Here is a 46,281-nt window from a genome sequence, read left to right as displayed (position 1 = left end):
GCCGGGGGGTGGGTGGGAGCGCGCGTAGCAGGTGCGGGAGGAGCGGAGCGACGGAGCGCCTGCGTAGCACGCGTGGGATGAAAACTCTTATCTGATGCGCATGCCTGAGATGGCGCGGGCGATGACCAGGCGTTGGATCTCCGAGGTGCCTTCGAAGATGGTGTAGATCTTGGCGTCTCGGTGCATGCGTTCTACTGGGTATTCGCGGGTGTAGCCGTTGCCGCCTAGGATTTGGATGGCTTCTTCGGTGACCTTTACGGCTACCTCGCCGGCTTTGAGTTTGGCCATGGAGCCTTCGCCGTGGCGGTAGTCGGGGGTTTCGCCTCGCATGAGGGCGGAGGACATGTTCGCGGCTCGCCAGACCAAGAGGCGGGCGGCGTCGATTTCTAGGGCCATGTCGGCGAGTTTGAAGGCGATGCCCTGGTTGTCGATGATCGGGCGGCCGAACTGTTCGCGGGTCTTGGCGTACTCCAGCGCTACCTCGTAGGCGGCTCGGGCGATGCCGATGGCTTGGGCGCCGACGAGGTGGCGGGTCATTTCGAAGGTGGCCATCGAGGCGTTGCGGCCGGCGGATTCCGCCGTACCGTTCGCCGCGGCGGCGCGGGCCTCGTGGGCGCGGGCGATCCGGGCGTCGAGTTTCTCCTTGCCGCCAAGCACGTTCTCGGCGGGGATGCGGACGTTGTCGAAGAAGACGTCCGCGGTGTGTGACGCCCGCAGACCGTGCTTCCGCAGCTTGGTGCCCATCTCGAGTCCGCGCACCTCAGACTTCGGTACGACGAAAGCCGCCTGCCCCTTGGTCCCCAACGACGGATCGACCGTCGCGACCACCACATGGATGTCCGCGATCCCACCGTTGGTAGCCCAAGCCTTCTGCCCGTTGATCACCCACTCAGAAGTGGCCGAGTCGTACGTCGCCCGAGTACGGATCGCGGACACATCAGACCCCGCACCGGGCTCCGACGAGCAGAATGCAGCCACCCGTACGTCGTCAGCCGTGCCGTAGCACCGCCCCATCCACTGACTCCACTGCTCCGGAGTCCCGTTGGAGAAGATCGCGGACGACGCCAGACCGGTGCCCTTCAAAGACATCGCGATCCCGGCATCACCCCAGAACAGCTCCTCGTGTACGAGCGGCATCAACAGGCCGGTCGGATCCACGAAAAGGTTGACGTTCATGTCCAACCCGTAGAGACCGATCTTCGCGGCCTCCTGGATGATCGGCCACGGGGTCTCCTCACGCTCGTCCCACTCGGAGGCCGCGGGGCGGATGACCTCCTCGGCGAACGTGTGGGTCCAGTCGCGGATCTCCCGCTGCTCGTCGTTCAGAGCGAGCGAGAACGAGCTCCAGCCCGGCTTCGAGCGCTCGGCGCCGAGCTCTCCGGCAAGCGCCATCACATCGGCGGACAACTCGGGCGTGGGGTTCGAATCGGTCATCAACGTCCTCCGGCGACAAAGAAGCAGACAAGCCAGATGTTACCCGTGAGTGTAACCGTCGTTTGCACCAGGGGGTACCGCTGTGGCTAAGATCAATCCATGAGCTCCGCGCTGCTCGCGATCGGACGCCGCCGGACCACGGCGGAGCGTCGTCGTGACCGCGAGCGCGAGATCATCCGCGCGACTCGTGAGCTGTTCGACGAGCGGGGCACGATCGACGCCCAGATCGACGATATCGCCAAGCGGGTGGGGATCAACAAGGCCCTGATCTACCGGCACTTCGCCGGCAAGGAGGAGCTGTTCGCGCTCACTCTGGTCGACTACCTGGGTGACCTCGACCAACTGCTCGCCGCCGTCGACAACCCGCGGAAGACGCCGCTCAATCGCTTGAAAGCACTCAGCGAGGTCTTCGTCGACTTCTGCCTGCAGTATCCGGCGTTCGCGGACTGCGCGATGAGCCTGCTCCGGCGCACCGGCGACCAGCTGTTCGGCGAGATCACCGAGCCGGTGATGACCAAGCTCGGTACGGCGATGGCCGCGGCGCTGCACCGTATTGCGGACATCCTCAGGGCCGGTCAGCGGTCGGGCGTGTTCGACACCGTGGATACCGATTACCTGGCGAATCACCTGTACACACAGACACTCGGATCGTTGCATATGGCAAGGGTCGGGCTGATCGTGTCGAGTGGGCAGCCGGGGCATCCGGTGGTGCATCATGCCGATGTCGCCACCGTCCGGGAGACTGCGATCACCGCAACCCTCGCGACCGCCGTCGGCCGCAAAGCCCTCACCAGCAAAGCGACTGCGGCCAGCAAGACCCGTCGAACCTCCGCCACCGCACGAACGTCCAAAGATGCGAGAACCAGAGCAGGAGAGACATCGTGACCGAGACCCGCAAGGTGGCCGTCGTCGCCGGGAACAGGATTCCGTTCGCCCGGCAGGACAAGACCTACCGGCACGCCTCCAACTCCGACATGCTCACCGCCGCCCTCAACGGGCTGGTCGACCGGACCGGGCTCGGCGGCCAGGAGGTCGGCGAGGTCGTCGCCGGCGCGGTCCTCAAGCACGCCCGCGACTGGAACATGGTCCGCGAGGTGGTCCTCGGTTCCAAGCTCGCGCCGACAACCCCGGCGTACGACATCCAGCAGGCGTGTGGGACCGGGCTCGAGGCGGCGATCCTGGTCGGTAACAAGATCGCGCTCGGTCAGATCGACGCCGGCATCGCGGGTGGGGTAGACACGGCGAGCGATGCACCGATCGCGGTCAACGACAAGCTGCGCAACATCCTGCTCGACCTCAACCGGTCCAAGTCCTTCCAGGACCGTCTGAAGGTACTGGCGCGGGTCCGCCCGAAGGACGTGGTCCCGGAGATCCCGCGCAACGCCGAGCCGCGCACCAGGAAGTCGATGGGTGACCACGCGGCCCTGACCGCGCTCGAGTGGGGCATCACCCGCGAGGCGCAGGACGAGCTCGCGTACCGCTCCCACATGAACCTCGCCGCGAGCTACGACCGTGGCTTCCAGCAGGACCTCATCACGCCGTACCTGGGCCTCGAGAAGGACCAGAACCTGCGGCCCGACACAACCCTCGAGAAGCTGGCGAAGCTCCGGACGGCGTACGGCAAGGGCGAGACCGCGACCATGACGGCCGGGAACTCGACCCCGCTCACCGACGGTGCGTCGGCCGTCCTGCTGGCGACCGACGAGTGGGCCACCGAGCACGGACTCCGCCCGCTCGCGTACCTGACCCACTCGCAGACGGCCGCAGTCGACTACGTGAAGGGTGCCGAGGGCTTGCTGATGGCTCCGGCGTACGCCGTGCCCCGCATGCTGGCCCGTGCCGGACTCACGCTGCAGGACTTCGACTACTACGAGATCCACGAGGCGTTCGCATCCCAGGTGCTGTCCACGCTGAAGGCATGGGAGGATCCGATCTTCTGCAAGGAACGGCTCGGCCTGGACGCTCCGCTCGGCGAGATCGACCGGGACAAGCTGAACGTGAACGGCAGCTCGCTGGCTGCGGGCCACCCGTTCGCTGCGACCGGCGGGCGGATCGTCGCCGCGCTGGCCAAGCAACTGGACGAGAACGGCGGTGGCCGGGGCCTGATCTCGATCTGCGCCGCGGGCGGCCAGGGCGTCGTCGCCATCCTCGAGAAGTAGGAGCTGAGAATGACGGACCGCTACCAGACCTTCACCCGGACGCCGCTCGGCCAGACCCTGGTGAAGAACCTGGGTCTGCCCGACCCGATGCCGTTGCAGCGCTGGATCGAGGGTTCGCCGGTGATCGACGGCCCCGTGGTGTTCGGCGCGATCGGCGAGACCGATGCCGGCAAGGCGATCCAGGCGCTGCTGCGCGACATCGGCGCCTCGTTCAGCACCGCGACCGAGGGCGTCGCGTCGAGTGAGATCCGGCCGAAGGCGCTGGTCTTCGACGCGACCGGCGCGACCTCGACGGCCGAGCTGACCAGCCTGCAGCGCTTCTTCTCCCCCGTCATCCGCCAGCTCGCGGCCGCCGGTCGAGTCATCGTGGTCGGCCGTACGCCGGAGCTCGCGCAATCGACCGAGGAACAGATTGCCCAGCGCGCTCTCGAAGGCTTCACGCGAAGCCTGGGCAAGGAGGTGAAGCGCGGCGCCACGGTCAACCTCGTGTACGTCGCTCCCGACGCCCACGAGCAGCTGGATTCGACCCTCCGCTTCTTCCTCTCCCCCAAGTCGGCGTACGTCGACGCGCAGGTCACCCGGATCGGGACCGGTCCCCTGGTCAGCAACGACCCGAACCGCCCCCTGGCCGGTCGCATCGCCCTGGTCACCGGCGCGGCCCGCGGGATCGGCGCGTCGATCGCCAACACGCTCGCCCGGGACGGCGCGACCGTGATCGGCGTCGACGTACCGCAGAACGCGGACGCTCTCCGCAAGGTGATGTCGAAGATCCAGGGCAGCGAGCTCCTGCTCGACGTGACCGCGGTCGACGCCGCCCAGCGGATCGCCGCCCACGCCCAGGAGCAGTACGGCGGACTCGACATCGTCGTCCACAACGCCGGCATCACCCGGGACAAGCGGCTCGCGAACATGCGGACCGACGCGTGGGACGCCGTGCTCGACGTCAACCTGCGCGCGCCGGAACGGATCACCCAGCATCTGCTCGAGTCCGGGGCGCTCCGCGACGGCGGCTCGATCATCGGTGTCGCGAGCATCGCCGGCATCGCGGGGAACAACGGCCAAACGAACTACGCGACCTCGAAGGCCGGCGTGATCGGCCTGGTCCAGGCCCTCGCGCCGACTCTGACCGACCGGAACATCCGGATCAACGCGGTCGCGCCCGGATTCATCGAGACCGAGATGACCGCGAAGGTTCCGTTCGCGATCCGTGAGGTCGGCCGGCGGATCAACTCGCTGCAACAGGGCGGGCTGCCGATCGATGTCGCCGAGACCATCGCCTGGTTCGCCGACCCAGCCTCGGCCGGCGTCACCGGCAACGTGGTCCGGGTCTGCGGCCAGAGCATGCTGGGCGCCTGACATGCCGACCCGTCGGTACGACGACTCCCCCGGGCTCGGCTCTCTCTACGCCCGGACCGTCCGAGCGACCATGCGCCGGGCCGACTACGAGCCCGACGCGGACGGTCTCACGCTCGAGTTGCCACGGTCGGCGATCAACCAGGACCACCTGCAGGCCTACTGGGAGGTCACCGGATTCCCGGCCGGCCCGGCGCTGCCCGCGACGTACCTGCATGTGCTCGCGTTCCCGCTGCATCTGGACCTGATGTCCGACCCGTCGTTCCCGTACAAGCCGATGGGCATCGTGCACCTGTCCAACACGATCACCCAGCGGCGGCCGATCCCGATCCACGCGGAGCCGGCGATCCGCGTGCACAGCACGCCGGAGCGCCCGCACCCGAAGGGCACCGTCTTCGACGTGATCAGCGAGGTCAGCATCGACGGGAAGGTCGTGTGGACCGACCTGACCACCCTGCTCAGCCGCTCGTCCGGGACCGAGTCGGCGCATGTCGACCTGCTGAAGGACCCCGAGCTGGACGCCAACTCCTGGTGGGACCTGCACGGCAACCTCGGCCGCCGGTACGCCGCCGCGTCCGGCGACCGGAACCCGATCCACCTGTTCAAACTGACCGCTCAGGCGTTCGGGTTCCCGCGCCAGATCGCGCACGGCATGTGGGCCAAGGCTGCCGCGCTCGCCTCGATCGAGCGGGCCGGGAAACTCCCGGACGCCTTCACGGTCCGCGTCGACTTCCGCAAACCCCTGCTGCTCCCGTCACGGGTCCAGTTCGGCTACCAGCAGACCGGCAAGACCACCGACTTCGCCCTGTACGACGAGCAGCACGAGCTCACCCACCTGATCGGACAGCTGCAGGCGAACTGAGCCGCACGATCCGATCGAGCACCTCTCCGATCGGCGCGGCGTCATGCTTCTTGCCATCGCGCTCCCGAATCGCCAACGCCCCAGCCGCGGCCTCGCGAGCACCGATGACCGCCTGGTACGGCGCCGACCGGTTCTCCCGGATCCGCGCACCCAGGCTGCCCTCGTCCGCGTGCGCGACCTCGGCCCGCAGCCCGAGAGCCATCGCCCGCCGGACGACCTGGATGGCGACCTCCTCCTCATCGTCAGAGATCGGGAGTACGACGAGTTGCACCGGCGCGAGCCACGCCGGGAAAGCCCCGCCGTGCACCTCGATCAGCTGCGCCATCGCCCGTTCGATACTGCCGACGATCGCGCGGTGCACCATCACCGGACGGTGCTTGTTGCCGTCGGCACCGATGTACTCGAGGCCGAACGCCGCCGGCTGGTGGAAGTCGAGTTGGACGGTCGACAGGCTGAACTCGCGACCGGCCGAATCCTCCATCTGGATGTCGATCTTCGGACCGTAGAACGCCGCCTCGCCGGGTGCCTCCTCGTAGTCGACACCGGCGTTCTTCAGCACCTCGCGGAGCAGGTCGGCGGCGTGCGCCCAGCTGTCCGCGTCCCCGACGTACTTGCTGGCCGGGTCACCGAAGGCGGCATCCTCAGCCGGTAGGGCCAGCACATAGCGGGATGCGCTGATCCCCATATCGGCGTACGCCTGGTTGATCAGGGCCAGCGCGTTCTCGGCCTCGACGGCGACCTGGTCGAGGCGGCAGAAGATGTGCGCGTCGTTGAGTTGCATCGCCCGGACCCGGCTCAGGCCGGCGATCGCGCCGGACAGCTCGGCGCGGTACTGCCCGCCGAGCTCGGAGAGCCGGAGCGGGAGTTCGCGGTAGCTGTGCGAGCGGGAGCGATACATCAGCGCGTGGTGTGGACAGATGCTCGGCCGCAGGACCAGTTGCTCGGCGCCCATATCCATCGGCGGGTACATGTCGTCCTTGTACTTGGCCCAGTGGCCCGAGATCTCGTACAGCTCGCGCTTGGCGAGGACGGGCGAATAGACCCGCTGATAGCCGGCTCGTCGTTCCACTTCGGCGATGTAGCTCTCCAAGGCGTGCCGGACGGCGGCACCGGCGGGCAGCCAGTACGGCAGACCTGCGCCGATCAGCGGGTCGGAGTCGAACAGACCGAGTTCACGGCCGAGCTTGCGGTGGTCGTGCATGAGATGGCTCCTCGAAATCAGAGGGCGAGGACCCACGGACGCGACAAAGCCCCGGGGCAATCGCCCCGGGGCTTTGTCAGACAGTCAGATGTCAGCGCGCCAGGACGGAGTCCGGCGTCGTCGTGACTACAGCGCGCTTGATCATGTTTGAACGATAGCAGATCACTTGTGCTCCAAGTCCAGCCCAACTGGGCGGATCAGACCTTCCTGAGCGACCGACGCGATCAGCTCACCGCTCGAGGTGTAGAGGCGGCCGGTGGCGAAGCCGCGGGCGCCGGAGGCTGAGGGCGAGGCCTGGTCGTAGAGGAGCCACTCGTCGGCGCGGAACGGGCGATGGAACCAGAGGGCGTGGTCGAGAGAGGCCGGCTGGATCCGGCGGTCGCCGATGACGATCCCATGCGGAAGCAAGCTTGCCCCGAGCAACGTCAAGTCACTGGCATACGCGAGAACGCAAGCATGTAGGGCCGGATCGTCCGGAAGCTTGCCAGCAGCCCTTATCCAGAACTGCCGACCCGTCACGCCGGCCAGGCGTACGTCGAGAGCCGCCCACTCCTTGTCCCAGTCGGAAGCCGCGCGACCCGATCGCGCCTCGAGGACGGTCGCCAACCGCGGCGCCTCCTCCGGCGGTACGACGTCATCCGGCATCGGATCCTGATGATCGAGACCGGGCTCGGGCCGCTGGAACGACGCCGACATGTAGAAGATCGGCTTGCCGTTCTGCGAGGCAACCACCCGGCGGCTGCTGAACGTTCCGCCGTCCCGCGTCGGCTCCGCCCGATAGACAATCGGTACGGCGGTGTCGCCCGCGCGCAGGAAATACCCGTGCAACGAGTGGACCAGCCGCTCCGGATCCACTGTCCGGCTGGCGGCCGCCAACGCCTGGCCCAGTACCTGGCCGCCGAACACGCGTTGCATCGAGGTCTGCGGCTGCCGGCCCCGGTACAGGTCGGCGTCGATCATCTCCAGGTCGAGCAGCTCGACCAGGTCCTCCAGCGACTCAGGCATGCCTCATCCTGACAGGTCCCACCGGGAGCAGGACCTGTCAGGTGACAGGACTCACTGGTCGTCGTCGCGGTTCAGTTCAGCCAGGAACTGCTCGACCTCGGCGCCGAGCTCCTCGGCGGACGGGGTGGAATCGGCCAGGAGGCTCTTGCGGCTGACGGAGCCGGCGGCCGCGTCGTACTGCGTCTCGAGGGCGTTGACCACCGCGGAGGCATCCTCTGACGCCTCGACCTGCTCGTCGACCATCCGGCCCGTGAGGGCGGCCTCGTCGAGCAGGGCCTTGCTAGGGAGGAGCAGGCCCGTCGCGGCCGAGATCGCGTGCACCAGGGCCAGTGCGGCACCCGGGAAGCGGTTCTCAGCCAGGTAGTGCGGGACGTGGACCGCGAAGCCCATCGCGTCCTTGCCGGCCTCACCCAGGCGCACCTGCAGCATCGTGCCGGCGCTCGAGGGCAGCCGCATCTCGCCGTCCCAGATGTTCGAACGGGTGACCAGCTCGGGCCGGGTCGCGTGCGCGGTCAAGCCGAGCGGACGGGTGTGCGGGACGCCCATCGGGATGCCGTGGACGCCGATCGTGAGCGTCACGTTGTACAGCTCGATCAGCTGCCGGATCGCGCCGGCGAACCGGTTCCAGTGGTTGTCCGGCTCCGCGCCTTCGAGCAGCAGGAACTCGACACCCGCGTCGTCCTTCAGCAGGTGCAGGTTCAGCTGCGGCGGCGTGTAGTCGATGAATCGGTCCTCGGCGAACGTCACCTCAGGCCGCCGGGCCCGGTAGTCGTGCAGGAGATCGACGTCGAACCGCGCCAGCAGCCGGCTGTCCAGCACCTCGAGCAGGTGATCGGCGGTCACCCGGCCGGCCTGGCCGGCGTCCATGAACCCGTCCAGCGAGTGCACCAAGACCTTCGGCGTCGCCGCCGGGCCGGTCGCCACCGACTCGTCGACGATCTCGTAGAGGTCGTCCGGTCGCAGCATCGTCGTCTCCTTCATACAGTGGCCAACAGGGCGGGTAGGCCCCTCTATCCTGCCCTTTCACCCCACAACGTCCGAACGGTGGGCCCACATTCCGGCCATCGCGAACTTTCAGCTTCTTCCAAGATTCGACACGCCGGGCGACGGGTTGGGAAAGCGCTTGCTAGGTTGGTTGTCGTGAGCAGCGAACCTGATTCCGCCCTGACCGTCATGCTGGCGATGAACGACGCTAGCCGGGAGCGCGTGCTGATCCCGCGCGTCCGGCAGCGCCTGGAGGCGGCCGCGACGGTGCTTCCGGTCGGTCCCGGACTCAGCAACAACGGGGACCTGCCGGTCCGGGGCTTCCTGGCCGACCCGGCGATCCGGGCCGCGTTACCGGAGGTCGACGTACTGCTCACTGGGTGGGGCTGTCCGCGGATCGGGCCCGAGGTGCTCGACGCGGCGCCGAAACTGCAGGCGATCCTGCACGCGGCCGGCACGGTCAAGGCGATCGTCGACCCGGTCGCGTTCGACCGCGGGATCCAGGTGTCGTCGGCGGCGACCGCGAACGCGCTGCCGGTGGCCGAGTTCACGGTCGCCTCGATCGTGCTCGCCGGGAAGCGGGCGTTCCGGCTCGCGGCGCAGTACCGGCTCGAGCGGCGGAAGGCGGACCCGCACGGGATGCCGGGCAGCTACGGCTCGACGGTTGGTCTGCTGGGGGCGTCGCGGATCGGGAAGATGGTGGCCGAGCGGCTGCGCGGGTTCGATCTGGAGGTGCTGATCAGCGATCCGTATCTGACCGCGGCCGAGGCGGCTGAGCTCGGTGCGGAGTTGGTCGACAACGACACGCTGTTCCGGCGGAGCGACATTCTGAGCGTGCATGCGCCGCTGATTCCGGAGACGGTCGGCCTGGTCGACGCCCGCCTGCTCGGGTTGCTCCGGGATGGCGCGGTCCTGATCAATACGGCTCGCGGGAAGATCATCGACCCCGAGGCACTGATCAGGGAGTGCGCCTCCGGGCGGATTGACGCCGTACTCGATGTGACCGAGCCGGAGCCGCTGCCTCCCGACTCGCCGCTGCTCGACCTGCCGAACGTCTTCATCACGCCACACGTCGCCGGTGCCGTTGGCAACGAGATCGCCCGCCTCGGCGAAATGGCCGTCGGGGAGCTCGAGCGGCTGGTCGCCGGCCAGCCGTTGCAGCACGCCATCAGCCCAATCGAACTCGGAAGGCTCGCATGACCCGCCTCGTACTGCCGGACACCGATCGCGTCCTGTCCCGCCAGACGGGCTGGAGTCGTGCGCACTGGGAGGCACTGGCGGACTACCTGCTCGACTCACTCGTGCCGTACTTCTCCCCCGGCGCCGCGCTGGTCGCACTGCCTGGCCGACCGAGCCGATCGGGTACGGCGTCAGACGCGCTGGAAGGGTTTGCCCGGTCGTTCATGCTGGCCGCGTTCCGGATCGCCGGCGTGCAGGGCAAGGGCTGCGAGGCCCTGATCGAGCGGTACGCGCGCGGTGTCGCGAACGGAGCGAATCCGGACCACCCGGACGCGTGGCTGCGGTTGACTCCGCGCTCGCAGCAGATGGTCGAGGCCGCGGCGATCGCGGTCGCGCTGCACGAGACGCGGGAGTGGATCTGGGACCGGCTCGACACCCGCGCGCAGGAGCACGTCGCGGAGTGGCTGGGCGGGTTCAACGGATCCACCACGCATGACAACAACTGGCGGCTGTTCCAGGTGGTGAGTGAACAGTTCCTCGCGTCGGTCGGGGCGCCGTACTCGCAGGACGACATCGACGATGGCCTGGACCGGATCGAGGACTGGTACGTCGGCGACGGGTGGTACTCCGATGGCGACGGGCAGAACTTCGACAACTACATCGGCTGGGCCATGCACCTCTACCCGGGGTTGTGGACGCGGATGGCGGCTGCCACACCGGGTGCGGCGTACGAGGATCGGTTGAAGGTCTATCAGGACCGGCTGCGGTTGTTCCTCGAGGACGCGGTGCATCTGGTCGGCAACGACGGAGCGCCGATCTATCAGGGGCGCTCGCTGACGTACCGGACGGCTGCGGCTGCGCCGTACTGGATGGGCGCGGTGCTGGACGCCACTCCCCTGTCACCGGGGCAGACGCGGCGGTTGTGTTCAGGGATCGCACGGCACTTTGTGCAGCACGGCGTACCGGATGAGCGTGGGCTGTTGACGCTGGGGTGGTACGACACGTTCTTGCCGACTACACAGCAGTACTCCGGGCCTGGGTCGCCGTACTGGGCTTCGAAGGGGTTCATCGGGCTGTTGCTGCCGCCGGAGCACCCGGTGTGGACTGCGCCGGAGGACTCTGTCCCGCTTGACGATGCGGATCAGGTACGAGCGATGCCGGCACCGGGGTGGATCGTGCACGGGAGCCGGCACGATCAGATCGTGCGGCTGGTCAACCACGGTGCCGATCACGCGCCGTTGGCTGAGCCGGAGGGCGTGGAGCCGGCGGGCGATCCGCACTACAACCGGCTGGCGTACGCGAACCACGCCGGGCCGGAACTGTCGGACCAGGCGCCGCGGATCGACAACCTGATCTCGCTGGTCGGCTCGGACGGTCAGTCGAGTTCGCGCGGGCGGATCCGGCGGATCGGGGTCAGCGGACGTACGGCGTCCTCGTGGCACAAGGCGTGGTTGGGTTCGGAGGGGCCGTGGCGGATCGAGACGGCTTCCGTCGTCCACGGTGGGTGGGAGATTCGGTGTGCGCTGGTGGAAGGGCCGGCCGGATCGATCGTGCGGAGTGGTGGGTTCGCGGTGGCGGGTGCGTCGTTGCCGGAGGCAAGTGCCGGTGATCGGGCCGCATCGGCGCGGAACTCGGATGGGTTGTCGTCGGCGGTCGTCGGATTGCATGGGTACGACGCAGCGGGAGTGCATCGCGGACTCGGGGCCAACGCGTTCGGTGTGCACTCGGCAACGCCGTACGTGACGGCTCCGCACGACGGGGAGCCGTTGGTGCTCGTGAGCGCCGTACTGCTGACCCGGGACGCGCTCCGGCCGGAAGCGCTTGCCGAGGGCATCGATGTGGTGGTCGAGGGTGCGACGGTCCGGATCAGCCTGCCTGGTGGAGGTGTCGAGGTGGTCGAACTGGGACGGAATCGAGCGGGTTAGGCGAGCCTGACCAAGGTCGAGAAAACTGGTTTCGGCCATTAGATTGACGTAATGAGCACGTACGAGAAACTTCTGCAGGAGCAGATCCGGAACGAATTCACGGCGTCACAGCAATACGTGGCAGTGGCTGTCTGGTACGACGACCAGGATCTTCCGCAGCTCGCGTCGCACTTCTACAAGCAGTCACTGGAAGAGCGCAACCACGCGATGATGATGGTCCAGTACCTGCTGGACAAGGACATCCGGCCGCACATCCCCTCCGTCGGCGAGGTCGAGTCGGACTTCAAGTCCGCGCTGGAGCCGCTGGAGCTGGCACTCGCGCAGGAGATCACCGTCACCAAGCAGATCGAGACGCTGGCCCGGACCGCTCGGGACGAGAGTGATTACATCGGTGAGCAATTCATGCAGTGGTTCCTCAAGGAGCAGGTCGAGGAAGTCGCCGCGATGACCACCCTCGTGAACGTCGCCAAGCGCGCCGGCGACAACCTCTTCCACCTCGAAGACTTCCTCGCCCGCGAGGTGGTCGGCAACGACGGCAACGACCCCACGGCTCCGGTTGCAGCCGGCGGGAAGGTCTGAGCCGGGTTACCAGCTGCCACCTCCGCCGCCTCCTCCTCCGGAACCTGAGGAGGAGGACGAGCTGGAGCTGCTGCTGAAGCCGGAGGAGGTGCCTCCTCCGGCTGACGGGCTCGGGGGTGAGCTGAAGGTGTTGGAGACGGCCGAGGTCATGTCCGTGAGCGCGCGAAGTCGCGAAACCGGCGAGCGCCAACCCGGCGACCAGCGTGCAGAACAGGATCCGCAGAGTCCTCCGCATGCTCGCGAGACTACCGAGAGTGCAGCCGATGGTGACAACCAGCCACTACCAGCTGCCGCCGCCTCCGCCACCGCCACCGCCGCCGGACGAGCCGCCGCTGAAGCCGGAGGAGCTACCTCCACCACCACCGGAGCTGGCCGGAGCTGGCGGCGGATCGAACGTCTGCGCAACCGTCGAGCTGACGGCACCCGCGGTCCACCCGGAGCTGTAGTAGGACGGCCCGACGTACCAATACGGATCAGGAGTCAGCCGACCGGCAGCGACGAGCTGCTCGCACACCTTCTGCCAGCGATCAGCCAGCCCGAAAGCGATCGCCCAGGGAAGGTACTTGCTGAAGATGTCCTCTCCCTCCTCGAACCGCAGCTGATCCGCCTCCGCCGTCGCCAGGTACTTCCGGAAGCCGACCAGCTGATCCGCAACCGCCCGCCCGGCCGGATTCCGTTGCCCCTTCGACCTTTTCCCGATCCAGATGCCGAGGGCAACGATCACCGCGACCACGGGTACGACGATGACCACGCCGCGACCGAGTCCACCGGTCGCCGCACCGGTGATCGTCCCGGCCAGCCCGGCACCGAACACCCAGATCGCGATCATCCCCATGCACGCGCAGCCGGTGCCGTTCTTGAACACCGATCCCCCGCCGGCCCGCGGCATCCGCAGGTACCACCCGCGGGCCTTAACCTGGTCCCGCAGCGCCCGGATCATCCCGTCGTGCGCCCGCCGCATCGTGTGGTCACCGACCGCGCCGCGACGCAGCAGGACCTCCTCCCCCGGCTGCAACGACGGGAACAGCCCAGACATCAGCACCTGCTCATGCGGTGCGGTCGCCACCGCCGGATTCACCAGCACGGCCTTCTGGTCGTTGCCGGTGTTCTCGATCCGTACGCCGCCGCGCACCGCCATGTCGATCAGCGTCGCCGCGGTCTCGACCGTCGTCGCCTTCGCGTCGATCAGCAGCCCACCCTCGGCCACCGGAATGCGCGGCGGGGAGAACGCGACCGGGAGCTGGTCCTCGGACAGGTCGTCCTTGACCGGCTCGGCCGCGATCCCGTCCGGCGGGAACGTGCCCGGCGGCATCCCGGCGTACCGCTGGTCCTTGTTCCCGTTCTTCCCGTAGAGCGCAGCGGCCACGATCGCGGCCAGGCTGATCACGCCGGAGCCGATGAGGGACAGCCAGGACAGCCCGTTCCGCTCCATCCAGTTCGGTGCGTCGACCACGATCGGAGCGTCGTTGGCGACGACACCGGGCTTGATCCCGGCCACGATCGTCATCTGGTCGCTCCGTGCCAGGTTGGTCGCACCGAAGGCGCCCTTCCCGGAGCCGTCGACCGTGTGTGTGCACTCCTGACTCGAGCCCGCCGGGCCCTGGAAGCAGTCCGTCTGCTGCACGCCTTCCGGCACGGTGACACTGACATCGACCTGGTTCAGTACGGCGTCCCACGCCGAGCCGGTCGCGTCCCAGTACAGCTCGCTGTGGTCGGCGAAGTGCCGCAGCGCACCGCGGACGTCGTACGTGATCTCGTACGTCGCGTCGTACCCGGAGATCGTCCGGTCCTCGGAGCCGATCTTGATCCGCATCGTCTGGTCGCGGTCGGAGTTGTACTTCGTCGTCTCGGTGCTGAACTCGTCGGACGCACCCGACGGGCTGGACACCTTGATGTTCGAGACCTCGTACTTCTGGTCCTTCGACTCGTCGTCCTTGTACGGCTCCCGGATCACCAGGTCCCGGTAGATACCGTGCCGGCCGGTGCTGCCGAACGTATAGGCGATCGTCTCCTTCACCTGCAGTACGCCGTCCGGCGTGACCGTGTACGCGATCGTGAAGTCCTTCACCTCGTCGCCCGTCGCGGCCGACGCAGGCGTCGCGAACCCGGCCAGAGCCAGGATCGCGACCAACGTGCTGATGACTACCCCGAGTGCCCTACGCATGGCCGCGACACTACCCAGCGGCAGGGTCCGGAGGTGGGACCTTGCCACGAATCCGCGACCGGATGGCTCTTGTGCGAAGTGGCCGTTCGGGGAATGGTGGGTGGACCAGGAGGAACGTCATGGCAGACAAGACGAACACTTCCCAAGGCACCGGAGCCGCGCCCGCTGTGGACAGCCCGGACGCCATCCGCAACGTGGTGCTCGTCGGCCCGTCCGGAGCCGGCAAGACCACCCTTGTCGAGGCCCTGCTGGTGGCCTCCGGCGTCCTGAACAGACCCGGCACCGTCCTGGACGGAACCACTGTGTGTGACTTCGACGACGCCGAGATCCGGCAGCAACGTTCGGTCGGGTTGTCGCTCGCCTCGCTGCCGCACCAGGGCGTCAAGCTGAACCTGATCGACACCCCTGGGTACGCCGATTTCGTCGGCGAACTGCGGGCCGGGCTCCGGGCCGCCGACTGCGCGCTGTTCGTGATCGCGGCGAACGAAGGTGTCGACGAGCCGACCAAGTCGCTCTGGCAGGAGTGCGACCAGGTCGGGATGCCGCGGGCCGTCGTGATCACCAAGCTCGACCACGCCCGGGCCAACTACCAGAACGCGCTCGCCACCGCGCAGGCCGCGTTCGGCGACAGGGTGCTGCCGCTCTACCTGCCCGCTGGTGACGGGCTGATCGGGCTGCTTTCCCAGACGTACTACGGCTACGCGGGCGGCAAACGCTCCACGTCGGCGCCGGATTCGGCGTACGACGACGAGATCGAGGAGCTCCGCGGCACGCTGATCGAGGGGATCATCGAGGAGTCCGAGGACGAATCCTTGATGGATCGGTACCTCGGTGGCGAAGAGATCGACCAGAAGGTGCTGATCGACGATCTGGAGCACGCGGTCGAGCATGGGACGTTCTTCCCGGTGATCCCCGTCTGCAGCGCCTCCGGCATCGGCACGTTCGAGCTGCTCGAGGTCGCGACCAGCGGATTCCCGTCGCCACCCGAGCACAGGCTGCCCGAGGTGTTCACCCCGCACGGCGTCCCGCGCAAGGGACTCAGCTGCGACCCGGACGGGCCGCTGCTGGCCGAGGTGGTGAAGACGACGTCGGATCCGTACGTCGGCAGGGTGAGCCTGGTGCGGGTGTTCTCCGGCACCGTCAGGCCCGACACGACAGTTCACGTGTCGGGCCATTTCACGTCCTTCTTCGGTGATCAGAACTCACACGCCGATCACGACGAGGACGAGCGGATCGGGACGTTGTCGTTCCCGATCGGCAAGGTACAGCGGCCCGCTACAAACGTGATCGCGGGCGATCTGTGTGCCATCGGGCGGCTGACCCGGGCAGAGACCGGCGACACGCTGTCCGACAAGGCCGACCCACTGCTGCTCAAGCCGTGGACGATGCCGGAGCCCTTGCTGCCGATCGCCGTCCAGGCGCATGCGAAGACCGACGAGGACAAGCTGAGCGTCGGGTTGCAGCGGCTCGCGGCCGAGGATCCGACCTTACGGATCGAGCAGAACCCGGAGACGCACCAGATCGTCTTGTGGTGCATGGGTGAGGCCCACTCGGACGTCGTACTCGATGCCTTGGCCTCCCGGTACGGCGTGACCGTCGACACCGTGGAGTTGCGGGTGCCGCTGCGGGAGACGTTCGGCGGGAAGGCGAAAGGTCACGGGCGGCACGTGAAGCAGTCCGGCGGCCACGGTCAGTACGCCGTCTGCGATATCGAGGTCGAGCCGTTGCCGCAGGGCGCGGAGTTCGAGTTCGTCGACAAGGTGGTCGGCGGTGCGGTGCCGCGGCAGTTCATCCCGAGCGTCGAGAAGGGCGTCCGGGCGCAGATGGAGAAGGGGGTCGGGGCCGGCTATCCGGTCGTGAACATCCGGGTCACGCTGCTGGACGGAAAGGCGCACAGCGTCGACTCCTCGGACATGGCGTTCCAGATGGCCGGTGGGCTCGCGCTCCGCGAGGCGGCTGCCGCGACCCGGGTGAGCCTGCTCGAGCCGGTGGACCTCGTCTCCGTGCTGGTGCCCGACGATCTCGTCGGCGCGGTGATGAGCGACCTGTCCGGCCGGCGTGGGCGACTGCTCGGGACGGACAAGGTCGGCGAGGACCGGACTTTGGTGAAGGCCGAGGTGCCGCAGGTGGAGATCACCCGCTACACGATCGACCTCCGGTCGCTCTCGCATGGCGCGGCGTCGTTCAGCCGTCAGTTCTCCCGCTACGAAGCAATGCCGGACTCCGCCGCCGCGAAGGTGAAGTCCTCCTCCTGAAGACCTGGTGCCGGCTCAGCCCTTGGTGTCTCGGCTGAGCCGGCGGCGGACGTCGCGGGACTTCAGGTACGTCGCGACATCGTCGTACCGCTCGCTCTGGTTGGCGAACTCGATGTACGAGCGCACTCTGTGCAGCCAGTCCAGCGTCGACGGCTTGATGGTGGCGAGTGCCTCCGTCAGGTGCCGCATGTCCAGGGGTGGTTCGCCGCCGCTCGACAGGGCCTCGTCGATCACGCGGTCGACGCCGCGCTCGATCAGCGCGCGCAGGTCCGCGCCGCTGAACATCGGGGTCTGACCGGCGAGCGCCTTGAGGTCCAGCCCTTCGGCCGGCACGTCCTTCACTATCACCGAGAGGATGTCGGCGCGGGCGGGCTCATCCGGCGGCGGGACGAAGATCACCCGGTCGAAGCGACCGGGCCGCAGCATCGCCTCGTCCACATCCCACGGCGCGTTGCTCGCGGCGAGGACGAGGAGCCCGTCGTTCTCGGAGCCGATCGCGTCCATCTCCTGGAGGAGTACGTCGACCAGTCGGCGAGCCTCGGATCCGCCGTGCTTGTGCCGCGCGAAGGCCAGTGCGTCCAGCTCGTCCAGGAACAGGACGCACGGCGCGTTCGCCCGGGCGCGCTCGAAGGCGGCGTGCAGGTTGCGCTCGGAGACACCGAGGTACGGGTCCATCACGTCCTCGATCCGGACGTTGACGAACGGCAGTCCGCACTCTCCCGCCGTCGCCCGCGCGAGCAGCGTCTTCCCGCAGCCAGGAGGCCCGTAGAGCATCACGCCGCCACCGGACTTGCGCCCGTACTTCTCGTACAGCTCCGGACGGCTCAGCGGCAGGATCACCATCCGGTGAATGACCCGCTTGATCTCGTCCATCCCACCGACCTGGTCGAAGGTGGTGGTCTCCTTCGGCGTATCCAGCTCGTACGGCGTCTCCGCCTCCGGCCCCACCTTGATCCGTACGCCGCTGCGCTCGGCGATCATGCCGTCCACCAACTGCTGCAGCCGCCCTGTCCCCTCGACCACACCCTGCTGCCGGGCCGCTTCGAGCAGGTTGCGCAGGAGGGCGAGCCGCCCGTTCGCCGCCGCCAGCTCACCCACCGGCACGAACTGGTCATCCGGCAGACCCTGCTGGTCGAGGAGTACGACGTACTGGTCGAGCGCCTCCTCCGTGGCGTCGGCACTCACCAGCGACTCGGCGAGCAGAAGCCGCAGCATCACATCATCCGGGCTGGCCTCGACTGCCTTACGCAGCGCGGCGATCCGGTCGTTACTCATGCTCCCCACTTTCGGTTGAGCCAGCGGCGGACGAGTGGCGGGACCACCCAGGAGTAGACGCAGAACGCGAGCCAGATCATCGCGAACGCGAACGACAGCGGGGCCAGGCCCGCGGCGCGGAGGCCGTAGATGACCGCGACCGCGCAGATCCAGACGACCAGTGGGTTGAACCGGGCGAACGGGCGGAGCGGAATCAGTAGCGGGTGGTTGATCAGCTTCGCCTCACGGGCCGCAGCACGCAGGTCCGCGTCCCCTGGCTGGGAGGCTGCGGCGGAGGCGAGGGACGAGTAGCCGGAACGCGAGTCACCGGTCAGCATGGACGCCGTACCGTGCAGGGCTCGTGCGCCCGGGTCCTCGGGGTCGTGCGAGAGCGCCTCGGTGCTGTGGCGATGCATGTCTCGATCGTTGCCGAGGGCGAAGGACACCTGGGCGCGAGCAGCCGAGACCGCCGCGCTCTCCGGCGCCTGCGAGGCGGCACGCTCGACCAGAGCGCTCGCCTTCTGCGCTTGACCGGCGGCGAGACAGACGTGGGCGTAGCCGATCAGCAGATCCGGGTCGTTCGGGTCCAAACTCAGCCCTTGCAGGAACGCGGCCTCGGCCTCGGGAAGCCGGCCTTCTGAGCGCAGTGACGAGCCCAGGACATGCAGCAACGGCAAGAACGGGCCGTGCTGGGACAGCCCGTCCCGGAGTACGTCGATCGCCTCGGCGTTCCGGTCGAGCGCATGCAGGGCGGCACCGCGGAACAGGTACGCGCGGTAGTCGAGAGCCGCATCGCCCGTGAGACCGTGCAGTTCGTCGAGCGTGCGCTCAGGGTGGCCGATCTGCAGCCAGTGGCCCGCCAACTGGAGACGGGCTTCGGTCGGTTCGGTCACCAGGTCCTCGCAGCCACGAGCAGAATCAGGGCTTCGGCGATCGCGCCGCCGATCGTCACCGCGACCCCCGGCACCCAGAGCTTGCCGTAGTCGGTCCCACGGAGCTGGAACGCACGATCCATCGGGCGCTGGAGCCGGAGCTGGACAAGACAGCAGACGACCGCGATCACGCGGCTACTGACGCGGAGGCCGGAGGTGACGTCCTCGTCGCCGTCGACCAGGGCGAAGACCACGACCACAGCGACGAGTCCGACCAGGCCGGTGAGCAGGATCAGGCGCCGTTTCGCCGCCTCCACGCCGAGCCGGCCGGAGTTGAGGAACGCGATCACCGTCGAGGCGACCACGCCGCCGAAGAACGCGACGTACGTCTGCGACATCAGCCGCCACGGACGCACCGACATGTCCACACCGGCGCCGATCGTCGGGCGCAGCAGTTCGTCCGGCATGGGGCTCCTCGGGTGGGCAGATCCGGCCCGCGCAGTGTACTGCCGATAGCCTGACCGAATGAGTGAGAACTGTCTTTTCTGCGGCATCGTGGCTGGGGACATTCCGTCGACGCAGGTCGCCGAGAACGAGCGGGCGATCGCGTTCATGGACATCAATCCCGCGACAGCTGGTCACCTGCTGGTGATCCCCCGCACGCACTCGACCGATCTCCGCGAGGCCTCCGCCGAGGACCTGACCGCGGCGACCCTGCTCGCCCAGTCCCTCGTCAGCCGTGTGATCGAGCGCCTGGACGCGGCGGGCGCCAACTTGCTGAGCTGCATCGGCGCGGATGCGTGGCAGTCCGTCTTCCACACACACCTGCATGTGATCCCGCGGTACCAGGATGACCCGCTGCAGCTCCCGTGGCACCCGACTCCCGGCGACTTCGACGAGATCAAGGCAACCGCCGCGAAGCTGGTGTAACGCACTCACCCCCTCATGACACTGCAGGGCTGAAACACAAAGTCAGCCCGAGGAGATGTCATGTCGAACGCAACAGCCGCAGTCACCTCCGAAGCACAGGGGGTGGAGAAGGAGGCGTCTCCGGCCGATGGGCTGGGGAGGCGGCGCCGGCGGTCGGCCGTCGCGGTTCGGCTGACTCCGCTCTGGGTTGCGACTTTTTTGCAGGCCGTGGGGTTCTGGGTGCCGGTGGAGAAGTTGTTCATGAGTGGGATCGGATTCGACGCAGCCACGATCGGTCTGATGGCGGCGGCGTACGCGGCGTTGACTCCGGTGATGGAGGTCGTGTCCGGCATTCTCGCGGACCGCTGGTCGCGCCGCGGCGTCCTCATCGTCGCGGGCTTCGCGCTCCTGATCAGCGTGTTCATCGGCGCGATCAGCCAGAACGTGATCACCTACATCGTCGCCGCGCTCATCCTCGGCATCTACTTCGCCATGTACTCCGGCACCGTCGAGGCCGTCGTGTACGACGTAATCCTCGAGGAGACCGGGAACAGCGCGGAGTACGAGAAGCGCATCGGCCGGGTCCGGTTCATCGAAAGCGTCGCCCTGGTGGGCAGCGCGCTGGCCGGCGGACTGATCGCAGCAGCGCTCTCCCCGCGAGCGACGTACTTCCTCACGCTCCCCTTCGCCGCGCTGTACCTGATCGCGCTGACCCGCTTCCGCGAGCCGCGGCTGCACCAGACCAGCGAGCGGACCTCCCTGCGTGACCACCTCGTCGTCACCTACCGCGCGATCACCGACCGCGGGCGGCTCGTCCCGATCGCCGCAGCTACGGTGATGTCGGCGATGATCCTGCAGGCGATGTACGAGTTCGGCCCGCTCTGGCTGATCACGCTGAAGGCACAGGCCGGGTACTACGGTCCCTTCTGGGCACTCCTGGTCGGCATGATCGGAGTTGGCGGACTCCTCGCGAGCCGCCTGCACCTCGAGCGGCCCCTCCCCGTGGCCATCGTCGTACTGGTCATGGTCGCCGCCTGCGTCACGATGACCACCAGCCACAGCCTCGCCGTACTGACGATCGCGATGGTGGCGCTGACCTTCCTGCTCGTGGTGATAGGGATCCACCTCAGCCAGCTCCTGCACGACGCGGTCCCGTCGACGATCCGGACCGGCGTCGCGTCCGGGATCAGCGCGGTCTCGTGGGTGCTGTTCACGCCGTTCGCGATCGCCTTCGGCGCCCTGAGCAAGCACGCCGGGGTGTTCGTTTCGGGCTGGATGATCACCGGTGCGGTCGCGCTCGGCGGTGCGGCCCTCGTCTGGGTTCAGCGGCATGCGGTTGCACTACGCTGAGCCGATGGCTGGGCTGCCGGCCGACGACGCACTGATCGAACAGTTGCGGATCGGCGACGAGGACACGTTCGCACTGCTGCTGGACGGGTGGTCCGGCGGCATGCTGCGACTGGCCCGGTCGTTCGTGTCGACCGAGGAATCCGCTGCGGAGGTCGTCCAGGAGACGTGGCTCGCGGTGATCGAGGGCATCGACCGGTTCGAGGGCCGCTCCTCGCTCAAGACCTGGGTGTACCGGATCCTCACGAACACGGCCAAGCGCCGCGGTGTTCGCGAGCACAAGGTCGTCCCGATGAGCAGCGTCGACGACACCGGCCCGACCGTCGACCCGAGCCGCTTCCGTCCGGCCGGCGACGCGTACCCCGGGCACTGGTGGGACTTCCCACCCGCCTGGCCCACCCCGGAACAAGGCCTGCTCACCGGCGAGGTCCGCGCCCAGCTCGTCGAGGCCCTGGCCGAACTGCCCGAGCGCCAACGGCTGGTCGTCGTACTCCGGGACATCGAGGGCGCGCCGTACGACGAAGTCTGCGAACTGCTCGGGATCACCGCGGCCAACCAGCGGGTCCTGCTGCACCGGGCCCGGGCGTTCCTGCGAGGCAGACTGGAAGAGTTCTACCGGAAAGAGGGTGACGCGTCATGAGCGACCTGGACTGCCGTGAGTTCGTCGAGCAGGTGACGTCGTACCTGGAAGGAACGCTGACCCCCGAGGCCGAGCAGGACTTCATCGACCACCTGGCGCTGTGCGACGGGTGCGAGCGCTACCTCGACCAGATCCGCCAGACCACGCAGAAGCTCACCGATCTGCCCGCCGGCGAGCTGCCGAGCGACGCCCGTACGGCGCTGCTGGAGAACTTCCGCGCCCGCCGCGGCTGACGAGCTCATAGACCGCCAGCAGCTCCGGGAGCAGCACAGACCAGTCATAGCGCGGTACGGCGGCCAGTCCGGCGGCACGGAGCTGGTCACGCTCCTTAGGGGCGTCCAGCAGGCGCAGGGCGCGAGCGGTGAGGTCGTCCACGTTGCCCGGCTCGAAGAGCTCGCCCAGCGTGCCGCCGCTCAGCACCTGCCGGAATGCCGGCAGATCACTCGCCAGCACCGGCGTCCCAGCCGCCATCGCCTCGAGCAGGACGATCCCGAAGCTCTCACCGCCCAGATGCGGCGCGACGTACAGATCCGAGCCGACCAGCATGTCAGCGCGAGACTCGTCGTCGACGGCGCCCAGGAACAGCACGTTGTCGCGACAGTCGGCAGGAAGCATCCGGCGAGCCTCATCGGCCTGCCCGGCGCCGGCAACCAGGACCTTGACGCGGGGCCGCGCGGCAACGAGAGCCGGGACCGCGTTCATCAGTACGCCGAGTCCCTTGCGTGGCTCGTCCATCCTGCCGAGGATGCTGATCGTGCCGTCGGCGCCCTGCCACTCACGCCGCGGGCTCCCCTTGAAGCGGTCCGTGTAGAGCCCGTTGGGGATCACCACGGCCTCGCCGCCGACGTGCTGGACCATCATCGAGCGGGCGTTCTCCGAGACCGCGATCCGGGCGTCGATCTTCTCCAACGCCGGCCGGAGCAAGCCGGCCGCCGCGCTCATCGCCCGGGACCGGACTTGCCAAGTGTGGAACGTCGCGACGAACGGCCCGCCCGCCGACCAGAGCGCGATGATCGAGGCGCTCGGGGTGGTCGGCTCGTGCACGTGGACCACGTCGAAGTCGCCGTCAGCAAGCCAGCTCTTCACCCGCGCGGCCGTCCGCGGCCCGAACGTAACCCGGGCGACCGACCCGTTGTACGGAACCCCCACCGCCCGGCCGGACGAGACGACGTACGGCGGAATCGCGTCGAAATCGTCGACCGGCGCCAGCACCGACACCTCGTGACCCGCCGAGAGCAAGGCCTCGGCCAGGTCCCGGACGTGGTTCTGCACCCCACCGGGCGTGCCCAGCGAGTACGGGCACACCACTCCGATCCTCACAAGTCGATTCTCACTCGTCGAGAAAAATCCTCTGCAGCATGTGCCAGTCCTGCGGGTGGGCGGCGATCCCCACCGCGAAGGCGTCCGCGCAGCGCTGGGTCATCGCGGCGGTGCCGCCCTCGGGCTCGATCGTGTCGTGGAAGGTAATGACCAGCTCGGATCCGTCGTAGTGCAGGGTCGCCGGGATAAGCGGCGCACCCGTCCGCACGCTCAGCGCGGCCGGACCGGCCGGCATCCGGGACCGGCGGCCGAAGAACGTGACCGGGACGCCGCGCTCGGACAGATCGCGGTCAGCGACCAGGCAGACGAATCCACCCGCGCGCAGGCGCTCCGCGAGTACGCCGGTGACGTCGTCGTCACCACCGGTCAGTGGGAGGACCTCCATGCCGAGCTTCTTGCGGTAGGCGATGAAGCGGTCGAACAGGGACTCGGGCTGCAGCCGCTCGGCCACGGTCGAGACCGGCATCCCGGTCAGGCCGGCCCAGGCGCCCGCGTGGTCGTAGTTCGCCAGGTGGGGCAGGGCGCAGATCACCCCGCGGCCGGCGGCGTGCGCGTCCCGCAGCAGCTTCTCGTTGACCGTCCGGACCCGCCCGACGATCTCCGCGTCCGACCACTCCGGCAGGCGGAAGGCCTCCTGCCAGTAGCGCAGGTACGAGCGCATCCCGGCCAGCGTGAGCGCATCGAGCTCGGCGTCGGTTGCCTCCGGGCGGACCACAGCCAGGTTGCCGCGCAATCGCCGTACGCCCCGGCCGTTCTTCCGGACCACGCGGTCGGCAGCGAGGCGGAAGAGCCACGTGACGGTCCGCTCCGGGAGGCGGCGTACGAGAGCCCAGGCGAGCGCGAAGGCCAGATCGACAGCCCGTTGGCGGAGGCCGCCCATCGGTCAGCTCTTCGCGTCCGGCTCGGCCGGCGGGGATGTGGGCGGAGACGGGGGCGTGTCGAGACCGGCGTTGGCCGGGTCGGCCATCACCTGCTTGCGGACCCCGAGCGACCGCTGAATCACCGTGATCGTGCTGGCGGCGGCGACGTACCAGATCACCAGCTCCAGCAGGATCGGGAGGTTCAGCAGATCGGAGAAGAACGCGAGGATCAGCGTGAAGACCAGCCGGTCCGCCCGCTCGGCCAGGCCGCCGCTCGCCTTCAGGCCGAGGCTCTCGGCCTTGGCCCGTGCGTACGACGTGACCGCGCCCATCACCAGCGCCCACAGCGTGACCGCGGCCATCAGCGTGGAGTCGCCGGCGCGGGAGTTGGCGTAGAACATCACCAGACCGCCGTAGATCGCGCCGTCGGCGATCCGGTCCAGCGTCGAGTCCAGGAACGAGCCCCACTTCGACGACGTCCCGGAGGTCCGGGCCATGTGCCCGTCGATCAGGTCCGAGAACACGAAGCAGGTGATGACCACCACGCCCAGCCACAGGTGGCCGCGCGGGAAGAAGATCAACGCCCCGGCGGACACACCGATCGTGCCCACCAGCGTGACCGCGTCGGCGCTCACGCCGAGCTTGAGCAGGAGGTTGGCGATCGGCGTGATCACCTTGGTCCAGAACTGCCGGAATCTGTTAAGCATGGCGACGCGATCGTAGTCCAGCCGGATCACCATCCGATGACAAGGCACTCATTTGAACCTGTGGGAGACCTGAATCCGGGCCATGCTGGAGCCAGTGAGGAGGTGGCTGGATGCGTCGCACGGTGGTTGCGGGTGCGCTCGCTCTCGTCCTGGCCCTCCCAGGCTGCACGGTCGCGCGCCGGGCCGACCGCACCCCGCCACGCGTTGTGCCCGCGCCGGCAGTCGTACCCACCGTGATCGCTCCCCCGCAGGCCGAAGGGCTCGACGGCACCTTGGGCGCGCCCGGACCACAGGTCTGTACGGCGATCACCCGCACGCTCACCACCGAGCTCCGGGTCCCCGTCACCGCGAAGCCGAACGCCTGGAACGACGGCGGCCTGCCCGCGATGGATCTCTGCACCCTGCTCGTCGAGGGGCGCGTGGTCACGATCGGCGTGACCGCCCTCTCGAGCCAGCCCGACTCGCTGAGCCGGCTGATGACCACCGCCGGCACCGTCGAACCACTGCCCGAGCTCGGCCCGGAGGCCCGGATCGCCGAATCGCGGCTGACCTTCCTGGCCGGGGACCGAGCCGTACGGGTCACTCCGGCCGGCGGGATCGACCAAGGCACTGCCGACGGCATCGACCGGACCAAGGCTGTCGCCATCGCGGTCGCGGCGCGCGACGCCGTACCGACGAATCTCCGGGCGGCGCGCCAGGCCGACTCGGCGTGTCAGGTGTCGAACTCGGCGGCCGAGCGGTTTGTCGGAACGCATGTGCAGCTGCGCCGGGACTACCGGGTGAAGGGCGCACTGACCTGTATCTGGGGCTCGTTCGACGCGACCGTGTCGATCGTCGAGGCGTTCGACCAGCCCACCATCCCGGAGGCGCAGCACTATCCGCCGCCCAAGCTCGCCCCGATCGGAGAGCCCGGGTACTACCTGCCCGACGAAGGTGAACTCGTCTTCCGCAAGGGCCGCCGGGTCGTCCGGGTCACCGGCCTGACCACCCCGCCCCGCGAGGTCTCCGTGGACACGTTGTTCGGCATCGTCGACCCCTTGCTGCCGCTCTTCCTCAAGTAGTCCGTTGGGTAGGGCAACAACCCCCGAAAGTCGTCGCCAACTTTCTGCTGTGGTCCGGCATCCAACTGCCACAACAAGAAAGTGGGGGTGGTTTCCAGTGAAGAACTGGGCCAAGTACGGCGGTTTCGTGGCCGCTGGGGTTCTCGGCATGGGGGTCATGACGAGCGGGTTCGCGTCGGCACAACCCAGCACCACAACGGCTGCGAGCGCGGCCTGCCAGATCAACGTCGGCTCGGTCACGGCCGGCGGCGATCACCGGATGCAGACGTTCTCGGCCACCGGCGCCAGGGTCGCCGACAAGATCGTTGCCAAAGACATCTACCCGGACGGTTCGGTCCGTCTCAGCGCCACCCAGCAGTACGGCGCCAGCATCCGCAAGACCGACTTCCACAGCGGTTCGGCGATCCTCGGTGAGGCGTTCTACGAATCGACCTACCGGACCCCGCCGGGCGGCGGTGCGCCGGTGACGGAGAAGGAGCTGACCCGGATCGGTGGCGGCTAGCTGAACTACCGGACCCTCGACACGTCGTACGTCGACATCGCCAGCGGCTCGCGGCAGACCGACTACGCACTGCGCGCCGACGGCACCATCGAGCGCCGGAGCGTGGCCTGGGGGAACGGTGCTCCGATCCGCCGGGTGACCGGCTGGCAGTCCGGCTACAAGGGTGTGAAGGCGATGACGCTGATCAGTCAGACGCCGACGTACGACACGTTCCTGATGACGCTGACCACCGGCAAGCTCTACACGGCGCACCTGCCGATCGCCGGTGGCCAGATCATCCCGGGGGTTGTGAAGCAGGTCCGCGCGTCGACCTGGCAGGGGTTCGAGTCGCTGGTCGCGGCGCCTTGTGGCACCGGCACGCTGCTGCTCGGTATCGACAAGGACAGCGGTTCCGGATTCCTGTACTCGGTCGGGCACGCCAACGGCGCCGCCACCGTGATCAAGTCCATCAGCAAGGTGCCGGGGACCTTCAAGGACCCCGCGTACTTCGCCTGGAAGAACTTCACCGAGGCCAACCTCGCCGGAGAGTGATTCCCACAGCTCGCCCCCACCTGATGGATTCAGGTGGGGGCGATTTGCTCTGCCTGGATGAACTTTCTGGTCCAGACCGGCATCCAACCACCAACACAGACACGCTTTCTGGGGGTGGTTCGCAATGAATGCTTGGACCAAGTACGGCGGCCTGTTGGCGGCCGGAGTACTCACGACGGGACTGCTGGCAGCCGCACCGGCGTCGGCGCAGCAGAACACAACGACGGCGGCCTGCAAGATCTCGGCCGGCGCGGTGACGGCAGGTGGGGATCACCGGATCCAGACCTTCGCCGCGACCGCGCCGATCACGAGGACCGAGAACCGGACGATCGCGGCTGGTCTCTGGCCCGACGGCCAGGCCAAGCTCAGCAGCAGCTGGCTCAAGGGGAAGCCGGCGGAGGCGCCCGGCATCCAGCACGAGGGCCTGACCGTCGTCGGAGACACGATGTGGAGCGGCGGCTATCTGATCGATGGTCAGATCCAGCGGTTCCCCGAGCGGGTCGGTAGCCAGTGGGGGGCGTTCCGAGCGGTCGAGAGGTCGCAGGTCCTGACGTCGTCCACCAGCGTGCGGGAGAACGTCTACGGGATCACCGCCGATGGCACGCTCCGCCGGTGGAACCTTTCGCCGGCCGACGAGGTGGGACCGCAGATCTGGCGTACCAGCGGCTCGGCCGGTGGGTACTCGGGCATCAAGAGCATGGCGCTGATCAGTCAGACCAAGACCTACGACACGTTCCTGATGAACGGCCGGGACGGGGCCCTGCTGATGGTCCACATCCCGACCGCGTCGCCGATGAAGCCGGTCGTCAAGAAGCTCAAGGCGGCCACCTGGCAAGGGTTCGAGGCGATGATGGCCGCTCCGTGCGGCACCGGCGTACTGCTGCTCGGGATCGACAAGGACACCGGCGCCGGTTACCTGTACGCGGTCGGCCACGGGGCGACCGTGATCCAGGGGCTCGGCAAGGTGCCCGGGACCTTCACCGACCCGGTGAACTTCGCCTGGCACGAGTACAGCGACCCGAAGCTCCTCGCCGAGTAACTACGGCCAGGACTTCGCGAGCAACGCGCGGGTGTCGGGGAGCAGTTGCGGCAGCACCTTGGTGTGGGCGATCACCGGCATGAAGTTCATGTCGCCGGCCCAGCGCGGTACGACGTGCTGGTGCAGGTGGGCCGCGATCCCGGCACCCGCGATCTCGCCCTGATTCATACCGATGTTGAAGCCGTGCGCGCCGGAAACGGTGCGCACGGCCTGCATTGCTTCCTGGGTGAGCGTGGCCACATCAGCCACCTCGTCCGGGGTCAGCTCGGTGTAGTCGGCAACATGCCGATACGGCACGACCATCAGGTGCCCGGGGTTGTACGGGTACAGATTCAGTACGGCGTACGCCGACTCACCCCGGTGCACGATCAGCGCATCGGCATCGGGCAACCCCGGCAGCCGGCAGAACGGGCATCCGGCCCCGGCCTCCGAGCTGGTCGGCTTGTTCTCGCCTTCGATATAAGCCATCCGATGCGGCGTCCACAGCCGCATAAACGGATCCGGAACCCCGACCCCGTCCTGCGCAACCAGCTCCTCCGGCACGTAGGGCGAGTCGGGGCGCTCCGGGGGTTCCGTCATACCTGGACGCGCTTCTGGACGGCCTCGACGATCTCGGTGACGGCATCGGCGATCGGTACGCCGTTCTTCTGCTCGCCGTTGCGGTAGCGGAAGGAGACCGAGCCGCTGGCCATATCGTCGTCACCGGCGATGAGCATGAACGGGACCTTGGACTTCTGCGCGTTCCGGATCTTCTTCTGCATCCGGTCGTCGGAGGAGTCGATCTCGACCCGGATCCCGCGGGCCTTCAGCTGCGCGGCGACGTCGTACAGGTAGTCGACGTGGCCGTCGGTGATCGGGATGCCGACGACCTGGACCGGGGCCAGCCACGGAGGGAAGGCGCCGGCGTAGTGCTCGGTCAGGACGGCGACGAAGCGCTCGATCGAACCGAACAGCGCACGGTGGATCATCACCGGCCGCTGCCGGGAACCGTCCGGCGCGGTGTATTCGAGCTCGAACCGCTCCGGCAGGTTGAAGTCCAGCTGGATCGTCGACATCTGCCAGGTCCGGCCGATCGCGTCGCGGGCCTGGACGGAGATCTTCGGGCCGTAGAACGCGGCGCCGCCCGGGTCCGGGACCAGCTCGAGACCGGACCCCTCCGCCACCTCACGCAGGGTCTCGGTCGCCTCTTCCCAGACCTCGTCGGAACCGACGAACTTGTCCGGGTTCTTCGTGGAGAGCTCGAGGTAGAAGTCGTCCAGACCGTAGTCGGCGAGCAGGCCGAGCACGAACGTCAGCAGGTTGCGCAGTTCGTCGCGCATCTGCTCGCGGGTGCAGTAGATGTGCGCGTCGTCCTGGGTGAAGCCGCGGGCGCGGGTCATGCCGTGCACGACGCCGGACTTCTCCAGCCGGTAGACCGTGCCGAACTCGAACAGCCGCAGCGGCAGCTCCCGGTACGACCGACCGCGGGCCGCGAAGATCAGGTTGTGCATCGGGCAGTTCATCGGCTTCAGGTAGTAGTCCTGGCCCTGCTTGCGGATCTGCCCGTCCGCGCCACGCTCCTCGTCCAGGTGCATGGGCGGGTACATACCGTCGGCGTACCAGTCCAGGTGGCCCGAGGTCTCGAACAGCTGGCCCTTGGTGATGTGCGGCGAGTAGACGAACTCGTAGTCGTCCTCGACGTGCCGCTGGCGGGAGTAGTCCTCCATCACCTTCCGCAGTACGCCGCCCTTCGGGTGGAACACCGCGAGCCCCGAACCGATCTCGTCCGGGAAGCTGAACAGGTCGAGCTCGGTCCCCAGCTTGCGGTGATCGCGCTTCGCCGCCTCCTCGAGCCGGGTCAGGTACGCCTTCAGCTCGTCGCGCGACTCCCACGCCGTGCCGTAGATCCGCTGCAGCTGCGGGTTCTTCTCGCTCCCCCGCCAGTACGCCGCGGCCGTCCGCATCAGCTTGAAGTTGCCCAGGTACCCGGTCGCCGGGACGTGCGGCCCACGGCACAGGTCCTTCCAGGCGACGCTGTCGTCCCGCCGGACGTTGTCGTAGATGGTCAGCTCGCCACCACCGACCTCGACACTCGCGCCCTCGGCGGCGTCGGCAGCCGAGCCCTTGATCCCGATCAGCTCGAGCTTGTACGGCTCGGCGGCCAGCTCGGTCCGCGCGTCGTCGTCGGAGACCACCCGGCGGGCGAACCGCTGCCGCTCCTTGATGATCTGCTGCATCTTCTTCTCGAGCTTGCCCAGGTCGTCCGGCGTGAACGGCGTGGGTACGTCGAAGTCGTAGTAGAACCCGTTCTCCACCGGCGGGCCGATGCCGAGCTTCGCCGCCGGGAACAGCTCCTGCACCGCCTGCGCGAGGACGTGCGCGGTCGAGTGCCGGATGATCGCGCGGCCGTCCTCGGACGCCGCCTTCACCGGCTCGATCTCGTCGCCGTCGGCGACCACCCGGGACAGGTCCCGCAGCTCACCGTTGACGCGGGCTGCGATGGCGGAGCGGTCCTGACCGAAGATCCCGGCGAACAGCTCCCCGATCGTCGTCGTCTCGGTCACACTCCGCTCAGCCTCGCCCTCGACGCCGACCAGATGGACCTTGACTTCCGACACGTTCACTCCTCGAGTTCGCATGACCGGCCGAGATGCCGCTCACGCCACAGATGGTATCGACATCGCCACCGTGACCCGACGGCGTATCCACAGGCCCGGCGTACCTGACGAAAGTCGGGGGTCGGTCCAGCCGTTGGTCCGATGTGCCAGGGGTGCCCGGATTCATAGGTTCGGGAGCGTGATCACCCTCGAAGGACTCACCAAGAGGTACGGCGACACCCGTGCGGTGGACGCCCTCGACCTCACCGTCGCCCCCGGCCGTGTCACCGGCTTCCTCGGCCCGAACGGCGCCGGCAAGTCGACCACGATGCGGATGATCCTCGGCCTGGACACCCCGACGTCGGGCACTGCCTTGGTGGACGGACGCCCGTACGCGGAGTGGCCGAAGCCGCTGTCCAAGGTCGGCGCGCTCCTCGATGCCAAGGCCCTGCATCCGCGGCGGTCCGCCCGCAACCACCTGATCGCGATGGCCCGGAGCAACGGCATCGCGGTCAGCCGGGTCGACGAGGTGCTGTCGACCGTGGGCCTGGACTCGGTCACTCGAAAGAAGGCCGGCCAGTTCTCCCTCGGGATGGGGCAGCGCCTCGGCATCGCCGGTGCACTGCTCGGGGATCCGGAGGTGCTGATGTTCGACGAACCGGTGAACGGGCTCGACCCTGACGGCGTTCGCTGGGTCCGCCAGCTGATGCGCTCGCTGGCGGCGGAGGGGCGGACGGTGTTCGTGTCCAGCCATCTGATGAGCGAGATGCAGTTGACCGCCGACCAGCTTGTCGTGATCGGGCGTGGCCGGTTGATCGCGGACGCGCCGGCCGCGGAGGTGATCGCGGGCTCGTCCCGCACCACGGTTGCCCTCCGCGTCCCCGACCAGATGCAGCGGGCTTTGCTCCAGGAGCGGCTCAGTGGTGAGGCCGAGCGGGTGGAGTCCACGGACGACCGGCTGGTCGTTACCGGCGTACCGGTCGAGAGGGTCGGCGATCTGGCGCACGAGCTCGGCGTACGGCTGCACGAGCTGCATACCGAGCGGGCCTCGCTGGAAGAGGCGTACATGGAGCTCACCGCGGACAGCGTCCAGTACGGGGTGTCGGCATGAGCGACCAGATCTTGCACTTCACCAACGAACTCATGTCCTCCTGGTGGATCTACCTTGCGTTGTGGGGCTTCGCAGCGCTGGATGGCTTCTTTCCGGCCATCCCCAGCGAGACGCTGGTCGTCACGGCCGGTGTCTTCGCCGCATCGACCGGCGAACCCAACCTGTACGCCGTGATCGCGGTAGCCGCGATCGGGGCGTTCGTAGGCGATCACGTGTCCTACGCACTCGGCCGCGGTGCCGGTGGTCGACTGCTCGACCGGGTGAAGCCCGGGACGAAACGGCATGCGGCTGTGCTTTGGGCGCGACGATCACTGGCCGAGCGGGGCGGACTGGTCCTCGTAGTGGCTCGGTACGTGCCGGGCGGTCGCACCGCCGTGACGCTGACGATGGGGTCGGTGCGCTATCCCCTGCGCAAGTTCTCCACCTTCGCCGCGCTCGCCGCCGCCAGCTGGGGCCTGTACTGCACTCTGGTCGGCTACATCGGCGGCAAGGCCTTCGAGGACAACCCACTGAAGGGCGTCGTACTCGGCATCGGCCTGGCGCTCGCGGTGACGGTGATCGTCGAAGTGGTCCGGCACCGGCTCCGGAAGCGGCACGACTCTCAAGCTCAGGTAGAGCCTCAACTCGAGGAAGCAGGCACACGATGAACGCGGTGAGGTCGGAGTGGACCAAGCTGTGGACGGTCCGGTCCAGCTGGTTCAACATCGTCGGAGCGGTCGGGTTGGCGGGCCTGCTCGGCCTCCAGTACGGGTTCAGCACCGCGTACGACAACACCCACCTCGAGCCGGGTGAGATCGCAAAGCAGCAGGCGGTCGGGGACATCGGCAGCTCGGTCATCCTGATCGTGCAGGTGGTCGTGGCTGCGTTCGCACTGCTCACGGTCACGTCGGAGTACGCGACCGGCAGCATCCGCTCGACGCTCCAGTGGACTCCGGTCCGGCGGAACGTCGTACTGGCCAAGGCGGCTGTGCTGGCTCCGGTGTTGTTCGTCTATGGACTCCTGCTGGCCGGCATCTCTGCTGCGGCAGGCGGTCTGGCCGCCGGGTCCTGGGCTGACTGGAGTGCGGGTGAACTGGTCGTCGATCTGTTGTCGGTGGGGTTCTACGTGACCCTGGCCGGCCTGTTCACCGCTGGGATCGCGTGGGTCGTCCGCAGTACGGCTGGAACGCTCACTGTGGCATTCCTACTGCTGTTGATCGTCCCGTTGATGCTCAGCCAGAGCTCATTGCGCCCACTGGTATGGATCGCGGCGCTCCTGCCGGGCGGCGCCGGTCAGAACTATCTGACCGGCGCTACAGACCCGCTCTCCCCCACGCTGAGCGCGGTTGTCCTGCTGCTGTGGGCGGCCGGCGGTCTAGTGCTCGGCAGTCGCGTTCTCGCGCGGCTCGACGCATGAGAGCACCTCGGCCCGAGCGGCAGCGAGTGAACGCTCGGCCAGCGGGCGCAGGTCAGCCAGATGCGGGACCAGCGAGGCCAGACTGAGCTCGGCGCTGATGATGCGCAGGTTGCTGTCCGGCAGACCGTGGTCGGCGAAGTACGCACGGAGATAAGGGAGTTCGTAGTCCCAGCCCTCGCGCGGAGTCCCCGGTCCGTAGGCACCGCCACGGCTCGTGATCACCACCACCTCGGTGGCTTCGAGCGTGAAGGCGCCAGGGAACGTGACGCGGTCGATCCAGGCCTTCAGCGAGGCCGGGACCGAGTAGTTGTACATCGGCGCACCGATCAGGATCGTCCGGCTCGCCACCACCTCGTCGATCAGCGGCCGGGTCACCGCCCATGCCTCGGCCTCCGCGGCGTTCTCGATCAGCGTGCAGACCTGCGCCGGCGGAAGCACACCGCAGCGCTCAGAACGCCGGCCGAGCTGGCAGTACGCCGTATCGATCGGCTGCACCGGATCCGCCGCGAGGTCCCGGTACCGGTACCCGTCCGAGCCGTGCACGGCCTGCCAGCCGTCCGCGAACAGCCGGGTCAGCTGCCGGGTCACCGACTCGTCGGAGCGGTTTGCACTGGAATCCAGATGGAGCAACATGGTCACCTTCGCTGATTGGGGTCGTCAGACTGGGTGACGGCAACCAGTCCGGAAAGGTGACCAGTGATCGGCGACGAACTGACCGCAGCGTTCGAGGCGGAGCGGGACAAGCTGGAGGCGGTTGCCTATCGGCTGCTCGGCTCCCGTGGCGAGGCCGAGGACGCAGTGCAGGAGGCTTGGCTGCGGCTCTCGAAGGCCGAGGACGTGGACAACCTGGGTGCGTGGCTCCGGACCGTCGTGACCCGGATCTGCCTGGATGTGCTGCGGGCCCGCAAGATCCGTCCGGAGGAGTTCGCGAGCCCCGACGAGCTCGAGCAGACACCGGAAGTCCGTCGTACGCCGGAAGACGAAGCGCTGGTCGCGGACTCGGTCAGTAGGGCGCTGCTCGTCGTACTGGACGCGCTGGAGCCGGCTGAGCGGATCGCGTTCGTACTGCACGACATGTTCGCCGTACCGTTCGCGCAGATCGCTCCGATCGTCGACCGGAACCCCGTCGCGACCAAAAAGCTCGCCAGCCGGGCACGGCGGCGTGTGCAGGGTCAGCCGGTCGTACCGGCCGCGGAGCTCGCCCGTCAGCGCCGCGTGGTGTCTGCCTTCCTACAGGCAGCGCAGGCCGGTGATCTGACCGCGATCCTCGCCGTCCTCGATCCGGACGTCGTACGCCGGGTGGACGCCACCGCTCTCTCCCCCGGGATGTCTGCCGAGCTCCGGGGTGCCCGCGCGGTCGCCGAAGGCACCGCAGCCCTGGCGGCTCGCTCTCAGCTCGCGAAGCTGGCCCTGGTCAACGGGGAGGTCGGTGTGGTGCTCGCGCCGGGCGGACAGCTGTTCCTCGCCATCGCCTTCACCAGCGAGGCGGACCGGATCACGTCGTACGACGTCATCGCGGACCCGGACCGCCTCCGCCGGTTGAGTCTGTCCGTCCTCAGCGAGGAACGTTCAGCGCGATCGTGATCTGCTCGGACACCTTGGCCGCCAGCTCCAGACCGGCGCGCCTGGTGGCCGGCTGAAGCGCGGAGTGGTCCAGCGGACCCTCCGCGGCGATGTGCATGTCGGTCGGGATGTCGATCACAGCGGCCGCACGGGACTCGAAGTACGGGCGGAGCTGCTTCTCGACCTCCTTGTTCACATCGCCAGGACCGTTGGAGACCGCGATCACCGCGCGACGGATCAGCCGCTGCGCCTCCGGACCCTGGTTGTCGAGCTCCTCGAGCATCTGCACGGCGGCCGCGCAGGACAGGCTCTTCCACTTGATCGGGATGACGAGGGCATCCGCCGCCTTCATCGCCTCGCGCCAGTTGCTGGAGCCCTCGTTGTTACCGGTGTCGATCACCAGCACCTTGTAGAAGCGGCTCAGCAGCCGGTGGATCTGGTCGAAGTCCTTGGCCTCGATCTGCGCGTACGTCGTGGTCGCCGACGTCAGTACGTCGTACTGACCGGCCACCTGATGCCGCAGGTACGCCGCGACATCGCCGAGCCGCGCATCCGGCTGGGTCAGCATCTGCATCGCCTGCAGCATGTCCGTGACGGTGGACCGGGCGTTCGTGTCGTGCGTGCGCAGGTGCATGTTGCCGCGCAGCTCGTTGTTGTCCCAGGCCACTACCCCGCCACCACGGGCCTGACCGAGCGCGCCGGCGAGCAGCAGCGTGGTCGGCGTCTTGCCCGAGCCACCCTTGGGGTTCGCGACGACGATCGTGACCGGACGGCGGAAGGCAGTCGCGGCAGTCGCGCGCGCGATCCGCTCCGAACGCTCTGACGTGCCCGGACGCAGCTTCAGCACACTCCGTACGCCGCGCTCGGCCGGAGCCTCACGTGGCAGCGGCAAGGCCTGCATCAGCTCGTCGGTCCGGTAGGACACCTCGCGCTGCTGCGGCACGTTCTGGCCGGGAATGCCCTGCGGGAAGAAGTGCTGGGCTGCCGGGGACAGCGGCTGCCCGCCCTGGCCGCCTTGGGGCTGACCGCCTTGTTGACCGGGCTGCGCCTGACCTGACTGCGGCTGACCGGGCTGCGGCTGAGCGGGCTGTGCGGGCGGCTGACCGCCGGCTGCCGAGATGTGGAACGAGGAGCCACCGAAGACGGGGGTGTTCGGCGTCGCGGTCGCGCTCTCGGCCGGGGCTGCCTTCTCCGGCTCCTGCGCGTCGCTGTCCTCGTCGAAATCGTCCGCCTCCGGCTGGGTCCACGAGCTGGCGGACTCCGCGGCAGGCTGCGTCCAGGATGGCGTCGGCGGGTTCAGCGGTTGCTGGGCCTGTGGCTGTGACTGCGGCTGGGTCCAGGGAGCCGGCTGAGCGGGCGGACGGGACCACGAGTCACCCGGGAACTCCTGCGAGAGCGCGTCCGGCTGCTCGTCGGTCTCGACGGCTTCGGGCTCACTGTCCTGCTTCGGGTCGGACTGGTTCGGGTCGGGCTGGGACCAGGAGGGAGTCGGTTGCCACATTCTCCGGACCTCGGCCGCCGCCGCTTCCCGGTCCTTGTGCTGTCCGGAGTTGTGCGAGTCGGTCACGACCTGGATCCCCGATTCTGTCAGAGGGGACGGTGCCCCTGCAGGCTTGCTGGAACGTGTCCGGAGGTGAGGTCTCCGGGGAGGGGACCACTATCCCATGACCCGGTGTCCTCACCACGTCACCACCCGGAGCGTCGCCACGGATGCCGGTCACCAGTATCCACGCCTCAGCGGCCATCGCACGTGCTGTCCGAAACAGGTCAACTGGTGACCAGGCCTGCCTCGTAGGCGACGATCGCGGCCTGGACCCGGTTCTTCACCGCCAGCCGCAGCAGGATCGCGCTCACATAGGCCTTCACGGTCCCTTCGACCAGGAAGAGCCGACGTGCGATCTCGGCGTTCGACAGCCCCGCGCCGACCAGTCCGAGCACCTCCAGCTCACGCGGACTGAGTACGGCGACCTGCTCCTTGGCGGCAGCGGCCCGGGCCATCGCGCCACCGCCGGCGCCCGAGCTGAGCTCCGCGATCACCCGCTGCGCAACCCGCGGGGACAGATATGCGGCGCCTTCCGCGACAGCTTTCAGCCCGGCGATCAACTCCCGCGGATCGCCCGATTTCAGCAGGAATCCACTCGCGCCATCGCCCAGTGCCCGCGCGATATAGGCGTCCTCGGAGAAGGTCGTCAGCATCACCACCGCCGTCTCCGGCAGGGTCCGCCGGATCTCGGCACCGGCCGCCAACCCGTCCATCCGCGGCATCCGGATATCGAGTACGGCGACGTCCGGCCGATGCCGCTGTACCGCCTCCACCGCCTCGAGGCCATCGGCTGCTTCGGCAACGACCTCGATCGCCTCGTCGGTGCCGAGGATCGCGCGGACCCCGGCCCGCACCATCGCCTCGTCGTCGGCGAGCACGACCCTGATCATCTGTTCTCCTCGGGGGTCGGCGTCACGGAGCCGGTCTGGACGACGGCCTTGGCCACGAGGACTCCGCGGCTGAAGCACAGGCGATAGGCGTAGTTGATCGAGAAGGGTGCGTCCGGCCGGTAGTAGCGGCAGGTCCAGTCGCTCGGCGGGTCGTAGCGCTCGGTCGGCGCGTCCACCATTTCCATTGCCGGGAGCACCTTCCGTACGTCGTCCTCGGACTGGCCGATCGTGAGTGCGTCGTACTGACTCGGGCGCAGGATCGAGCTGTAGCCGGCGATCAGGTAGTAGCCGAGGGCAACCACTCCGATGACCGCGCCGAGGATCAGTGGTGCGGCGATGGCGGTGATCAGTCCGCGTCGCGCACTGCGCCGTACGGTTGCCCGCTCGACCGCCGCTGTCTCGGGCACGGTTGCCCGCGGCTCCGGGCGGCCGCCCGCTCTGGGGATAGTGGCGATCACCTCGAAGCCTTTGGTGTCTCGCTGTCCTGCGGTCAGCGAACCGCCGGCCAGCCGGACTCGCTCGCGAAGACCGTCGAGACCACGCCCGCCGGTGGATACCTCCGGCACCGGCCGGGTCGCGCCGGTGTCCACGATCGCTACTCGCACGGCATCGGTGGTCCCGGTGATGGTGACCGTCACCGCGGCACCGGGCGCATGCTTGCTCGCATTCGTCAGGGCCTCCTGGACGACGCGATGCACTGCCCGGTCCACCATCGGCGACAGCTCGCCCTGGTCTTCGTCGACAAGGCGCACCGCCAGCCCCGATGCGGCAGCCCGCTCGACCAGCGCCGCCACCGTCTCGTCGTGCGGCATCACCGGCGCCTCTGCATCCCGCAGTACGCCAACGATCTCACCGAGCCGCTCGGTCGCGGTTGCTGCCGATTCGCGCAGCGATGTTGCGGCCCGCCGGTGCTCCTCAGGGAGCGAGGGGTCCAGTTCCAGCGCAGCGGCCTGGAGCGCGATCAGACTCAGCTCGTGCCCGACCGAGTCATGCATGTCCTCAGCGATCCGCGACCGCTCCCGCAGTCGTTCCTGGTCGATCGCCATCCGCTGCTCGCGTTCGATCCGCAGCGCCCTGTCCCAGCCGGCCGTCTCCAGCAACGCCTGCTGAGCGCGGTAGCGGCCGATCAGCCAGGGCAGGACTACCACCAGCAGAGCCAGCAGGAGCATCACCAACCAGGTAAGCACCGCCTCGGTCACTGGCGTCTCGTGGCCCAGCACCAATCCGAGCAGGAGCATCCCGAAGAGCGACCCGCTGCAGACCATGACGAAGTGCTTGACCTGCGTCTCGCGCCGGCCGGCCAGATAGCTCAGCAAACTGATCGCGGGGACGAGGGCGATCTGTACGCCGTTCGTCGTCCCGAGACCGATCGCGAGCAGGACGATCTCCACCCCCGCGACCGCAGCCAGCGCCGCGAGTGGCCACCTGCGCCGACCGAAGGCCGCGAAGCCCAGTACGCCGACACTCGCGGCCTGCATCCAGTAGTAATCGTTGCGGGCGCCGCTTTCGAGCAGCACGAGGACGCTCAGCGCGGCCCACAGGCCCACGTCTCCCAGGCGCCGCCACGTCATGCCCTAGACGCTACACACTCGCTGGGCTCCCGCCGTACTGCCGAAAGTCAGGTGTTGGCGGCGACGGTGAGGCTTGCACCAGGGGCTAGCTCGACCGGTCTCCCGTCGAACGGTGTCTCCGCGCCATCCTCGGAGCGGACGGTCAGCCGGTCGGTCTGTGGGTACAGCGCGCTGAGGTCGAGCTGGAAGGTGCGGGCCGATGACGCCAGGTTCTGCAGGGTGAAACCGTCTGGCCGGTAGTCATAGCGCAGCTGGTAGCTCTGCTGGGTGAGCGTGACCGAGCCGGGCTGGGTCAGGCGTGGCGCGACCAGGAGATCGGCGTCGAGCGTCGGCCGGAGACCGACGTACTCGCAGAGCATCACCCAGGCGTAGACACAGGGATATTCGTAGTAGTGGGCCGCACCGTGCCAGGGCGTCCCGTCGACGTAGTAGACGTGGCTCATGTCGTAGCGCTCGCCCATGACGTAGTCGTCCGCAGCGCCTTGCCGGGCGACCTTCTCGAGCTGGTCGAGCAGCATCCCGCCCTGCCGGCGCCAGAACCAGTACGCCGCGTCCCAGCACCAGTAGCGGCCGGCGGCGCAGAGATCGTACGGGCCACCGTCTCCGATCTCGTCCGGCGTGTAGTCGGCGATCCGGGCGGCGAGGAAGGTCGGGAACCGCTGGAACTCGTCGAGCTCTCGCTGCACCAGGTCAACGACGTGATCCGCCTGTTCCGGCAGCGCGGCTCCGAACATCACCGGGAGCACGTTGGCCAGCAGATGGATGTGGTCGTGGACCACTCCGGAGCGGTCGACCCAGTCGACGAACCGTTGCTGCTCCGGATCCCAGTAGCCGACTGGCAGCGGTTGCGCGATCGTTCCGGCGAGGAGCTGGGCCACTGCGGCGTACCGGTCGGCCTGTTCGCTGCGGCCTAGCAGGCGTTCGAGCTGTGCGAGGAGGTCGAAGGAGTGCGAGGCAAGGGCTGCGGCGAGCGTCTCGCGGCCGTCCTTGATCACCTGGTCCTCGTAGTACACGTCGGACCAGAGCCGGCCGAGCGGGTCGATGCAGGCCTCGACGCAGGATGCGGCGCCCTCGACGTCGCCGATGTTCTGGCGCAACCAGCCGAGGTCTTTGGTGCGGGCGACGTACAGCCAGATCGACTCGATCACCTCGACGTTGCCGGTGACAAGGAACATGTTCGCGTTCGCGGTCCCGTCGAGGCTGTTGCGCCGGACGTGGTACTCACGGTCTCCGTCAGGTTGCACGGCGCACGGGTCGCGCCACAGCTGCTGGGGATCCTCGCGCATCAGTCGCAACTGGAGCTCGATCATCCGGCGGACGACGGCGAGATCGAGGCCGCTCCCCCAGGCGATCCGGCCCTTGATCTGGAACTCGTGGTCGACGTCGGGGTAGGTGCCGACGTACTTGTCGGCCAGCGTACTGATCACGAAGCCGTCGGAGACGGGATAACCGGAGGCCGCCGTACGTTCGATCACGCAGGGCAGCATCGTGCCCCAGTAGAAGCCGGCCAGGGCGTCAGCGAGCGGACCGGCGCCGGGAAAGTCCAGTACGAACTCGTCGCCGCGCACGTCCGCGTGCGGCCTGGCCTGGTGCGTAGTCAGGGTCGCGGTCGGAGCCTGCACCGTCACACGGCATCCGTCGGGGTCGAAATCGACCGCTATGGCTGCGTCGGCTTCGATCAGCCAGGCCGGGTCGCTGGAGTGCGGAGACTCGGGCAGCACCCAGCACACTCCGCTGCCTTGTAATGGGCTACGCGTCGCATCACCGGGCAGGACGTAGTCGCCATCGAGGACGAAGACGGGTCCGAACGGAAATCGCAGCTCGAGAGGCTGGTTGCCGTCCGCGGTCCACTTGCGCTCGTCGATCCGCGTCATGGTGGCGGAGGTCGTTGGTTGCCCCATCACCTGTTGCTCGCGGCATCGATGATCTCGAAGGGGACCAGCGAGAGGTTGGGCACCGGCTCACCCCGCAGCTGTGCGAGCAGCATGTCGACCGCGCTCCGTCCCATCTCCGCCTGGTTCTGCCGGACATGCAGGTATGGCGGTCCGCCGATGGAGTCCCCCGGTGAGTCGAAGCAGGCGATCACGTGACCACCGCCCAGCGCCCGGTCCACCATCCGGGCCAGGTTGTACTCACACGCGAAGTACGCCGTCACCTCCGGCGTCCGGTCGCGGAACGCGCGGATCACCTCGATGTCCGCGCCAATGCTCTCGGTGGTGGTCGAGCCGGGCAGGGTGCTGCGCAGGTCCGTCAGCTCATGCGCCTTGCCCCGACTCCCGAACGCCGAGCGGAACCCGTCCAACCGCTCCTCGATCGAGGAGGTGTTCACGGGCGGCGGCGACAGGAAGGCGATGTGCCGGTGCCCCTGGTCGAGCAGGCGCGACGTCAGTGCCCGCGCGGCCGCCACGTTGTCCGTGTGCACGGCCGCGACTGGGATACCGGACAGGTGGCGGTCGACGAGGACGACTGGGTACCCGCCGAGCACCTGCCGGAGCAGGCTGGCGTTGTAGAAGTCGCCGTGGACCGGAAACACGATCAGACCGTCCACGGACGCGACCAGCGAGTCCACGGCCTTCTCCTCGTCGGTCTGCCGCCCGTGGGTTCGCCGTACGACCAGGTGGGCGCCGTACTCCGCGCAGCGCTCCTCGATCGCGTTCATCAGGTCCAGCCCGTACGCCTCGGACATGTCCGGCATGATCAGCGCGATCGAGCGGGCCTCCCCCTTCGGGCGGCCGCGCAGTGGCATCGAGACATCGGTCAGGTCCGGCAGACGGCGTACGACGAAGGTGCCCTTGCCGCGGATGCGCTCGACCAGGCCGGCCTCCCGCAGTACCTCGAGGGCTCGTTTGGACGTGATCCGGCTGACCTGGAACTGGGCCGCCAGCTCCATCTCCGACGGCACCCGGTCGCCCGGGCCGAGGGCGCCGCGCCGGAGCTGCTCCAGGACGTGCGCGCAGATCCGCTCATACAGCAATGCCACTTACGTCGTCCCCTCGTCCGCCCGCTTGCCCATCCTCCCGGCTGACCCTTGGCTCGGGCTGTCCCCGTGGCTCGGGTTGTCCCCGTGGCTCGGGTTGTCCCCGTGGCTCGGGTTGTCCGGTTGGCATATCCAATCATCCCCGACTGTCGGTGGGTGGTGGCAGCGTGGGTTTCATGCGAATCGACGGGAAGCTCGCAGTGGTCACCGGAGGCTCGGTCGGCATCGGCCGGGCGATCGCAGAACGCCTGGCTGCGGCCGGAGCGGAGGTGGTCGTCGCCGATGTCGATGTGGACGGCGCAGGTTGGACTGCCGACGCGCCTGGGATCCGGTTCGTCGAAGTCGACATGACGGACGACGCCGCGGTCGTCGAACTGATGGCATGTCAACCACAGATCCTGGTGAACAACGCGGGTGGCGGCGCCGTCCTTCGGCCGTGCTTCCCGGAAGCGTCGGTCGAGCGGTGGTCGGCATCGCTTGCGCTCAATCTGCGCGCGCCGATGCTCACCACGCAGCTCGCGCTCCCGGGCATGAAGGCGGCCGGCGGTGGCGCGATCGTGAACGTGGGATCGACCGCAGGGTTGGGATTCGGGCCGCATGTGTCACCGGAGTACAGCGCGGCCAAGGCTGCCTTGATCCGGCTGACGGCGACGTTGGGCGTGCTCGACGGGGCGCGGGTGAATTGCGTCGTACCCGACTGGGTCGCGACCGAGCGCGGCCTGCGCGAGCGGGCTGCTCTTCCGGCCGCTGAGCGGGGTGCTGACTTGGTGCCGCTCGAGCAGCTGACGGATGCCGTTCTGGCCTTTGTCGAGGACGACAGTTTGGCCGGTCGCGTGGTGTTGCTGGACCGTGGCGCTCCGACACGGATGCTCGACTGACTGACGGAAATGCGTGGAGAGTGCTTGCCGAGTTCCTGATCAGGTCCTGGTGAGGGACCCCATCGACTGACAACATTCCCGCATGACACGCCCATCAGTGCCTGCCTTCGCAGCTCGGCCCGTCGCGTCCATCGCGGTCGTCGTCGGGCTCCTGCTCACGGCGCTGTCAGGGCGGTACGGGTACCACCGCGACGAGCTCTACTTCATGGTCGCCGGCCGCCACCTCTCGTGGGGGTATGTCGACCAGCCTCCGCTCACGCCGTTCCTGGCGCGGCTCTCGACCACGGTGTTCGGAGACACCGTGATGGGGCTGCGCGTCTTGTCGACGATCTCCAGCGTCGTGGCGGTCATCGTGGTGGCGCTGATCGCGCGGGAGTTCGGCAGCGACCGGCGTGGGCAGATCCTGGCCGCGGTGTGTGCAGCGATCTCCGGTTTCCTGCTGGGAGTCGGTCACATCGTGTCGACGGCGACGTACGACCTGTTGGCCTGGATGCTGATCGGGCTGTTCGCGGTCAAGCTGTTGCGGACCCTGGACGGGCGGTGGTGGTTGGCGCTCGGCCTGACCGCGGGCATCGCCGTGGAGAACAAGTACCTGGTCGTCCTGCCGATCGGGGCACTGCTGGTCTCGCTGCTGATCGTCGGCCCACGCTCGGTGCTCCGGTCGTGGTGGCTGCCAGCCGGTGTCGCCGTGGCCGCGCTGTTCGCTCTACCGAACGTGCTCTGGCAGTTCCGGCACGACTGGCCGCAGCTCACGGTCGCGACCGGGATCAGCGAGGACGACGGCAACGAGAACCGGATCATGTTCATCCCGCTGCAGATCCTGCAACTGTCGCCGTTCCTAGTGCCGGTCTGGGTGGCGGGGTTCCTGCGGCTGTGGCGGCAGTTGCCGTGGGCACGTTCCGTCGCACTCGCGTATCCGGTGCTGTGCGTCGCCGTACTCATCGCGGGCGGGAAGTCGTACTACGCGCTTCCCCTGCTGCTCGTGCTCGTCGCCGCGGGATGCGAGCCGACGCTGCGCTGGATCGATCGGCATCGGCCGGCCGCAATCGTTGGCCTCGTGCTCACCGCATTGACCTCCGCGCTGTTCACCTTGCCAGTGCTGCCCCCGTCCGCGGTGGACTTCGTCATTCCGTTGAACAAGGAGCAGGGCGAGCAGGTCGGCTGGCCCGAGTTCGTCGCCTCGGTCGCGGGAGCCTGGGAGCAGATCCCCTCAGGCGATCGCTCGACCGCGACCCTCTTCGTCAGCAACTACGGCGAGGCCGGGGCCATCGATCGGTACGGCGCATCGCACGGACTCCCGACCGCGTATGCCACACACATGAGCTACTACGACTGGAACCGGCCACCCGACAGCAACACCGGCCCCGTCCTCCTGGTCGAGATCGGCCGCACCCCGATTCGCGAACAACACTTCCGCAATTGCCGCCAGATCGGGGCCGTCGACAGCCTGGTCTCCAACGACGAAAACGGCACCGCCCTCGTCCTCTGCGACGCCCCGGCCGAACCTTGGACCACCCTGTGGCCGAAGCTCCGCCAGTACTACTGATCCCCGTACGGTTGGACGATGCACTCGATGGTCGACATCCCGGCCGGCGCCATCGCCCTCCGGGACGACCGCCTCGGCACCCGCTGGGAGGTCACGCTGCCCGCGTTCCGCCTCGGCCGCTACCCGGTCACCGGCGCGGACGACGTCCCCGTCGCCTCGGTGAGCTGGTACGACGCGGTTGCCCTGTGCAACAAATTGTCCGCGGAGGATGGGTTTCCCGCGGCGTATGAGATCTCCGGGGAGGACGTCACGCTGGTGGACTCCTCCCCCGGATACCGGCTGCCGACCGAGGCCGAGTGGCAATATGCCTGCACCGCGGGTGTTCCGGCGTACCGGTATGGCGGGTTGGACGAGATCGCCTGGTACGCCAACAACTCAGACGGTCGCGCTCAGGCTGTCGGTCAGAAGGTGGCGAACGCCTGGGGTCTCCACGACATGCTCGGCAACGTGTGGGAGTGGTGCTGGGATCTGTACGACCCGGCGACGTACGGCTCCTACCGCATCTTCCGCGGCGGCGGCTTCGACGACCCGGACCGTTCGATCGGTTCGACTGTCCGCCGCCGCTCCCACCCGACGTTCGCCATCGAGGATCTGGGCCTCCGATTGGCCCAGTCCGTCGTCACGGCCTGAGGGCCAGCTTTCCCGTGGTCGTGCGGGCTTCGAGTTCGGCGAGCGCCTTGGCACCGTCCGCGAGGTCGTAGACGGTCGGTTCACCGGGTGGGTAGACGCCGGCTTCGATCAGCTTCGCCAGTTCGTCCATCAGCTCGGCGAACAGCTCCGGCGCGTGCTGACCCAGTACGCCGATGTGCAGTCCGATCACGTGGACCTGGTGCTTGAAGTTCAGCTCCCAGTTGCTGATCGAGGCCTCACCCCCGGCAGCGCCGTACACGATGACCTTCCCCGTCACCCGCTTCGCGACGGCCACGCTCTGCTGGAACGTCGTGCCCCCAACGGATTCGAGTACGACGTCAACGCCACGGTTGCCCGTGATTCGCAGTACCTCAGCCGTCACGTCCTCGGTCCGGTAGTCGATCAGGTGATCCGCACCCAACCGCCGTACGACGTCATGCTTCTCCGCCGAGGCAGTCCCGATCACGGTCGCGCCATAGTGCTTCGCCAACCGCACAGCCGCCTGACCCACCGCACCGGCAGCCGCATGAATCAGTACGGTCTCCCCCGCGCTCAACCGCCCCAGCGGCCGCAACGCGGCAAGCGCGGTCGCCCAATTCAGCACCAGACCCAGCGCCTGCTCATCCGCCCACCCCGCAGGCACCAACGCAACCGAGCCCGCCGGCATCACGACGTACTCCGCAAACGCCCCTTCCCCGGTCCCGACAACCCGGGCCCCCACACCAACCGAGGTCACCCCGTCCCCGACCGCAACCACTTCCCCCGCCGCCTCAAACCCAGCCACATAAGGCACCTGCGGCCCACCGTCATACGTCCCCCACGCCCGCATCACATCCGCAAAGTTCACCCCCGCAGCCCCCACCTTCACCAGCACCTCCCCCACACCAGCCCGAGGAACAGCCACCTCCACAACCCGCATCCCACCCGGCCCGTCCAACCGCCCCTGAACCAAACCCCGCAAAACTCCTCCTACGACCCTCATCAAATTAGACAAAGATCGTACGATGCCCTGGTCCAGCGACCACTCATTTACCAGAACGCGGACACAGGTCGAATGACCGCGCCGCCCACCCCCAGCCGCCGAGCGAAGCAAAGGCAGCCGACCGCGGCGAGCACCCCAGCAGCCGAGCGAAGCGAAGGCGAAGGAGGTGTGGGTGGCGCCCAGCTGGCACCGGTTGATGTGGCGAGTAACCCCAGCCGGCAACTGTTGACGCGGCGCTCAGCCAGAGCAGCCGAGCGAAGCGAAGGCGAGAGGGGGTGCGGGTGGCGGAGCCCCCGCGGCGCGGCAAGCGAAGCGCAGCCGCACAAATGACGAAGGCGAGGCGGTCTGCGCTTTCCGCAGACACACCTCGCCCATCGCCTTCGTGGACGATACTGGGATCGAACCAGTGACCTCTTCCGTGTCAGGGAAGCGCGCTACCGCTGCGCCAATCGTCCAAAACCAACACATTCAGGCTC

The 46,281-nt window shown here is 68.2% G+C and carries 43 protein-coding genes and 1 tRNA gene; 23 read left to right on the top strand and 21 right to left on the bottom strand.

The genetic code is table 11. The features are described 5' to 3' along the window. Positions 1-87: 87 nt before the first annotated feature. Positions 88-1,434 carry an acyl-CoA dehydrogenase family protein gene (locus tag AB0L70_RS40330; RefSeq protein WP_363692204.1) on the bottom strand — a complete coding sequence of 449 codons (1,347 nt, stop codon included), beginning with the start codon at positions 1,432-1,434 and terminating at the stop codon, positions 88-90. A 99-nt stretch (positions 1,435-1,533) separates the two neighbouring features. Between AB0L70_RS40330 and AB0L70_RS40325 the strand changes: the two genes are divergently transcribed. From AB0L70_RS40325 to AB0L70_RS40310, 4 genes are read left to right on the top strand one after another with little or no spacing between them, the layout of a single operon-like run. Continuing rightward, positions 1,534-2,319 (top strand): TetR/AcrR family transcriptional regulator, encoded by a 786-nt coding sequence (locus AB0L70_RS40325; RefSeq protein ID WP_363692203.1) that lies wholly within the window; start codon positions 1,534-1,536, stop codon positions 2,317-2,319. Beyond that, entirely contained in the window at positions 2,316-3,593 is a 1,278-nt protein-coding gene (locus tag AB0L70_RS40320) for an acetyl-CoA C-acetyltransferase (RefSeq protein WP_363692202.1), read from the top strand. Before AB0L70_RS40325 ends, AB0L70_RS40320 begins: the two co-directional genes overlap by 4 nt. 9 nt (positions 3,594-3,602) lie before the next feature. After that, positions 3,603-4,949, top strand: a complete 1,347-nt coding sequence (locus tag AB0L70_RS40315) for a 3-oxoacyl-ACP reductase (protein WP_363692201.1) — start codon at positions 3,603-3,605, stop codon at positions 4,947-4,949. A gap of 1 nt (position 4,950) precedes the next feature. Continuing rightward, positions 4,951-5,808 carry a MaoC/PaaZ C-terminal domain-containing protein gene (locus tag AB0L70_RS40310; RefSeq protein WP_363692200.1) on the top strand — a complete coding sequence of 286 codons (858 nt, stop codon included), beginning with the start codon at positions 4,951-4,953 and terminating at the stop codon, positions 5,806-5,808. On the opposite strand, the gene thrS (AB0L70_RS40305) is transcribed toward AB0L70_RS40310, so the two are convergent. From thrS (AB0L70_RS40305) to AB0L70_RS40295, 3 genes are all read right to left on the bottom strand, one after another. Beyond that, positions 5,774-7,009: a threonine--tRNA ligase gene (gene thrS, locus AB0L70_RS40305; protein ID WP_363692199.1), complete on the bottom strand. Its 1,236-nt coding sequence runs from the start codon at positions 7,007-7,009 to the stop codon at positions 5,774-5,776. The genes AB0L70_RS40310 and thrS (AB0L70_RS40305) overlap by 35 nt on opposite strands. Before the next feature lie 162 nt (positions 7,010-7,171). Further along, positions 7,172-8,014, bottom strand: a complete 843-nt coding sequence (locus AB0L70_RS40300; RefSeq protein WP_363692198.1) for an acyl-CoA thioesterase II — start codon at positions 8,012-8,014, stop codon at positions 7,172-7,174. A gap of 51 nt (positions 8,015-8,065) precedes the next feature. Next, positions 8,066-8,980 (bottom strand): PAC2 family protein, encoded by a 915-nt coding sequence (locus AB0L70_RS40295; protein WP_363692197.1) that lies wholly within the window; start codon positions 8,978-8,980, stop codon positions 8,066-8,068. A 174-nt stretch (positions 8,981-9,154) separates the two neighbouring features. Here AB0L70_RS40295 and AB0L70_RS40290 point away from each other — a divergent pair, with 174 nt between their 5' ends. Genes AB0L70_RS40290 through AB0L70_RS40280 form a run of 3 tightly spaced genes read left to right on the top strand, consistent with a single transcriptional unit; the run spans position 9,155 to position 12,681 of the window. Further along, complete coding sequence (locus tag AB0L70_RS40290) at positions 9,155-10,198, top strand: hydroxyacid dehydrogenase (RefSeq protein WP_363692196.1); 1,044 nt, start codon at positions 9,155-9,157, stop codon at positions 10,196-10,198. After that, positions 10,195-12,102, top strand: coding sequence for a DUF2264 domain-containing protein (locus AB0L70_RS40285; protein WP_363692195.1), 1,908 nt, complete (start codon positions 10,195-10,197; stop codon positions 12,100-12,102). Before AB0L70_RS40290 ends, AB0L70_RS40285 begins: the two co-directional genes overlap by 4 nt. Positions 12,103-12,153: 51 nt before the next feature. Continuing rightward, positions 12,154-12,681, top strand: a complete 528-nt coding sequence (locus AB0L70_RS40280) for a ferritin (protein ID WP_363692193.1) — start codon at positions 12,154-12,156, stop codon at positions 12,679-12,681. A 280-nt stretch (positions 12,682-12,961) separates the two neighbouring features. Here the strand turns inward: AB0L70_RS40280 and AB0L70_RS40275 are convergent, their stop codons facing one another. Next, positions 12,962-14,845, bottom strand: a complete 1,884-nt coding sequence (locus AB0L70_RS40275) for a DUF2207 domain-containing protein (protein ID WP_363692192.1) — start codon at positions 14,843-14,845, stop codon at positions 12,962-12,964. Between the two features lie 119 nt (positions 14,846-14,964). Here AB0L70_RS40275 and AB0L70_RS40270 point away from each other — a divergent pair, with 119 nt between their 5' ends. After that, complete coding sequence (locus tag AB0L70_RS40270; protein ID WP_363692191.1) at positions 14,965-17,100, top strand: elongation factor G-like protein EF-G2; 2,136 nt, start codon at positions 14,965-14,967, stop codon at positions 17,098-17,100. A gap of 15 nt (positions 17,101-17,115) precedes the next feature. On the opposite strand, the gene AB0L70_RS40265 is transcribed toward AB0L70_RS40270, so the two are convergent. The 3 genes from AB0L70_RS40265 to AB0L70_RS40255 are packed head-to-tail and all read right to left on the bottom strand — an operon-like array spanning position 17,116 to position 19,693. Further along, the gene (locus AB0L70_RS40265; protein WP_363692190.1) at positions 17,116-18,375 is read right to left on the bottom strand and encodes a tetratricopeptide repeat protein; all 1,260 of its coding nucleotides are present in this window, start codon (positions 18,373-18,375) and stop codon (positions 17,116-17,118) included. Continuing rightward, positions 18,372-19,247, bottom strand: coding sequence for a tetratricopeptide repeat protein (locus tag AB0L70_RS40260; RefSeq protein WP_363692189.1), 876 nt, complete (start codon positions 19,245-19,247; stop codon positions 18,372-18,374). Before AB0L70_RS40260 ends, AB0L70_RS40265 begins: the two co-directional genes overlap by 4 nt. Continuing rightward, the gene (locus tag AB0L70_RS40255; protein ID WP_363692188.1) at positions 19,244-19,693 is read right to left on the bottom strand and encodes a hypothetical protein; all 450 of its coding nucleotides are present in this window, start codon (positions 19,691-19,693) and stop codon (positions 19,244-19,246) included. The genes AB0L70_RS40260 and AB0L70_RS40255 overlap by 4 nt, the downstream gene beginning before the upstream one ends. Positions 19,694-19,751: 58 nt before the next feature. On the opposite strand from AB0L70_RS40255, the gene AB0L70_RS40250 reads away from it, so the two are divergent. From AB0L70_RS40250 to AB0L70_RS40235, 4 genes are read left to right on the top strand one after another with little or no spacing between them, the layout of a single operon-like run. Beyond that, positions 19,752-20,156 carry an HIT family protein gene (locus AB0L70_RS40250; protein ID WP_363692187.1) on the top strand — a complete coding sequence of 135 codons (405 nt, stop codon included), beginning with the start codon at positions 19,752-19,754 and terminating at the stop codon, positions 20,154-20,156. 60 nt (positions 20,157-20,216) lie between these two features. Then, a complete protein-coding gene (locus AB0L70_RS40245; RefSeq protein ID WP_363692186.1) occupies positions 20,217-21,485 on the top strand; it encodes an MFS transporter in 1,269 nt (422 codons plus the stop codon). Between the two features lie 4 nt (positions 21,486-21,489). Then, positions 21,490-22,122, top strand: a complete 633-nt coding sequence (locus AB0L70_RS40240) for a sigma-70 family RNA polymerase sigma factor (protein ID WP_363692185.1) — start codon at positions 21,490-21,492, stop codon at positions 22,120-22,122. Further along, positions 22,119-22,355 (top strand): zf-HC2 domain-containing protein, encoded by a 237-nt coding sequence (locus AB0L70_RS40235; RefSeq protein ID WP_363692184.1) that lies wholly within the window; start codon positions 22,119-22,121, stop codon positions 22,353-22,355. The genes AB0L70_RS40240 and AB0L70_RS40235 overlap by 4 nt, the downstream gene beginning before the upstream one ends. Here the strand turns inward: AB0L70_RS40235 and AB0L70_RS40230 are convergent. From AB0L70_RS40230 to pgsA, 3 genes are read right to left on the bottom strand one after another with little or no spacing between them, the layout of a single operon-like run. Continuing rightward, positions 22,276-23,442 (bottom strand): glycosyltransferase family 4 protein, encoded by a 1,167-nt coding sequence (locus AB0L70_RS40230; protein WP_363692183.1) that lies wholly within the window; start codon positions 23,440-23,442, stop codon positions 22,276-22,278. The two genes, AB0L70_RS40235 and AB0L70_RS40230, sit on opposite strands and share 80 nt — an antisense overlap. A 10-nt stretch (positions 23,443-23,452) precedes the next feature. Continuing rightward, positions 23,453-24,322: a phosphatidylinositol mannoside acyltransferase gene (locus AB0L70_RS40225; protein ID WP_363692182.1), complete on the bottom strand. Its 870-nt coding sequence runs from the start codon at positions 24,320-24,322 to the stop codon at positions 23,453-23,455. A 3-nt stretch (positions 24,323-24,325) separates the two neighbouring features. Continuing rightward, complete coding sequence (pgsA, locus tag AB0L70_RS40220) at positions 24,326-25,009, bottom strand: phosphatidylinositol phosphate synthase (protein WP_363692181.1); 684 nt, start codon at positions 25,007-25,009, stop codon at positions 24,326-24,328. A 110-nt stretch (positions 25,010-25,119) separates the two neighbouring features. Here pgsA and AB0L70_RS40215 point away from each other — a divergent pair, with 110 nt between their 5' ends. The 4 genes from AB0L70_RS40215 (at position 25,120) to AB0L70_RS40200 (ending at position 28,142) form a co-directional block, all read left to right on the top strand. Further along, positions 25,120-26,070, top strand: a complete 951-nt coding sequence (locus tag AB0L70_RS40215; RefSeq protein WP_363692180.1) for a hypothetical protein — start codon at positions 25,120-25,122, stop codon at positions 26,068-26,070. Between the two features lie 97 nt (positions 26,071-26,167). Continuing rightward, on the top strand, positions 26,168-26,572 hold the full coding sequence (locus AB0L70_RS40210; RefSeq protein ID WP_363692179.1) for a hypothetical protein: 405 nt from the start codon (positions 26,168-26,170) through the stop codon (positions 26,570-26,572). A 102-nt stretch (positions 26,573-26,674) separates the two neighbouring features. After that, a complete protein-coding gene (locus AB0L70_RS40205) occupies positions 26,675-27,103 on the top strand; it encodes a hypothetical protein (RefSeq protein ID WP_363692178.1) in 429 nt (142 codons plus the stop codon). 124 nt (positions 27,104-27,227) lie between these two features. Continuing rightward, entirely contained in the window at positions 27,228-28,142 is a 915-nt protein-coding gene (locus AB0L70_RS40200; protein ID WP_363692177.1) for a hypothetical protein, read from the top strand. Here the strand turns inward: AB0L70_RS40200 and AB0L70_RS40195 are convergent, their stop codons facing one another. Together AB0L70_RS40195 and thrS (AB0L70_RS40190) are read right to left on the bottom strand one after the other, a co-directional pair. Further along, entirely contained in the window at positions 28,143-28,721 is a 579-nt protein-coding gene (locus AB0L70_RS40195) for an HIT domain-containing protein (RefSeq protein ID WP_363692175.1), read from the bottom strand. After that, on the bottom strand, positions 28,718-30,739 hold the full coding sequence (thrS, locus tag AB0L70_RS40190; protein ID WP_363692174.1) for a threonine--tRNA ligase: 2,022 nt from the start codon (positions 30,737-30,739) through the stop codon (positions 28,718-28,720). Before thrS (AB0L70_RS40190) ends, AB0L70_RS40195 begins: the two co-directional genes overlap by 4 nt. Positions 30,740-30,917: 178 nt before the next feature. On the opposite strand from thrS (AB0L70_RS40190), the gene AB0L70_RS40185 reads away from it, so the two are divergent. From AB0L70_RS40185 to AB0L70_RS40175, 3 genes are read left to right on the top strand one after another with little or no spacing between them, the layout of a single operon-like run. Next, entirely contained in the window at positions 30,918-31,829 is a 912-nt protein-coding gene (locus AB0L70_RS40185; protein WP_363692173.1) for an ABC transporter ATP-binding protein, read from the top strand. Then, the gene (locus AB0L70_RS40180) at positions 31,826-32,476 is read left to right on the top strand and encodes a DedA family protein (RefSeq protein WP_363692171.1); all 651 of its coding nucleotides are present in this window, start codon (positions 31,826-31,828) and stop codon (positions 32,474-32,476) included. The genes AB0L70_RS40185 and AB0L70_RS40180 overlap by 4 nt, the downstream gene beginning before the upstream one ends. Then, a complete protein-coding gene (locus AB0L70_RS40175) occupies positions 32,473-33,225 on the top strand; it encodes an ABC transporter permease (RefSeq protein ID WP_363692170.1) in 753 nt (250 codons plus the stop codon). The genes AB0L70_RS40180 and AB0L70_RS40175 overlap by 4 nt, the downstream gene beginning before the upstream one ends. Here the strand turns inward: AB0L70_RS40175 and AB0L70_RS40170 are convergent. Next, a complete protein-coding gene (locus tag AB0L70_RS40170) occupies positions 33,184-33,858 on the bottom strand; it encodes an NAD(P)H-dependent oxidoreductase (protein WP_363692169.1) in 675 nt (224 codons plus the stop codon). The genes AB0L70_RS40175 and AB0L70_RS40170 overlap by 42 nt on opposite strands. 63 nt (positions 33,859-33,921) lie before the next feature. Here AB0L70_RS40170 and AB0L70_RS40165 point away from each other — a divergent pair, with 63 nt between their 5' ends. Further along, positions 33,922-34,809: a sigma-70 family RNA polymerase sigma factor gene (locus AB0L70_RS40165; RefSeq protein ID WP_363692168.1), complete on the top strand. Its 888-nt coding sequence runs from the start codon at positions 33,922-33,924 to the stop codon at positions 34,807-34,809. On the opposite strand, the gene AB0L70_RS40160 is transcribed toward AB0L70_RS40165, so the two are convergent. From AB0L70_RS40160 to AB0L70_RS40140, 5 genes are all read right to left on the bottom strand, one after another. After that, positions 34,781-36,355: an AAA family ATPase gene (locus tag AB0L70_RS40160; RefSeq protein WP_363692167.1), complete on the bottom strand. Its 1,575-nt coding sequence runs from the start codon at positions 36,353-36,355 to the stop codon at positions 34,781-34,783. The genes AB0L70_RS40165 and AB0L70_RS40160 overlap by 29 nt on opposite strands. A 200-nt stretch (positions 36,356-36,555) precedes the next feature. Continuing rightward, a complete protein-coding gene (locus AB0L70_RS40155; RefSeq protein ID WP_363692166.1) occupies positions 36,556-37,221 on the bottom strand; it encodes a response regulator transcription factor in 666 nt (221 codons plus the stop codon). Further along, positions 37,218-38,792 (bottom strand): histidine kinase, encoded by a 1,575-nt coding sequence (locus AB0L70_RS40150; protein WP_363692165.1) that lies wholly within the window; start codon positions 38,790-38,792, stop codon positions 37,218-37,220. Before AB0L70_RS40150 ends, AB0L70_RS40155 begins: the two co-directional genes overlap by 4 nt. A gap of 47 nt (positions 38,793-38,839) precedes the next feature. Beyond that, a complete protein-coding gene (locus tag AB0L70_RS40145) occupies positions 38,840-40,693 on the bottom strand; it encodes a hypothetical protein (protein WP_363692164.1) in 1,854 nt (617 codons plus the stop codon). Continuing rightward, entirely contained in the window at positions 40,693-41,772 is a 1,080-nt protein-coding gene (locus AB0L70_RS40140) for a GntR family transcriptional regulator (RefSeq protein ID WP_363692163.1), read from the bottom strand. The genes AB0L70_RS40145 and AB0L70_RS40140 overlap by 1 nt, the downstream gene beginning before the upstream one ends. 173 nt (positions 41,773-41,945) lie before the next feature. Here AB0L70_RS40140 and AB0L70_RS40135 point away from each other — a divergent pair, with 173 nt between their 5' ends. From AB0L70_RS40135 to AB0L70_RS40125, 3 genes are all read left to right on the top strand, one after another. Continuing rightward, entirely contained in the window at positions 41,946-42,647 is a 702-nt protein-coding gene (locus AB0L70_RS40135) for an SDR family oxidoreductase (RefSeq protein ID WP_363692162.1), read from the top strand. 82 nt (positions 42,648-42,729) lie between these two features. After that, positions 42,730-44,193, top strand: coding sequence for a glycosyltransferase family 39 protein (locus AB0L70_RS40130; RefSeq protein WP_363692161.1), 1,464 nt, complete (start codon positions 42,730-42,732; stop codon positions 44,191-44,193). Between the two features lie 18 nt (positions 44,194-44,211). Further along, the gene (locus AB0L70_RS40125) at positions 44,212-44,823 is read left to right on the top strand and encodes an SUMF1/EgtB/PvdO family nonheme iron enzyme (RefSeq protein ID WP_363692160.1); all 612 of its coding nucleotides are present in this window, start codon (positions 44,212-44,214) and stop codon (positions 44,821-44,823) included. Here AB0L70_RS40125 and AB0L70_RS40120 read toward each other — a convergent pair. After that, positions 44,813-45,691, bottom strand: a complete 879-nt coding sequence (locus AB0L70_RS40120; RefSeq protein WP_363692159.1) for a zinc-binding dehydrogenase — start codon at positions 45,689-45,691, stop codon at positions 44,813-44,815. The genes AB0L70_RS40125 and AB0L70_RS40120 overlap by 11 nt on opposite strands. A 497-nt stretch (positions 45,692-46,188) precedes the next feature. Further along, positions 46,189-46,260: transfer RNA gene (locus AB0L70_RS40115), tRNA-Val, on the bottom strand. Positions 46,261-46,281 lie beyond the last annotated feature (21 nt).

The organism is Kribbella sp. NPDC051952, assembly GCF_040680855.1.
GTDB lineage: Bacteria > Actinomycetota > Actinomycetes > Propionibacteriales > Kribbellaceae > Kribbella.
This window is presented reverse-complemented; position numbering and strand designations above follow the sequence as displayed.

What these genes read in the sequence shown, in the direction of transcription:
- AB0L70_RS40250 (WP_363692187.1), top strand. Translation starts at nt 19,752, where the DNA reads ATGAGTGAGAACTGTCTTTTCTGCGGCATCGTGGCTGGGGACATTCCG.
- AB0L70_RS40275 (WP_363692192.1), bottom strand. Translation starts at nt 14,845, where the DNA reads ATGCGTAGGGCACTCGGGGTAGTCATCAGCACGTTGGTCGCGATCCTG.
- AB0L70_RS40200 (WP_363692177.1), top strand. Translation starts at nt 27,228, where the DNA reads ATGAATGCTTGGACCAAGTACGGCGGCCTGTTGGCGGCCGGAGTACTC.
- AB0L70_RS40245 (WP_363692186.1), top strand. Translation starts at nt 20,217, where the DNA reads ATGTCGAACGCAACAGCCGCAGTCACCTCCGAAGCACAGGGGGTGGAG.
- AB0L70_RS40155 (WP_363692166.1), bottom strand. Translation starts at nt 37,221, where the DNA reads ATGATCAGGGTCGTGCTCGCCGACGACGAGGCGATGGTGCGGGCCGGG.
- AB0L70_RS40170 (WP_363692169.1), bottom strand. Translation starts at nt 33,858, where the DNA reads ATGTTGCTCCATCTGGATTCCAGTGCAAACCGCTCCGACGAGTCGGTG.
- AB0L70_RS40315 (WP_363692201.1), top strand. Translation starts at nt 3,603, where the DNA reads ATGACGGACCGCTACCAGACCTTCACCCGGACGCCGCTCGGCCAGACC.
- AB0L70_RS40330 (WP_363692204.1), bottom strand. Translation starts at nt 1,434, where the DNA reads ATGACCGATTCGAACCCCACGCCCGAGTTGTCCGCCGATGTGATGGCG.
- AB0L70_RS40270 (WP_363692191.1), top strand. Translation starts at nt 14,965, where the DNA reads ATGGCAGACAAGACGAACACTTCCCAAGGCACCGGAGCCGCGCCCGCT.
- AB0L70_RS40225 (WP_363692182.1), bottom strand. Translation starts at nt 24,322, where the DNA reads ATGGGCGGCCTCCGCCAACGGGCTGTCGATCTGGCCTTCGCGCTCGCC.
- AB0L70_RS40300 (WP_363692198.1), bottom strand. Translation starts at nt 8,014, where the DNA reads ATGCCTGAGTCGCTGGAGGACCTGGTCGAGCTGCTCGACCTGGAGATG.
- AB0L70_RS40145 (WP_363692164.1), bottom strand. Translation starts at nt 40,693, where the DNA reads ATGGGGCAACCAACGACCTCCGCCACCATGACGCGGATCGACGAGCGC.
- AB0L70_RS40295 (WP_363692197.1), bottom strand. Translation starts at nt 8,980, where the DNA reads ATGCTGCGACCGGACGACCTCTACGAGATCGTCGACGAGTCGGTGGCG.
- AB0L70_RS40310 (WP_363692200.1), top strand. Translation starts at nt 4,951, where the DNA reads ATGCCGACCCGTCGGTACGACGACTCCCCCGGGCTCGGCTCTCTCTAC.
- AB0L70_RS40285 (WP_363692195.1), top strand. Translation starts at nt 10,195, where the DNA reads ATGACCCGCCTCGTACTGCCGGACACCGATCGCGTCCTGTCCCGCCAG.
- AB0L70_RS40130 (WP_363692161.1), top strand. Translation starts at nt 42,730, where the DNA reads ATGACACGCCCATCAGTGCCTGCCTTCGCAGCTCGGCCCGTCGCGTCC.
- AB0L70_RS40150 (WP_363692165.1), bottom strand. Translation starts at nt 38,792, where the DNA reads ATGACGTGGCGGCGCCTGGGAGACGTGGGCCTGTGGGCCGCGCTGAGC.
- pgsA (WP_363692181.1), bottom strand. Translation starts at nt 25,009, where the DNA reads ATGCTTAACAGATTCCGGCAGTTCTGGACCAAGGTGATCACGCCGATC.
- AB0L70_RS40255 (WP_363692188.1), bottom strand. Translation starts at nt 19,693, where the DNA reads ATGCCGGACGAACTGCTGCGCCCGACGATCGGCGCCGGTGTGGACATG.
- AB0L70_RS40325 (WP_363692203.1), top strand. Translation starts at nt 1,534, where the DNA reads ATGAGCTCCGCGCTGCTCGCGATCGGACGCCGCCGGACCACGGCGGAG.
- AB0L70_RS40265 (WP_363692190.1), bottom strand. Translation starts at nt 18,375, where the DNA reads ATGAGTAACGACCGGATCGCCGCGCTGCGTAAGGCAGTCGAGGCCAGC.
- AB0L70_RS40135 (WP_363692162.1), top strand. Translation starts at nt 41,946, where the DNA reads ATGCGAATCGACGGGAAGCTCGCAGTGGTCACCGGAGGCTCGGTCGGC.
- AB0L70_RS40215 (WP_363692180.1), top strand. Translation starts at nt 25,120, where the DNA reads ATGCGTCGCACGGTGGTTGCGGGTGCGCTCGCTCTCGTCCTGGCCCTC.
- AB0L70_RS40235 (WP_363692184.1), top strand. Translation starts at nt 22,119, where the DNA reads ATGAGCGACCTGGACTGCCGTGAGTTCGTCGAGCAGGTGACGTCGTAC.
- thrS (WP_363692199.1), bottom strand. Translation starts at nt 7,009, where the DNA reads ATGCACGACCACCGCAAGCTCGGCCGTGAACTCGGTCTGTTCGACTCC.
- AB0L70_RS40175 (WP_363692170.1), top strand. Translation starts at nt 32,473, where the DNA reads ATGAACGCGGTGAGGTCGGAGTGGACCAAGCTGTGGACGGTCCGGTCC.
- AB0L70_RS40195 (WP_363692175.1), bottom strand. Translation starts at nt 28,721, where the DNA reads ATGACGGAACCCCCGGAGCGCCCCGACTCGCCCTACGTGCCGGAGGAG.
- AB0L70_RS40125 (WP_363692160.1), top strand. Translation starts at nt 44,212, where the DNA reads ATGCACTCGATGGTCGACATCCCGGCCGGCGCCATCGCCCTCCGGGAC.
- AB0L70_RS40240 (WP_363692185.1), top strand. Translation starts at nt 21,490, where the DNA reads ATGGCTGGGCTGCCGGCCGACGACGCACTGATCGAACAGTTGCGGATC.
- AB0L70_RS40180 (WP_363692171.1), top strand. Translation starts at nt 31,826, where the DNA reads ATGAGCGACCAGATCTTGCACTTCACCAACGAACTCATGTCCTCCTGG.
- AB0L70_RS40280 (WP_363692193.1), top strand. Translation starts at nt 12,154, where the DNA reads ATGAGCACGTACGAGAAACTTCTGCAGGAGCAGATCCGGAACGAATTC.